The following is a 57,671-nucleotide window of genomic DNA, read 5'->3' as shown; positions in this document are numbered from 1 at the left end:
TCCACGTCGTAAAAATCAGCACGCAGAAATGGTATATCCTGCGAAAGATTTTCTGCCAGCTTTGCCATTTGGTCTATCTCTTTGGGGATGGAAAGTTCCTTCCCTGGAACCGGCAGGAACGCAGATTCACCAAAATCCAGAATATGACTTTCCATATCGTAATAATTTGCATGGTGTTCAATAAAGCGGTCAAAATCCACCTTATAACATCTTGCCTGTCCACCGAAGCAAAAAAACTTGTAATCGCGAAGTTCTTGTGATCCTGTGTCCTCCATGTACTTTTCCGCAATAATCCTGGGTTTCACATCCTTGTATGGCCATTCTCTGCCTGAATAATAAAAATTCCGCTTAAGGCTTCGGTTTATCTTTTCTTTTGCCGCCGCTATATCCAGATTAGACTTATCCTTGCAAATGACCAATCCCCCACTGTCATGTGTACATTTCAAAACAAATTGATTAGGAAGTGCATTGAAATCAATGTCCTCAAACCTATCCCATACACCTAAAGTCGGAATGATGTACTGCTCACCGATTATATCCGCAACATATTTTTTTGCAGCATACTTGTCCACCATCGTTGTGTAAATTGACTTGCGGTCGTGGATCTTCATCCACTGGAGCTTCTCGTTGAAGGTCTGAGGGTTTTCCAGATCCAATTCCCGTCCCATCTTTGCTTTAAACATACGTTTTAAATACTCTTCATCTGGCATTGAGTCGCAAAGCCCTTTCCCAGAATTAACTAAAAACCGATAATCTTCATCTGTAAGGTATTTAACCCCTCTTCCAATCAGGTGGCTCAGTTTCTTCATAGCATACATCTCCCTTAGCGTTAATTTCTAAAAAGCATTCTCAAATCTCTGTCATCATGGAATACCTTTATTCGTCTGTAGAACCCATTAAGTAATCATAGGAAGAACGGATAATAGTACCTCACCCACTGGAATGACATAATGACAAAAAGCAAACCCAACGCAACTCGGAAAATCGATCCAATATGTTTTCCACTGAGTAAATGCCCCTTTTCATAAAACATGGATATGAGTATCGGCGATAATGCACCTAACAGATACCCATTTCTGCAAATCATTTCATAAGAACCTACATTCCCCACTATCAGTCCACTGAAACATACAATGAATAGGTATATCTTTTCTTTATCCGTCACAATCCCGTCATTGTCTATTTCACGGCTTTTCCTGTATATCAGAAGGTAATAAGCTATAATAATCGCACAGTTTATCAAACCTCCATAAGAAAAGGTCCTATATGCAGTAAACTGAGTCTCCGAAGTGTATGTAATGTATTTTCTGCCAATTAATGTTAAAAAGGGAATCCCGGAATTGAGGAAAATCTCTGCTATGCGGGATAAGAACATACAGCCTATCAAGACAGCAAATAATACCCCTTTCCGGCTTGATACACGAATCACAATCGCTATAGGGACAGCGAAAATGCTAAAAGGGTGGAACAGCACAGAAAGCAAAGCCAGGGCTAAAAATTCCACGATGTTCTTCTTTTGGTACAAAAACCTGTATACTGCCAAGGCCATAATACAGGCTGATGTTGCCGTCCTTAATCCTGAATTAACATGAATAAAAGGAAGGAGGGAAAAGCATGCCAGCAACACTAATATTACTTCATTTGTTTTATATTTTGAATTTCGCTTCCAGTCGAACGCAATATATGCGATAAGGCTATAGTCAAACAATACGGAAATCCACACTAATATGTAATTATTCTCAAATAATTTAGCAACCAGATACATTAGTGTGTTGAAAGCATATGAATACTGCATAATCGCATTGGCGCGTAATGTCGCCGCATTACAATTTACCATGTAATCCAACCAGGAAATGCCTGATGACCTTAATGAATCCATTATTGTCTGATACCTGTTAAAATCCATGTTATCAGACCTGTCTACATGGAACATAAAGCTGCCAATCAATGCCAGCAGTACGATACCTACATATTTCAATTTTCTTTTATCAATTCTAAGTTTCATCAGATAACTCCATGTCTATAAAATAGCGCTATAGCTCTCCTTGCCCAATATGCTTTTGCACCCTATTGAACCTCGGATTTCGGTTAATATTATTTCCGAGTATCGCAATCCTTTCTGCGTCAAATCCTGTTTTCCATACAACATACGGGAGGCTGAACTGATCTCTGGTCGGATATTTATTGTATTCCTCCCACCAGGCAGTCATCAATTCCTTTACAGACTGGTCATCGTGTTTCCGAACGAGTATGGAATTTTCGAAAAGACCATAATGGACTGGAAAACCGTTCTTCTTATATTCGTCCATCTGTGCCATGACCTCCGCCTTATCAGCCCTTTTATAATGCAACACGGCTACTGCCTCATCATAAATACAATCTCGGCTCGCATGATAATGTACCCCAAATCCGGCTGACCCCATACTGCAGATGATTGGGCTAACCCCTGCAATTATTTCTATATTGCCATCTACATATATGCTATAATCCGCATCTAAAATATACTGATTTGGAAGCATTTTAATTTTTCTGTTCAATTGAATCGGCGCCATCGTATTATATTCCGGGAGTCCAGCAACATCCACTTTTTCCCATGCTGATCCAGATGGGACTTCCTGATCAGTGAACATCAGGTATCGAACCCCATCCTCTTTGTATACCGGTTCAATAATCTTGTCATATCTCCCAATAATGGAAGAATAGACCGTAATTCTCGCTCCTGAATTTTCCCCATTATACTGCTGTGGATGTGGAACATTACCATTGACTGAGCAATATTTTCTGGAATACTTACGGTATTTTAAGTCCTCCACAAGCTGGTTTAAGTTTCCTGTCTTTATATATCCAAAGTAACGGTTTTTCTTCTTCTTTATTTCTGCCTGTTCTGAATACAGGGCTTCCTGGTAACGGTGATTCAAATCTATTAATTTGGAATCCAGCCTATCATCTATCATGTTTTGTAACAGTCCTTCACTTTCATTATCTTCATTCTGATTTTCGAGCCGATTTCTCGCTTCCTAAACCTACACTGCATATTTATGCAAAATTCACCAGTATCTTCAGCCGGAAGACGAGTGGATTCTCTCCGGTTGCTTTTATGATTTCCTTATCCCTTAGGAGCGCCAGTCTGTATTTCATGCTCTTTCGGTAATATGCGTACTTCTCCAAAACTGCCCGGTATTCCTCATCTATGTCGGGATAGTATTCCAACAGCACACTTGCCGTATTGCTTCTTAAGTTTGCCCTATGCTCTCCGTTGTTTCCTCTGAGCAAAAGCCGGTTGAGTCTTTCCTTGATGCTTGTCTTCCTGATTCCTACTGTGTTGTTTTCATGGATGCGGTACAGAATATAGGAATTCGGGTCATAAATAAACGTTCCAGTCAGAATTGCAACCAACGCCACCCACGCATCGTGGATACGGAAATCGATAATATTGGCCGGCGGGCAAGGCCGCGACACGATTGCCGTTACCAGTTTCCTGTTCATCACCATCGTACAGCCGGACACCTCATTCCTGTTGATATGGTGTTTTAACGAAGTGTCCAGTGGGCAACTGAATCGCAGCTCACCCTCTTTTCCGTCCTGATAAAGCGTCTGGTTGGAGCCATATAAGGAAGCAGTTTCCCCACTGTCTTTCAACTTATCCACAGCTGCATATAGTTTTCTGGGAAGCCAGATGTCATCCTGATCGGCAAACGCCATGTAGTCAAAGTCTGTGCGCTTTGACACAGCAAAGATAAGTGTCATAAAACTCCTGCCGGGTCCGACATTCTTTTTCGCGGGGAGAATCTTGAGATTTCCGGCATCCTCGTATTCTTTAAGGATTTCGAATGTCTGATCGGAGGAACCGTCATCACGGACATAAAGACTAACTGCCACACCTTCCTGTGCCAGAATACTTTCTATCTGCTCTCTGATAAATATTTCCCCATTGTATGTGCTCATCAACACAGCCACCCTGGGGAGCTCTGTGCTGTTTGCACTGTAATTTTCGTTATGTATGCTCATCTTTTTCCCTCGCTGTCTGTTGCCAGCTCTCATTGACTATCAAAAATTTTCCTTTATATAATCGATCAGATGGAGGGGAGAAAACTCATTCCTGTACCCATAATCAATCTTTTCTTCCTCCTTGACCCAAGCGGGGTCAATATCTTCTGGTTTCTCAAAATACTTCATATATCTGCCGTCATAGAACGGAAGCTCTGACAGATGCCTGTTCGTTGTTAGCAGCTTCTTATTATAAACGACTGCCTCAAAATACCGGATAGACTGTGCTTCCTGTCCCTCTTGCAAAACTTCCAAAATGCAGTTTGCGCCTTGTACACACTCCAAAACCTGCCAATAGCTTATTTTGCGATTCCTGTATTTGATCCTGCTTTCCTCCATGTCATGCTTCGTTCGGTGACCCACAACATCAAACCGACATTTCACGCCTCTGTCTTTTAGATATCCATATACGGACTCTACCTTCTCTCTCCGATTTCCTTTGTCGTACCCAACATAGTACAGATCGCTTTTCTGAGAGCCACGGCCTACCCCATGGAAGGAATAATAGCAGTATCCAAACCAATGGAAACCGTATTCTTTTGCATCGCACTTGTCATAGGTAAGGACGGCGTCCCATACATCTGAAAGCAGTTTCTGCCGGACATAAACCATATGCGGAGAATCCGCATGCATGGAGTCTGTGACCAGAGCGAACAGGCGAACATTCGGATGCCTCTTTTTCAACTTTCTTAAATATCCAACGCTTAACTTCCCGATTGAAGATGTCGGGATGATCAGGCTATAGGTAACATCTTTGCGGAATGGATATCTGTGTATGTTGTAGAACATCCACCCCCCCCATTTTGCGATACGATGGTTCATTAACAATTTCTTAAACGGCTTATTGAACCGTGTATCTTCTCTATGGGATGGCCAAAACTCCACTACATCTGCATGCTCAGCCATATCCTTGAACAGGCCATCCTCGTCCTTGTCTAAAAATGTAAATATGTATTTTCCGCCATCATTCATACTGATCACTCCGTCTGCTCGTTTCTCTGGTCATTTGCGTTATCTGTTTTCTATTTCCCCCATCTTCTTATAGATGGCTTCCAACTTTCCGGCTTCCATAGATATGTCATAATGCCCCTTCCTTACGACTTCGGGCGCATGGCTATCTCTGATTTTTCCTTTGTATCCCGCAATCTTTTTTGCCCATAATTCCGTTGAATCGGCATCTACCGGCAGAAACTCCACATTTCCCGTAAGGTTAACAGAGTTTGGAACATTTTCTGACACAAGGCACGTAAGCCCATTCGTCTGTGCCTCAATAGTAGAGATTGGGAGCCCTTCATATTTTGACGGGAGCACGAAAATATCCAATGCCGAAAGGATTTCGTCGATATCGCTTCTGAAGCCTGTTATAAGCACTCTGTTTTCAAGGCTTTTTTCCTGAATCATTTTGGAAACTTCCTTTTTGTTCCTCTTGTTCTTCTTGTCTCCACTCAGTTTATCCATATCAAACCCCATTTTTCATCTTTTCAACCGAAAGCATATACTCTACCGAATGCATCCCGTATTTACACTTATAAAAAAGATTCCAGCGTCCACTCAAACACATGCCTCACATCCACCTGTGGCCTCCAGCCAAGTTCCCTGATTTTGCTGGTATCCATAATTGCCAATTTATACGGAAGATAAGGTAAATTGCCCGCTTCTCCATCAAATCTGACTTTCGTTTTTCCTGTGGGAGACAGGCTGGCAATTAATTCAGCCAGTTCCCGTATACTTAGCAAATTCTCATTTGCTGCTACATTGTACATAGCATCTTCTCCCTTGTCCATGATAAGAAACATTGCATTCACCGCATCTGCAACATACGTATATGGCCTTACAGCGCTTCCGTCAGAATGGAGAACAATATCTTCCCCGTCCAGCACATCTTTCAGAAATTCAGCAAATCCTCTGCCATCTGTGAGGGAAATACCCGGACCCAATGTATGGCTCATGCGAACCCCGCAGAAGCTTAATCCGTAATCCTGTTTGTATGTGGTGAGCATCGTTTCACAAAGGCGCTTAGCTTCCGGATAGCAGGCGCGGTAATTCAAATGCTGCAGCGGCCCCATATCCTTCTCTGTGATCTCACTATCCCCTCTGCAATCCCCATAAACCTCCACAGTAGATACATAAAAGAACCGTTTCGTATTGTGCAGTCTGGCACATTCCAGCATATTGTGCGTGCCATTCACATGTGCCCAGAGTGTATTGACAGAGCTGGTCTTGTAATCAATCGGGGCAGCCGGACCCGCCGTGTGAAAAATATAGTCGATTTTCCCGACATACTCTACCGGCTCATTGATGTCATCATAAATAAAGGCTACATTCGGAAAATCCAAAGTGTTACCAAAAATTTTTTTTGCTTTTTCAGGATTCCGGCATATCCCTACAATCCTCATGTTAAGATTATATTTGATATCCACATCAACGAGCGTCTCCAGAATATACATCCCAATTCTCCCAGTCGCCCCAGTGACAAAGACAGTCTTATCCTGATACATCCTCCAGTTAACCGCGTTGTCACATATAATATTTAAGTCGCGTCTTTCCACATTAATCGCCTCCTTTACACAGATTATGCTAATCCAAAGACAAATTTATTCTCTTCCAGTTCCAACATGGCTTTCAAAATATAATAATCCTCTGGCGTGGTGACTTTTAGATTATTATTGTTCTCCTTTATGATATGTATATCATTTCCAAGAAATGTATAAGCAAGTGCTGTATCCAACAGCGGAATCGGCTGGTTTACATTCTCTATATCATCATATGTCTGCCGCAAAATACTTAGCTTAAATGTCTGAGGAGATGTCAAACTGTATGTTGCATCACGTTTCTTGAAATTGTCAAACCTTGCAGTCTCTTCTTCCGTAATCACTACCGATTCAATCACCGGCCGCACAGTCATTGCATTCCCATATTTATTTGCTACACGAACATTTTCGCTGATAATGGCTGTCTCAATTAATGGTCGCACGCCATCGTGAATCACCACAATGTCGTCATCCCCAGCCCCAAGCTCCGTGATCGCGGAAATTCCATTCTTAACGCTTTCCTGCCGGTCTTTTCCACCGGGAATAACTCTTTTTGCTTTCTTAATTCCATACCGACCAAGAAGCTCTTTCATATGATCCATCCAATAGACATTGCAGGCAATTACAACCTCATCAATATCATCGCACCGTTCAAACTTCTGTAGCGTATAAATAATAATTGGCTTCCCATGTACTTCCAAAAACTGCTTCGGCATTCCTGAATTTCTCATTCTCTGCCCTACGCCGCCTGCTAAAATAATTGCGTAATTCACAGATTTCTCTCCTTTAATTTCTTAATTTTTGCTTGGCTAATAATATATTCCCTTGAAATCTTTATAGGATTCCGAAACGCTTGCATAAATAAATTCGTGGTGCGGTTGTCTCTTTTCTACTGGAGGGAGTTTCATAAATGTATTCCCATATTGAAGCCTGCAATATTCTTCAGGATTTCCAGGGCAAGGCACTTCCATGTCTTCAAAGCAGAGTATTTTAGGATGTACAAACCATTCTTTCGGATATTTAATGCATTTCCCTAATCCAATATCTCTTCCAAAATAAGTCGCAACATACTTTTCCCAACTATTGCCCTTATATTCACGAAGGATAGATTCAATTTTTCGTTCTCTTTTCTTTCCTTTATAAAATTTAAGCACCATGTCCCCCAGAAATGCCACCAATTTGCCGTGATTCTTGGGATGTGTATTAGCAACCAGTACGCGGAGGATAAATGAATCAACGGTAATCTTTTTCTTCATAAATCTACTATCCGGATACAGATAATAAATATAGATATCAATAAATATTCCATGATTTATATCCAACCCTTCCGTATCCTTCATAAAACAGGATGTAGTTGAATCACATAGTCTGTAATGCGTAGAAGGAAATTTGGGATCCGTCTTATATGACTGCACAAAATATTTGTCTCGAAACTGATTTTGACATTCTGCTAATTTTTCAGCGTCCTTCCATGACATATATACATCAATATCATCATCCCATGGAATAAAACCCTGATGGCGAACCGCTCCCAGGCAAGTGCCACTTGAGAGAGTATAATGCAAGTGATTCTTTCTACAAATCCGATCTAACTCATGCAACAATTCCAACTGCACTTTCTGCATATCGGCCAGACTTATCTCCGGATGAATCCCCCCCCCCGCTCTGATTCTGGAAGGAATCCTTTATTATGTCCATGCTGAGATCTCCTTTCTTTTTCAGGCGGCGGTGTCAAATAATCTTCTCCATAGTTTCTTATCAAAAACTCATGATACCTTTTAGCCACCATATAAGTGTGTTCTTCTAACCTTATCATTGAATAGGATTTCATATAATCTGCATCAAATATATAACTGCACCCAACAAATGCATCATTTGAACGGTGAATATATTTCTTTTTCCCGATCAAAAAGTCTTTTGCAATTTTTTTATACCACAAAATTTTTGTCTGCTCGCTAAATGGCAATCCAACGCAATGTGCCGCCCAAATAAGTATTCTTTGTATGCCTTTGTATTCAGAATAAACAATATTTTTCTTCATCATTCCCTGCAAAAAACGTAAAAGATTAATCTTCAATGCCTGTCCCACAGTTGAGTCCGTTATATAGTCCCAAATAAAAACATCAACATCCACTTTTTGAGTTTTATTTTTTAAAAAACTGATATTTGTAAGCCACGGTGCAATCTCACTCTTTTTAATTACTAATAATGAAGTTTCGTCGCCCTCTATAATCTTTTTCAACTTCTTAAACTGCGAACGCAACATAGAGATGTCAGCATCATCATCCCATGGAATTAAATGTCCATTGCGCTCTGCACCTAATAACGTACCACCATGCAGTGAATACTTGATTCCATTTTCCCTGCAAAGGCGATCAATTTCATCCAATAGGCAGAGTACTGCTTCATGCTTTTCTGCAAAACCATAATCATTGTTCATTTAGTTCATTCTCTTTTCTTTTTTCGTAGAATTCTCCCCAAAACCAATCTATGACTTCATCCGATATTTTTTGTGCTTCTATGCGGATGACTGGCGGCTCATTTTCCGCTTCCATTATTCTCTTTCCCAGCAAATCATCGAAGGAGCCAATTACTCTGGCCGGTACCCCCCCCGCCACGCATCCGGGAGGTACATCCTTTGTTACGATGGCTCCTGCTGCAACAACTGCATTCGGGCCAATCCTGACACCATTACAGATAATACTGTTCGCTCCGATAAAACAATTATCACGGATATCTATACATCCGACTTTTTCATTAACTCTTCTGCTTTCGCCTTGTCCTTCAAGCAAGCCATTGAAAACATGATGAATCGCATCATGCGTCAGGAACGAGACATTTGAGGCAACCATGATGTTGTTTCCAAATGAAATAAGCTTCGGATAAAGAGGGATTTTTCGCATTTGCAAGCTCACATGTTCGCCCATGTTTTTAAAAATGTGATGTTTTTTCAAATAATTTGCCCTTCTCCCCGAGCTGATCCGCAAATTCAGGTTGACGGTCTGCCATATACGCTCTATAGGTATTTTTTTCTTCAATCGTTCAAGCATAATTATTATCCTCTTCGATATAATACAATCCATCTCTATTTCGGAACCAGATACATCTCATCCCAAGCTCTTCCGGAGCAACGAAATCTTTCTTGATATTGTCTCCGACATAGCACATCGTGCTATATCCGCCATTGCCTATCATGTCCCGCATAAGGTGGAATGCCTTACCACAAGGTTTCCGGTGCTCTGGGCCTCCCAGTTCATCTGTGATGATGATCTCATCCACCAATGCATCCAAGCCAAGGACATATATCTTCCTCTGCTGTCCCTCCGGGCGTCCATCTGTGATAATCCCAATGTTCATGCCGCGTTTTCGTATTCCCTTCAGCATATCTGCTACTCCGAAATATAAATGAATATCTGGCTTGTGATTTCGGTATACCTCCAGGCACCTTTCCTTCAGCTCCTCCGAGTAGATCCCCTCATCTTTTAGAACTGTGTCTATCGCCGGTTTCTTCCTTTCAAAGGCTTCCCATAGCTTTTCTTCCGCATCATCAACCTGTGAGATTATCTCAGCCACCGCCTTATATCCGCTGCGGACGTATTCTTTTTCACTGTAGAGTGTATCATCCAAATCAAACACTACAGCGGAAAGACCTTCTATATAGTTCATAACTTCTGTAATTTCGGTTATCTCAATCATGGTCACATTTTCTCTACTCATACAGATACTCACCCATACAAGTGTTCACTCACCCACACAGATGCTCTGGTCAAACCTGCTATACACCGCGCCGTCTTTTGCGGCTTTCTCAACATACTTCAACTTCTCACCATTCAGCATTCGAATCACAGCCTTTGCGCTGTCAGCTCCCGCTTTTATGCTCAGTGGAGCACCGCCGCCGAAACGTGGATTGATTTCTATGTAGTAATCATCTCCCGTTGTTTCCTCACGGATCAACTGAACCGTGATCTGGCCGCAAGGTTTAAAATCACTAATCAACACCTGCATCTCAGCAATCATGGTATCGTCCTGTGTGATCTTTGTTTTCAGAACTTCCCCGGCTCTGACAGCCAATCTTTCCCTCGGTGTGATATAGACCGGATTACCCTCGTAATCGCAGAAAATATCAATCGTATATTCCCTACCGGCTATAAATGGCTGAATGATGTAATCACCGATCTTTTCAGCATAAAGTTTCAAATCCTCCAGATTATCAACTTTATAAGCATCAATACTGGAACTTCCGTCCTTTGGTTTGATAAACGCGGGGAATCCAACACAACCCTTTTCTAACTCACTCTCGTATTTTTCAACCGAATTGACCGGCCGAGGGGATTTCAATCCAAGAGAGCGGAAATAATCTGCTGTGAAGTTTTTGTCCCTGCACAGCCTTACTTTATTAGCAGCAGAAATCAGGACTTTTGTACCGATAGATTCAAAATGCCGTTTATTCTCTGCCAGCAGCAACAAATCCGTGTCTATGGTGGGAATCAGACAGTCAACAGCTTCTTCTTGACATATTTCTAAAAGAACAGGGATGTAGCTCTTATCCTTAATTCTCGGGACAATCCTCGTCTCATCACAGAAATATAGGGCCGGAGCCGTATCTGTAATATCTGCACCAATGATTGTCAAATCATCCTTTAGCTCACCAGATGACTTTAATTCATCGGCTGCTTTTCGGAATGCCTGCATCAATTCCACGCGTCTGCCAACGCTTGTGAATAATATCTTCATATTGAATCTCCATAATTTCCTATACTTTTGTCCCAGTGAAATACTCCATCGTTGCTGCCGTCTCCGAATTGATCCCTTCCCGCTTCAAAACTGTCTTCACAGTCTGAAATATAATCTTCCAGTCGCCCAAGAAGCTGACATGATCCACATAATAAACATCCTTGTCAAACTTTTCTTCCCATGTGATCGCATTCCTTCCACGCACCTGTGCGTATCCTGTAAACCCAGAACGTACCTCATGCCGTCTTGCTTGATGCTTGTTATAAAGTGGCAAGTACTGAACAAGTAATGGTCTTGGCCCGACTACGGCCATATCCCCCCGCAGAATATTAAATAGCTCCGGAAGTTCATCCAAAGATGTAGAACGAAGAGCTTTTCCAAATCTTGTTAGTCTATCATCGTCGGGCAACAGCTCACCGTTTTCATTTTTCTCATCTGTCATGGTACGGAACTTATACAGCTTGAATATCTTACCGTTCAATCCTGGACGCTCCTGTGTAAATAACACGGGTGAGCCAAGCTTGACTCGAACAAGTAACGCTGTGACCAGCATCACCGGTGACAACACAATGATTGCAAGAAGCGCACAGCAGAAATCCTGTGGCCGTTTTATGTATTTCTCGTAGAACCCTTGTCTGTGTGGGATGACCGGTTCACTGTCTGTTTTTTCTGTCTTCTTTTTTCTCCTGTGCTTACCTGCCGCATACCCCGCCACACCGGTCGCAGCTCCCACAGCTGTAGTTATCGCCAATTTCTTCTTATCCATCTACTCAAATTTCACCACCAATATGTCACTGAAAATAACATCCTCACACTTTCTACTCGTCCAAAACTACGGCTATTCAACGTCGTCCTATTTGCCCCCCCCCAAATTGATATGCAACCCATGAGCCTTAAAATCGGCATTTTCAGCTCTAATCTCATCACCCAAAACTACGCTATTTCACGTCGTCCTATTTGACCTCCGATTGATATGCAACCATGAGCCTTAAAATCGGCATTTTAACCCTTCATTTCAACGCCCAAAACTCCCATTTTTTAACGTAGTCCTATTTGAACATCTCATGCCCATTCCTTCGTCATTTTTACTCAAAACAGCCCTTAACAACCTCAATAATCAGGTCAATTTGCTCGTCTGTCATCTTATTATCCGACGGCAGGCACAATCCTCTGTTGAAAATATCCGCCCCGACATCGACGCAACCGCCTGGAATATACGCATTTGTCCGACATCTGCCGCTGCCATCCACCGTGATAAACGCATGATTGCGATACATGGGCTGCATATGCATGGGCTTCCAGATCGGTCTTCCTTCTGCATTCAAGCTGTTGAGAACTTCTAAGATTTCAGTCGGGCATGTCTTTCCCGCTTCAGAAATATACAGAGCTTCACATTCGCCTCTGACCTGTCTGCACATATATTCTGGATCGATCGTGAAAGCAGAAAGCCAGTAGTTGGGAACACAGCCCTCCACGATTGGATTCATTTGAATCGGAAGATCCTTAAATCCTTCCTTATATCTTTCATAAACTGCCTTTTTCTGGGCAATATGCTCCTCAAGATACTTATACTGCCCTCTTATCACTCCGGCGATCACATTAGACATCCGGTAGTTATAGCCGACTTCCTCATGCTGATACCAGGCCGCGTTTTCTCTTGCCTGGGTACTCCATTTCCTTGCCTTGTTCGCGTCTTCTAAAGAGTTGGTAAGAAGGCAGCCTCCGGACGAGCCAGTGATGATCTTGTTTCCGTTGTAACTGATCGCCGCATAATCGCCAAAGGCTCCACACTGTTTTCCTTCCCAGGAGGCGCCCATCGCTTCCGCAGCATCCTCGATCAGCAGAGCTCCGTGCTGTTCACAGATTTCTTTGATCTTTCGGATATTTCCAGAAAAACCGTATAATTCAGCACACACGACAAGCTTTACTTCCGGATACATTGCGAACGCCTTTTCCAGTGATTCCGGATCCATGTTCCAGGAAGCAGGATCGGTATCGATAAATACCGGAATACCGCCTTCATATACAACCGGATTGAGTGTCGCGTCAAAAGTCATGTCACTACAGAAAACACGTTTTCCTTCTACAGCACCATGTCCAATCTGCGATTTTCCATAAAGCTTTTCTCCAGCCAGTTTTACGCAAAGGTGCAGTGCAGCCGTACAGGAGGAGAGAGCGATAGCATAGGACACTCCGGATGTCTCCGCTGCGATCTTTTCTACTTCGTTGATGTTTTCGCCTACGGTACTCATCCAGTTGGTCTCATAAGCCTCGGTCATATATTTCAGTTCTTCTCCGTGCATGGTCGGAGAGGCAAGCCATACTTTTTTCTCGAATGGTGTAAAATCAGTTGCCTTAAACATTGCAGCATCTCCTTTACTGATCAGCCGGATGGTACGTGGAAACCACTTCCTTCAGTACCTCTCGGATATTGTCTTTGTTTTTGTAAGCTGTTTCCATCAGGTTCTCGAGCTGTCCTAAGAACACCTCAATATCAAATGGGATCGGGCATCCGATGTGGATCAGGTCATTCTGTGTTTTTCTTAGACCTTCCTCCGCCATCAGCTTTTCTTCGTATAATTTTTCTCCCGGACGAAGACCGCTGTATACGATCTTGATGTCCACATCCGGTTTATGACCGGAAAGACGGATTAGGTTGCGGGCCAGGGTATCGATCTTCACCGGTTTTCCCATATCGAGAACGAAGATTTCCCCGCCATGGGCATAGGTTCCGGCCTGGAGGACAAGACTGACAGACTCGGGAATCGTCATAAAGTACCGGATGATATCCGGGTGAGTTACGGTTACCGGTCCACCTGCAGCGATCTGTTTTTTAAAGAGCGGGATAACAGATCCGTTGCTTCCGAGAACATTTCCGAAGCGCACGGCAACAAACTCCGTCTTTGCGTGTTTTAATGCCTCAATAACTTCCGGTTTGGTCGTCATGTCGGTCATACTGTGGGTAAAGAGCTGCGGAAGTTCATAGGCACGTCCGGTCTTTACCATATGGTCAAAGGACTGGATAACCATCTCACAGAGTCTCTTGGACGCCCCCATGACGTTCGTCGGGTTAACCGCTTTGTCTGTACTGATAAGGACAAAACGTTTACAGCCATAAACCAGAGCTGCGTAAGCTGTTTTATATGTACCAATGGCATTGTTCTTGATTGCCTCGCACGGGCTGTCCTCCATCAGCGGTACATGCTTGTGGGCTGCCGCATGATATACGATTTCCGGACGATATGTCTCAAAAATCTTAAACATCAACCGGCTGTCACGGACAGAACCGATCCGGACAACGAGATCGAGTTCCGGATATTTTTTCTTTAACTCCAGTTGAATATCGTATGCGTTGTTTTCATAGATATCGAAAATGATCAGCTGTTTTGGTCCGTGGGCTGCGATCTGGCGGCAGAGCTCTGATCCGATGGATCCCCCCCCGCCGGTGACCATGATGACTTTTCCCTTCAGATGCTGGAAGATCTCGTCCATATTGACCTTGATCGGATCACGACCGAGAAGATCTTCCACGGCAACCTCCTTCATATTGCTGACAGTCACGTCGCCTGTATATAACTGATACATGCCAGGAAGATTTAAGAGCTCACATCCCGTCTGGTTACAGATATTTAAAATATCTTTCTTTGCTTCCGAAGATGCACTCGGAATTACTACATAAATCTTCTGGATATGGTACTTGGCACATGCCCGCATGATCTCGTCGCGTCCACCCTCGACCGGGATTCCGTCGATGTAACGTCCCCATTTATTCGGATTATCATCAATAAAACAGCATACCTTTTCCTTCACTGTTTCCGCATGCTTGATATCCCGCAGGATCATCTGACCGGCAGCCCCGGCTCCGACAAGGAGAACATGTTTTAATGGGGCTTCGGGTTCCCTGACTTTTCCGACCAGCAGAAGGACAAAACGGTACGCAAATCGGATTCCCAATGTCATAACAAACTGAATGATCACTCCAAAGAAGTAATAGGAAATCGGCATTCTTCCCACCAACGCAGTAACTGCCAGGATCTGGGAAAATGACGTGATCACAGTGGCTAACGTCATACGGATCAGCTCATTGTAGCTTGCGAACCTCCAGATACTCTTATAAAGCCGTAATCCCCAAAATACGAAAACGCAGTACAGGGTGTACGGAATGATCGTTTTAAAATAGATATCCAGGTATTCTTTCGGAATCGCCTGAAAACGGCAGTCAAACCGGAGCCAGAGAGCAAAAAAATAAGCAGCCGCAATGACGATAAGATCATAGATCATCAAATATGCTGCCATGACTTGCCAATGTTCCGGGTGGATTTTTTTCTTAAGCATGTTTCAAAGTTCCTTTTACGATATAGTTCAGGGGAGTGGAGAATCCTGGGAATCTTCGGATAATGATCCTTATCGGAAGTTCACTCCCATAAGAATGCCATGCGCAATCTTCGACTGCGCATGACAAATTCAGCTTAACCCATTATAACATCTCTCTTTCGTTTTTACAATCCTTTACTCTGATTATCCTGATCTTGCCAAATTTCTGCCAGATTTCCAGACGTTAATTTTTTAACAGGCTATATTCGCTTTATTTTCTCTGCTATTCTCGCCTAATTCTCACTGAATACCCATAATATCGACTAACGATAAACTCTAATGCCGGAAAGGAATAGGTCTCATAACTGAAGCTTTCCTCTTTATATTGTTCTCTGACAAACTGGATCTGTTTTTTGAGACTTTCAAAATCATCCTCGACTTCAAAGCAAGTTCCATCTCCCGCCAAATTCATCGCATAAGCATCGTAGAGTTTTAGTTCTTCCTCCGCCCTTAAAAACCATACGCACTTTGTCACATCCTTAAAGTCTTCCTGAAGATTCCATTTGCACTTCTCGTATAGCTCCCCCTGATCCATGAGGACCATCCATTGCAGCATTCCACCCCAAAGGCCTGAGCAATTATAATCATTCTCCTGATTCTGATAAATGCTCAACGCTTCTTCAAACGTATCTGAAGGTGCCGGATAGCGTTTGTGCATTCTGTATTCCATAACCAGTCTTGTACACTGTTGATCCATAAGATATCGGATATCATTCTGGTTTCCGACATGGTCCATAAGCCGGTACAGCATGCTAATAATCCCGATATGCTCATCGTATGGCGGATACAAGAACTGCGGATGATTCCGGATCAGATTCATAACGCTGTTATATACATTTGCCCCCTTTGCCCATGAATCTCTGTCTTTTTCATTCTTACAACACTGATAATATGCATACGTTGTCAGATATCCTATCATTTCATACAAGATCATTCTTTGCTCCACAGAATGATATAGCGGGAGCTGATTCTCATCTTCACAGCAGGGTCGAACTGCATCATAATACTGTTCATTCCACTTTTCATATGCCTTTAGAAATTTTATCAGCCACTCTGTATATGCTTTCTTTTCAAAGAGTTGATGTTCCAGCAGATATTTCCAGTAACGAATGATCAGATATTCCGTAACCATGATGGCAATTTTATTAATATGTGCATCTGAAGCATACTGTGCAATCATCTGTGTCGCCATATAAAGACCTGCAAGCTTTTTATCCCGAATTTTAGGCTTGTCTGCCGTACTTATCCCGGAAAGATATCCATCGATAATCCGCTCGAAGTAGTAATTCCGGTAATCACTTTCTTCAATAAAATATAGTGCTTTTCTCAATAACGACTGCCATTCTGCCCCAAACAGATTTTCCTCGAAAAGATATTTCTGAACATCGTCAACCAGCTTATCGATATTCCAGAATTCCATCGTGATATTTTTTCTGCCCCATTTCGCATTTTCATCCACGTAACTATCCCATGCAATCCGTACAGCCTCATCCATCATATCATTTGTGATCACAACAATTCGGATCTGTTTTTTCTGATCATCCTCTGTCATCTGCCTGATGTAAGTATCCCGAATCTCGTTGACACTTTGTCGTACGGCATTCGGACCTGAATCCCAGTTTGCCCGGTTTAATCTTCCCTGCTTGATAACCCCGAGTAGGATCTCCCTCCCTTTACGTGCCCGGATATCAACACCATATTGCCGATTTCCTGTCTCTGGCCGGTTATCTGTAATATAGCCCATCTGAAGCAGAAGATCACATATCAGGAAATCAAGCTCATCCTTTTCTTTTAACTGTGACAGATAATCTTTAATTACCAGACGCATCTGATTCCACCTCCCTCTCAAACCGTTGTCTCATTAGTTCATATCCGACCGGATCTTCAATATATAAATTTGGCAATTCCACACTATGTTCAAATTTCATAAATGGATTTGCCTGATACATCAATTCCTGCTTACGCCCAGTTATAACTGTTCCGCTCCGCGCCCCATATTTTAATGTCCTTGATTGAAAAAGTAATCCGGTCAGGGAAGCTTTATCTGCGTTTTTATTGACCTTACGATTAAATTCACACTCTGCATACCTGATCATCATCTGGTCTTTCTCAGATGGCCTTAAGTCTTTTATTTCATAAATTCTTTCTCGAATTGCACGCGCTTTTTCGGAATGTTCTAAAACTCTTTCAGCAAGCTTTACCTGCTGTTTGTATTCAGATTTTCTATAATTCTCTGCAGTTTTGCGCATCGTATCTGGATAATTGCCATATATCTCATACATACAGACCTCTATATATTCATCCCCTGCCATTTCTGCCTTTAAAAGGTGAAACGCTGTACTGCAGGCAAGTTCTCCCTGATATGTATAATAGAGGATTGCTCTTACAACACGGATCCAGTCTTTTTCTGAATATATTTCTTTCCCTCTTTCCGCCTCGCAGTTCTCTGTAATTTTCGCAAAGCTGCCAGCCTCCGAAAGAAGACCAATGCCAAAAAAGAGTTCCTTCATCCCGCCGCCGACTATATATGAAATTGCCGCAGCCGTCACCTTCTCTTCATCTTTTCGAAGAATACTGTGTACCATTGGCATTTGTCTAAAAAATGTCATGTAATCATTTCCCCTATATCCATTAGCAATAAAAATATGACGTAGATTTTCTAAAACTGTTACTATGTCATTTCCATTTTTCTGCACTCTTGCATAGTACATATCTAACGTCGTAAGCATGGAACTATCTTTATGGAAATCCGAAAAAATCATCGTTTTAAATACTTGTTCGATATTGTCCGGAACCTCTACCAGATCTGCTATTATCCCCGCAAACCGCAGCTTTTCGCTCATTACTCCACTCGGAATCTCATTAAGTCGCTTCAGAATTTCCTCATCAATAGTTTTTTCCTTCTCGCCATATCGCGTTTCATACTGTACCAGCAATGGGATTTCATACTCTTCTATTTCGCTGGATGCATGCGCCAGCTCACACAATCTTTGAAAATTTTTCCGGAATATCGTTTCTCCATAGTTTAAACCTGTTTCCAGAAAATCAATCGCAGTCATTGCGTTCCACTTTCCTCCCAAAGCCAGTAATTTCTCACTTACCGCTTCCGCCTCATCTCTGTTTTTCTGATACCATGATCCTCGAAAAAGTCCTAACAATCTATACTCTGTCTGACATCTTACTTCTCCAATTTCATCGAAAACCACCGCATATGTTTCCATTTTCATGACAAAACATCTATATGCCCAAAGTATTCCATCGCCCCATTCTTCACCTTTGTGCCGCTCCAATAGACCAATAAGCTTTGTTACCTGTTCTCTGCGAAATGTTTTTGCATAATAAATATTCGGGCGCACAAATGAAATGATCCGATCGATCACTCCTTTTTCTCCAGCCAGAAACAGCAATTCGATCAAATCGACTCCATATTCCTGCTGTAGCAGATAACCGGCATATTCACATGTAAGCGTTTTCCTGCCGCAGAACTCTACTTCCTTTGCAAGCCCATCTACAAGATCTGTCAGATTTGTAACATTCATATTTTCGGCAAGCATCCGCGCTGTGACTCCCCACCTGTTATGAATCATTTCACGCGTGCCATCATCCAGAATATTTAACACTTCCTGATATGTTTTCTCGTACATTTCCGGGTGTTCATTCAGAATTTCTTTTCCGCGTTTTAATACATGCTCGATTTCATTTTTTCTCTCGTCTTCGTACATAAAACCACCTCTTTAAAAGTATGAATGTTATATGGTTTCCTGTTTCAGCTTATATTTAGAAAAATCCCAACAGTCTTTTACTAACCGTTGGGATATTTTCTATGTTCGTATCATTTATAAGTTTCTATAATTCTATATTTTATCTCTTCTCATACGTCTCCGGCGTATAATGGATCACTCTCGTACCGCTGTTCTCAAACTCAAACGGAACATATAAGAGTTCTTCCATCGCCTTATGAACCGCTTCCTGCTTATCCGGCTCTACGTAGAAGAGAAGGAATCCGCCGCCGCCCGCGCCGAGAAGCTTTCCGCCGAGAGCGCCTGCTGCCATTCCCTTTGCGTAAAGTCCATCAATGGAATCTGTGGAGATTCTATTAGAAATTCCGCGTTTCAGCTTCCATGTATAATCGAGAAGTCTTCCAAATTCATTGAGATCTGTCTTGGATGTGAGAACCTTCTCCGCGTCATCCACCAGAGACAGCATCTCAAGAAGCTGCTTCTGTTTATCTACCAGTGCTTTTTCCGTTGTCTGCTGGATATCGGAAGAAAATCTGGAAAATCCGGTGAAGAACAGCATCAGATTCTGGTTTAACTGTGCCTTTCTCTCCGGAGAGATAATGACCGGATTTACCTCGTATCCGTCAGCACTAAAGTTGATCCTGTTTAATCCGCCAAACGCCGCCGCAATCTGATCCTGAACGCCGCCACTCTCGTTGCAGAGAACTCGCTCCAGATAGATCGCATCATCCGCAAGCTTTCTCTTATCCGCGTATTTTCCTTTTAACGCATAGAAAGCATTTAACATTCCAACCGCAAAAGAGCTGCTCGTTCCAAGTCCGGATCTTGCTGGAAGGTCTGCCTCATAAGTAAGACGGATTTCCTGCATATCGAGATATTTCATCGCCTCCCGGATTGCCGGATGATTGATATCGTTGACATCCGTCACGCGCTCGATCTTAGAATAGGAAAGCTCTGTGGAATAATCGAAAAAGCGCGGTAAATGGCGCACATTTACATAGCAGTATTTATCAAAGGTTGTTGAGATTACGGCTCCGCCGTGTTCCTTATAAAAGTCCGGGAAGTCTGTTCCGCCTCCGAAGAAGGACATTCTAAAGGGGGTCTGTGTAATGATCATAATTGTTCTCCTAATATGTTAATCTACCTGTAAAATCTTCTCTACCGCGTCCAAAAGGTCCCTGCAGACAAGATCCGGCTTCACGTCATATTTCTTATCGTTTCCAGCCTCACCGGTCTGTACCAACGCCGTGCGCATTCCTGCGTTGATCCCGGTCTGGATATCCATCGTCGTATCACCGATCATCCAGGATCCCGCAAGATCGATATTGTACCGCTCTGCTGCCTTTTGGATCATACCTGTTTTCGGTTTTCTGCACTCACACGGGGTCTTGTAAGCCGGATTCTCCTCCGGGTATCCCTTATCCGGGTGATGTGGACAGTAAAATACATCATCCAGGAACACTCCCTCTTTTCCAAGAAGCGTTTCCATCTTTTTATGAATATTTTCTACATCTTCGATCTCGCAGAGTCCACGCGCAACCACCGGCTGGTTTGTGATAACGATTCCAAGTCTTCCCGACTGATTGATCTTCCGGATCGCGTCGACTGCACAATCCTCCAGCGTAAAGTCCTCTCCCTTGTATACAAGGCCTTTATACTGGTTGATCGTGCCGTCCCGATCCATAAAGATACAACGCTGCTTATTTTTAAGACATTTTCCCGCGATCACACCGCGCTCAATATCCGCCAGCGTCTGGTTTACTCGTTCCACAGTTCCGACATCCTTTACGTACTCCGGAGAACAATACCCGTAGATCGGTTCTCCAGCCTCTAACATGCCCTTGATCACATCGTTCTCAAGGTTCCGCTTCACCGGCTCCGGCACATAGTCACAGATCTTCTTTTCAAATACAAAAATTCCTGCGTTTACACAGTTCTCATACCAGTAATTCCGCACATTATGCTTGGAATCAAACGCCGTGATCTTATCATCATGGTCCAACACGAGAAGGTCTGAATCAAACGGATGTCCATTCGGATGTACAAACAGTGTCGCGACTGCGCCCTTTTCTTCATGAAAATGGATCATCCGCTGAAAATCAATATCAAAGAACAGATCTCCGGACATCATGACAAACCGATCCCCGTGGATCATATCCTTTAAATAATAGAAAGATCCCGCTGTTCCAAGCGGCTCTGTCTCCTCAAAATACCGGATCGCAACACCGAATTTTTCTCCATCACCAAAGTATTCCCTGATCTTATTACCAAGATGTCCGATTACCATGATAATATCTGTAATTCCGTTCTCCTTCAGCCGCTCCACCTGCCATAAAAGCAGTGGCTTTCCGGCAACCGGGACCATCGGCTTCGGAATCTCATCCTTTGTAAGTGCTACCAGTCTTGTTCCCTTTCCACCGGCCATGATGACTGCCTGCATCATAATATTCCCTCCCTGACGCAAGCGTCTCTGCGCTCACGCGATCAAATTTATTTTTCAGTTTTTGTCTCTTCTGCCGGAATCTTCTTTCTTCCTACACCCATCGCTAAGAGCTGTATAATAATCGGCATGGCAATCGGGAGATTGATATTAACAACCGCCTGAATCATATATGCAAGAACAGCAATCATAATCGCCACAACTTCCGGCTGCTCTTTCATTTTTCTTGTCATCGATGCGACTGAGGCCAGCATAAACGCAATATAAGAACCTGTTCCAAAGAGTCCGATCGTAATTAGATAGTGAAGGTACTCATTGTGAGCACTATCATAAATTATGATGGTTCCGCCGCTCTGTGCCGGTGGAAAATAATACTGCATGATCAAGGCAAAGGTATCTGCACCGTATCCAAAGAGCTTCTGGACAGGAGTCAGCTTATCTGTAAAGATCTCCATCGCGCGTTTCCAGATATATCCTCGATGCGTACCCCATGCATCGTTGAATACTACATAATTACTGATCGCGCTGTATTTATCCGCATGTCCTGCTACATTTGCATCATATAATACAAATGCTGCTGCTGCACATACAACAGCAATTACCGCTATCCAGATATAGATCAGGATTTTATTTGTTTCTTCTGTATAAGTTCTGCTTACCTTGCTCTTTTTATCAAGGAATACCAGGACTCCGCTGATGATCCAAAGTGCCGCAATAAGTACCGGAAGGAATTTATGGCCCGCGATCAGATCAAACGCACTGCTGATTCCAAGTACGCTTGAAGCATAAGCGTTGTTGATCCACTCAATACACCAGATAACAGTAAAGAAGGAAGCCAGCGAAATCATGTATTTACGAATGCCTGTTTTCGTTTTAAAGAGCCACAATGGGGACAGGCCAAAGATCGCTGCCAAAGACAGATATGCGTTATCACTGTTTCCCATGATCAGCGCAAATGTTGACAGGATCATATTCCCGTAATACCACATCATTCGTTTCTGGTTCTTCTCCTGCGTAAACAGGATCATGGAAATCGCCATCAGGGCCGCAACATAAATCGTATACGTATTGATATTGCCAAAGGTTGAGGTATATGATGACTTCTGGGTATCCATCATATTTACCTTAAATCCAAGAACATCCATCTGGAAATAATCCGTAATTCCGAAAACGCATACGAAGATTCCAACCGCAAGGAACGCGTCCAGATACCATCTCTTCAGTTTAAAAAAACGCGTCACAAGAAAATATACCGCCATATAGATCGTCATAAGGAAAACACCATTATAACGGCCCGACGTTCCCCAGAACGCTTCCCATTTCCAGTCTTTGCTCAGCGCCCAGGAAATCACATTCGCAAGCCAGAATGCGATCATTGCCCAATCGCCAAAGCTCATCCCTTTTCGCCATGTCTTAAAATCGAATTTTGAAAACCATTCGATCATTTTTCCGCTTGCAAGCCCATAGCCGCCCATAACAACGAGCGCCGCAATCGAGACGATACAGTAAAACTGGTATTTTGTCTCCAGAATATTAAAATAATAGTCCCGGAACACCAGCGGCAGCACACATAAAACCGCTAAGGTGAACACTCCCATGATCAGTGCCACATTATCCTGATAGCTGCTCTTCGTCTCCTCTTTTTTCTTTATCCTATTTGCCATGAATGTATTCTTCCTTTCACATGTCATAAAAAATCGAGTTTATTATACCATTGTTCCCATTTTCCTGCAACTTACCCCGCCCTGTTTTTCCTTCCTTTTTCATGAATTTATTCTTAATTCTGCGTTTTCTGATCCCCGTTTCTTAAATTTCCCCATCCCATCTTTCCAATTTAAGCCCCTCTCCCACCCCGTTTCCCAACTTGCGATAATTTTACTTATCGGAAGTATAATGGCTTCGTAATGCAATTAGGAATTTCAAAAAGGGTTTCAAAAAAACAAAAGGAGAGTGCATTAATTATGAGAAAGCAGACTAAAATTGCTGCAGTAGTATCCACAGCAGCTCTGTTAGCATTAGGCGCTTCCATGACATCTTTCGCAGCTGCTAAAGGCACCTGGATGATGGTTGATGGCGAGTGGTATTGCTACGACAAGAACGGTGACGCATACACAAACACATTCTGCTCCAGCAATGGTAAGGAATATTATGTTGGCGACGACGGAGAACTCGTTCGTTCCGCATGGGTTGAGGACGGCTCCGATAAGTACTTCGTAAACAGCAGCGGTGCTAAGATCACAAACGACTGGAGATTAACAACTCCGATCGATGATGAGACAGCTGATGAAGAGTGGTACTACTTCCAGTCCAACGGTAAGATGGCTACAAGCAAGAAGATCACTTACAAAGGAAAAACATATTACTTCGACAGCGAAGGTAAGATGCTCACAGGTTGGGTAACAACTGACGGCACAGACAACGTTGACGAAGCTGATACTTACAAGAAAGACAACACATTCTACTGCGACGAGACTGGCGCTCGTGTAGAAGGTGCATGGGTTAAAGATACTGAGCCGGGTACATCTGATGATGAGGCTGATGCAGATGAGTACTGGTATTACTTAAAGAAATCTACAGGTAAACCGGCTACTGGTAAGCAGGCTAACTTAAATGGTCAGATTTATCTGTTTGATAATCAGGGTCGTATGCTTTATGGTTGGGTTGTGCAGACAACAGATGCAAGCGGAAACAATGCTTACAAGCAGATTAACTTAGATGATGATAATCATACTAAACAGGCTGTATCTGAGTTCGCTGGCGATGCTTACTACTGCGGCGATGAGGATGACGGACACGCTAAGAAGAACAAATGGGCTAAGACATGGATTCCGAAGGATGAGGACGAGGAAGAAGGCGATCAGAAGTGGTTCTGGTTCGATAAAAACGGTAAGCTTTACAGAACAAACATGGACGTTTTAGCTACTGCTTCTAACGCTTACGAGTATGAGTTCAAAGATGGCGTAGTTCAGTCCAAGAACAAAGGTCTTGTAAATGTTACTAAGAAGAAAGTAAACTCCAAAGATTACTGGTTTGATCAGGAAGGACGTATGCTTTCCAATTTCTACCTTGTAGATGACGAGATGTACTATTTCGGTGGTTCTATGACGGTTCCATGAAGACTGGTTCTCAGGCTATCAAGGACGATGCTGGTGATACTTACAAGTTCTACTTTGCGACAAAGGGAACAAACAAAGGTGCAGGTATTACAGGTAACCAGAATACCAAACTTTACTACTATGGTATGTTAATCCAGGCTGACGATTACAAATATCAGCTTGCAACTATCGACAACCATACATTTATCGTTAATACAAACGGTTCTATTCAGCACTCCAAGAACACTCAGTACAAAGAGGATGGAGATGCTCTGATCACAACTACAAATGATACAACATTTGCTCCGGATGGTCAGTTTAAGTATGAGATCGGCGGTACCTACACAGTTAATCCGAACCTTACAGGAATTAATATCAACGAGTTCGTTAACGTTACAGACTAATATTAACGTTTCTTGTAAAAATTAGAAATTCTAATTGCAGACAGAATGGGCGGGAAGTGATTCCCGCCCATTTACTGTATAACGCAAACGGGCGAGGATTAAATCCTCGCCCGCGTTTTGCAATTAGAATTTCTTTTTTACTGAGATAAATTAGTGCATAACCTCAGTCTCATCGATCATATCAACTTTGTTGATTGCGGATGCTGTTGCTGCATCAATGCTGTACTTGTAAAGGCCTTCAGTCGTGCTGAATGCTGTCTTAGCAAGATCGCTAGCATCGATCAGAACATCGCTGTCTTCTTTGTACTCTACGCAGCTGTGCTGGATAGAACCGTTCTTGTTAACGATGAAGTAGTGAACATCGTCTACAGTAGCGATCTGATACTTGTAGTCATCAGCTGTAAGTAAGAGACCCTTGTAGTAAAGCTTGTTGCTCTTGTTACCTGTGATACCAACACCCTTATTCTCAGATGTGCTGTTCTTTGTTCCAAAGTAGAACTTGTATGTGTCGCCATTGTCGTCTCTTACGGACTGGGAACCAGTCTTCATGGAGCCGTCATCGTCACCACCGAAGTAGTACATACCAGTTACAAGACCATCAGCTGTGTTCGGAGTAACAACCTCGATGAACTGAGAAAGCATCTCACCATCGTTGTTGAAGAAGTAGTCTTTGGAGTTTACTTTCTTCTTTGTAATCTCGAAGGATTCGTAGCTTCCGCTAACTTTCTTCTGAGCAAGAGCTGCATCCTCTAATTTGTACTTATAACCTGTTGCGTTAGAACCAGAAGCTGCCTCGGTCGGGATATATACTTTACCGTTCTTATCGATCCAGTACCAGAACTCATCATTGTCCTCGTCCTCGTCATCGAAATCTTCCGGTCTCCAAGTCTTATACCATTTGTTCTTCTTAGCGTGTCCGTCATCTTCGTCGCCGCAGAAGTAAACATCTGTGTAGTCACTTAATTTAGCTGTGGAATCTTCTCCACCGATCTCAAGATATTCCTTAGCATTGCTAGATGTGCTTGCTGTTAAAGCAACCCAACCAGTCTGCATACGACCTTCGTTATCGAAGAGGTATGTCTGACCTTTGATGTTTGTTCCCTTGCCGATCTGAGCTTTACCAGAAGACTTGAAGTAGTACCAGTACTCGTCTGCGTCTGCATCATCATCTTCTACGCCCGGCTCTACGGAGTAAACCCAGTTTTTCTCTAAACGAGCACCAGTCTCGTCACAGTAGAAAGTCTTGCCATCAACGAAATCATTAGCCTCATCAACAGCGTTGCTGTCGTAAGTTACCCAACCTGTGAGCATCTTTCCGTCGCTGTCGAAGTAGTAAGATTTGCTCTTATATGTGATCTTCTCGTTCTCTGCTCTCTTACCGTTGGATTTGAAGTAGTACCACTCCTCATCGGCGGAATCATCATCGTACGGAGCTGTTAATCTCCAATCGTTTGTGATCTTAGCACCGCTGCTGTTTACGAAGTAGTAGTTTCCATCGTACTCAACCCATGCAGAACGAACAAGCTGTCCATCCTCACCAACGTAGTATTCTTTACCATTGCTGGAGCAGAATGTGTTCTCGTATGCGTCACCGTTCTTGTCGTAGCAATACCACTCGCCATCAACCATCATCCAGGTTCCCTTGGAAGCTGCGAAAGATGTCATGGAAGCGCCTAATGCTAACAGAGCTGCTGCGGATACTACTGCAGCAATTTTAGTCTGCTTTCTCATAATTAATGCACTCTCCTTTTGTTTTTTTGAAACGCTTTTTGAAATTCCTAATTGCATTACGAAGCCATTATACTTCCGATAAGTAAAATTATCAATAGTTTTTTACAAAAAATGAAGATTTTTTAATAAAGGGAACTATCTTACTTCGCTTCCAGAAATACTCTGTACCTCGAATACACTGGTATTATAGTATATTTTCTTAAGAATTTCCATATCTTTTTTGTTTTTATTTTCTTACGAAATCCTTACGCGAATGCTATTTTGGGTTGATATTGTATATATATAAGTACAATATGCCCATTTTTACACTTTGTGGCAGCTTTGTGGCAAGGATGTGTCATTACAGAACGTTCATTTTTATGTTATTTTCAAGATATTTTGAACGTGATAATTCCATGTTCAAAATATCATCTTGTATTATCAGAAGTACGTGTTATAATGTTCATATATATCTATTTATTTTTTCGTTTTGAACACGTTCATTTTTATTAGTTTCTTCCTTATTATTAAACAGTAATAATAAGCGATGCAAACAGCTTTGATTCGGAGGACGACTATGGATCGTTTGGGATTACTCTGCAGGAATATTTATGAGAACAACAAGATGACACAGCGGGAGCTGGCGGCGGCGATGGATATTTCTCTTGGGACCTGCAACCATCTCGTGAAGGAAGGTCTGGACCAGGAGCTTTTTTCTTTTGATCCGGTGGACGGATCTTATTCCTTATTAAAAGGCGGTGTGGATCTTTTAAGAAATTACCGGATGGACAGCGCCGTGATCCTCGCGGCGGGATTCGGGTCCAGATTTGTACCGCTGACCTTCGAGACGCCGAAGGGACTTCTTGAGGTCTACGGCGAGCGTATGATCGAGCGGCAGATCAAGCAGCTGCATGAAGCGGGCGTCACGGATATCACCATCGTTGTGGGATATCTGAAGGAGAAGTTCGAGTATCTGATCGACAAGTTCGGTGTGAAGCTTCTCTACAACCCGGAATATCACAATAAGAATACGCTGACAACGCTCTACCATGCCCGGGAGTGTTTTATCGGAAGGAACACTTATCTTCTCTCTTCCGACAACTGGATGCGCAACAATATGTACCACACCTACGAGTGCGGCGCATGGTACTCTTCTGTATATATGAAGGGAGAGACTTCCGAGTGGTGTCTTGAGACAAGCAAAAAGGGGCTGCTCACCGGCGTAAAGGTCGGCGGCGAGGACTCCTGGGTCATGTACGGACCGGTATTCTTCTCGAAGGAGTTTTCGGAAAAGTTCTTCCCGGTCCTCGAGGAGTATTATCATACTCCCGGAACGGAGCAGATGTACTGGGAGCAGGTTCTGGCGGACCTCTTAAACGGCGAGGTCGACAGTCATCTTCCCGGAAAGCACCATTTCCCGGTTCCGGAGATGTATATCAACAGGCAGCCGGACAACCAGGTATACGAGTTCGAGAATCTTGAGGAGCTCCGCCTCTTCGATGAGCGCTACCAGAACCATTCCGACAATATCGCCATGGAGCTGATCTCCGAGGTGCTGCAGGTTCCGGAGTCTGAGATCACGGGCATTAAATGCCTGAAGACCGGCATGACGAACAAGTCTTTCCTGTTTAAGGTTCACGGCAAGTCCTATATCTGCCGGATTCCTGGTCCGGGAACCGAGCTTCTGATCAACCGGAAGCAGGAAAAGGCGGTCTATGACGCAGTAAAGGATTACGGCATCACCGAACATGTTGTATACATGAACGGGGAGACCGGCTACAAGATTTCCGAGTATTATGAGGGGGCGCGCAACAGCGATCCGCGCGACTGGGATGATGTGGCACGGTGCATGGCACTTGTGGAGAAGCTCCATGATTCGAAGCTCCATGTGGACTATTCTTTTGATATCCGGGAGCGGATCACCTTCTATGAGGCACTGTGCCGTGGATACGAGAAGAAGCTTTTTGAGGATTATCCGGAAGTAAAGTCCCATATGATGACACTGCTTGACCGCCTCGACCACCTGAACCGGCCGAAGGTCCTGTCCCATATCGACAGCGTGTGCGACAACTTCCTGTTCCTGCCGGACGGGGATCTCCGCCTGATCGACTGGGAGTACTCCGGCATGTGTGATCCGCTGATCGATGTGAGCATGTGCGCGATCTATTCCTATTATAATGATTTTGAGGTCGAGAAACTGATCAAGCTCTACCTGCACCGGGAGCCGACCTCCGAGGAGCGGTTCGTTTACTACGCTTATATTGCCCTCGGCGGATTCTTGTGGTGTTTGTGGGCGGTGTATAAGAGCAGTGTCGGCGAGGAGTTTGGCGATTATACGATCGTGATGTACCGGTATGCGAAGCGGTTTTATAAGAAGATTATTACCTCGCCGGAATTTCTTGGAATCGGAGACGGCGGGACACTGAGATAACCGTACTGGCGGTCTGCGGCTTTCCTGGTGCGGCATTCGGAAGAACGCAGGTCAGGGAACTGGTCCGGAAAAGCCGAATAATCGCCACATTTTCAATTGAATTTTTGCAAGACGTATGTGTATTTTTATGCTATACTGAAAATACGCAGATAACGTCCATAGAGTCCCGGGATGAAGCTGTGACAGAAATACAGTTATCCCGGGATCTTTTTTATAGCTGGTCGACGGTTTCGGAAGTACAGCGCTGCCTGGTACCGGCAGCTACATCCGGCATCAGGTCTGTCAGCCTGCAAGATAAGAATTTTTATGTACAACATTTAAAGGGGGATTTCCATGAGACAAAAGAAACGGGCGGCGGCGCTTCTTTTAAGTGCCGTCATGGCTTTTTCCGCGGTGAGTCCGGCGGTTCCGGTATGGGCGGCTTCCTGGCAGAAGAACGCGTCCGGCTCCTATATTGGAAGTGATGGTTCCGTGCTTACCGGTATCCTGTCCCGGGGCATCGATGTTTCCCAGTGGCAGCAGAATATCAACTGGTCCGCGGTCGCCGATGATGATATCCAGTTCGCGATGATCGGAACGCGGTACAACAATGCGGTGGATCCGTATTTTGATACGAATGTGCGTGGGGCAGCGGCGGCGGGACTCCGCGTCGGTGTTTACCTTTATTCCTACGCGACGACTACAGCGATGGCGGAATCCGACGCTGATTTTGTCCTAAACCTTATCAAGGACTATCCAATCTCCTACCCGGTAGTTCTCGATGTGGAGGCGCAGGAAATGAACAGCCTGACTCCTGCACAGGTCTCTGATATTATCAACGCATTCTGTAAGAAGGTGGAGACGGCTGGATATTATCCGATGGTCTACACGAATGATTACTGGATCAGCAATAAGATCGACATGACGAAGGTCCACTATGACGTGTGGGTTGCCCGTTATGACTCGAAGCCGACTTACCAGGGTGCGGCAATGTGGCAGGCGTCGAACCAGGGAACGGTAAATGGTATCAACGGAAATGTGGATATCAACTTTACCTTTAAGGATCTGAGCAGCAAGCTTCCGGCGAACCGGTGGCGGCTGATCGGGGATAAATGGTATTATTATAAGAATTATGTAAAGCAGACGGGCTGGATCAATGACGGGCAGAGCTGGTATTATCTGAACGCGGACGGAACCCAGTTTAAGGGCTGGCTGCTTCTCGACAACCAGTATTACTACCTTCTCCCTACTACCGGACAGATGAAGACCGGATGGCTGAAGGCGGAGGACGCGTGGTATTACTTAAACTCCGACGGTACGATGGCGAAGGACTGGATTCAGGTTGATGGAACGTATTATTACCTGTTAAACGGTGCGATGGTGACCGGATGGCTGCGGATCGGAAACGATTATTACTATATGCGCGGCAACGGCTCTATGGTGACCGGATGGCGGAAGATGGACGGGAAGTATTACTACTTTAACAGCGACGGTAAGCTTGTCCGCGGATGGGCGGATATTGATGGAAAGCGGTATTTCCTCCAGCAGGATGGAACGATGCTGACGGGTTGGCAGACGATCGACGGCCTGCTGTACTACTTTGACGCAAGCGGCGCGATGGCGGCTGGCTGGACGAAGCTTGACGGTTACTGGTATTACTTCAATAATGAAGGAAAGCTGATGACCGGATGGATGCAGCTTGACGGAAAGTTCTACTATCTCCACACCGACGGGCGGATGGTCATCGGATGGCAGAGTGACGGAACGAACAAGTATTATATGGACACCGTGTCCGGTGTGATGGCGGTGGGCTGGAAGCATATCGATAAGAGCTGGTATTATTTCAATCAGGCCGGACATATGATCACGGGATGGCTGAATGACGGCGGAAGGTATTATTATCTGAATCCGGCGGATGGCAAGATGATCGCGAACGGGTCATTTGTTGTGAATAATGTGAATTATACATTTAACCAGAACGGTGTGTGTCTGAGTGAGACGTCCGCGATCGACGGCGGCTCGGCGGGAAGTGTTTATACGCCGGGAACGGCCGGGACTGTGGCGAACGGAAATTATATAGGTACTCCGGCGGCGAGGAATGCGCAGAATGGGATTACTACGGGTAATAGCGGAAGCGGAAATGCTGCGGCTGGATCCGCGCCGGGTGGTTCGACGACCACTGCGACCGGAGCCACGACTGCCGGATCTTCCCAGACGAATACGGGTATGTCGGCTGGTAATTACCAGACAGGCGGTCCGGGAACTTCAAACAGTACATCTACTTCCACTTCCAACAGTGGAACAAGCACCTCCGGCAGTTATCAGACCAGCGGACCTGGATACTCCAACAGCAGCTCAGGTTCCGGAAGCTCCAGTTCTGGCTCTGCATCAACTACAGTGCCGGGCGGCAATGCAGCAGGCAGCAATAACCCTTATTATACAAACACCGGCAGCATGACCGGGCCGGGAAGCTCCAATACAAACTATAACTATAGTTCCGGTTCTTCCGGTACGGCTGCGCCTGGAAGTCCAGGTTCTTCTTTCTCATCGTCGAATCTGACTGAATATCAGACGGGTGGACCGAAGTAATTCAAATCACAGCTTATTAGTTTAGGACTTAAAGGATCATATACTGGCATTCGAGTCAATATATGATCCTTTTTGTTTCTATGTACCCGGCAGCTGCTTTGGGCAGGTTCCATAGATATCTTTTCCCATCTCCGATTTATTGCATATATGGTACTATCAAATTTCCAGTTAATCTTTCATTGACTTTTAAAATTATGAACATTATAATGTAGGTATCAATTGATACCTGTGTGGATTGGAGGACAACTGACTTGGCTGAAACTACTGCAGCAAGAATAGAAAGTGAATTAGATGTAAAATCGTAACTGTTCAGTAGGTCTGCGCACTTGCTGCGCTGACCGTAAGAAAACACAGGCTGGAGGGCAAAAATCCCATCAGCGAAGCTGATCTGGAATGGATTTTTGCGTGTAACTATGAAGGTACTGAATAGTTACGTAAAATCTTACATTCAGAACTTAAGATTTGCCCTCACCCATGGGGCAAAAATCAATTTTCAGGAAAAATGTCTTGTAGATGAGAATCGTCCTGAAAAATATACCAACCAATATACGGTCCGTACCCTATTTCCGGATGAGAATCCTGTTGACGCATTAAAAAGAGAACTTTTATCACTATCTTCCGAGAATTATATGCGGACAGTAAAAGATCTGCGTTTTCCAAAAAGAAGTGAAATGCGTGAATTTGGCAAAGTATATAATAGCCATGATGATGTATATATTAAAATACGAGTTGAACTTCTGGGAATATACGGTGAAACCACAACCTTTATAATGTCATTCCATTTTGCCGAACGGGCATTTACACCTGATATGTTCCCCTACAATAAAAAACAGGAGGTGTTTTCATGATCATGAAGATCATTAATTCCGAAGAACATTTATGTACATGCTGTATGGAAAAGCATGAAGTGAAAACCGTTCTTGTTCGTGAACAGGCAACTTTCAAAAATATAAAAATCACTTATGATGCTGTTTATTTTTATTGTGATACGGCCGAAGAATTCTATATGGATGAAAAGCTGCTTCAGGAGAATGATATCCGCCTGAAAGATGCATATCGCGAAGCAGAAAACCTTTTAACCTCTTCTGAAATCATCGCTATTCGGTCAAAATATGGGATCAGCCAGATTGATTTATGCACGCTTCTTGGATGGGGTGCTAAGACAATTACCCGTTATGAAAGCCACCAGGTACAGGATCGGGCGCATGATACAATTTTAAAAAAACTGGATCAAGACCCCGAATGGTTTTTATCCCTTTTAGCAAATGCAAAACAACATTTAGCGGCAGATGCATATCAAAGATATTTTTCAGCCGCAACCGCTTTATATGAAAAAGATCAGGATCTCTATTTACGAAAGGCAATTGAGGCAAACTACGCTATGTTCCAGAAGAACCAGCTTTTGCAGGGAAATACCGTGCTTTCTTTAGATAAAGTTGTAGATGTTATTCGCTATTTTGCTGCTTCTGATAAAATCACAAATCTTTATAAGGTAAAACTCATGAAATTGATGTGGTATGCCGACGCATTGTCATATAAGCTTCGGAATACCGCAATCACCGGACTAGTCTATCGGGCGTTGCCCATGGGTGCTGTCCCTGTAGCTCATAATTCTATTATAGATTTAAAAGATGTTCCTTGCGAGGAAGTTGATATGGGAGAAACCACTGCATATCACTTTTCTTTAGATGGAAATCACACTTTTCCCTCGCTTACAAATGAAGATAAACAAATTCTGGATATGGTAATCCAAAAGCTTGGGTATATGAGTAAAAATGAAATTATTGACTTTATGCACAAAGAGCAGTCCTATACCCAAACTGCACCACGGGACGTAATTTCCTTCAAATATGCCCAAAGTTTACAGATTTAAAACACGCCGCCCCGCAGGATCTTCTCCCGCAGGGCGGCGCTTTTATTGTCATACTATGTATTCTTATTTAGAGGTCTCTTACACCTCAAAGATCATATCCCCATAGCTCGGAATCGGCCAGTATTCCTTGTCTACGATCATTTCAAGCTGGTCTGCCGGGTCACGCAGAGCCTGCATCGCCGGGATGATCTCGTCGTAGCAGAAGTGGGCGCGCCTTTCCATGCTGTCGATGTGCTGATACTCTTCTACCAGGTCTTCGAGCTTCGCGCGGGCAACCTTCATGTCGGAGAGAAGATCTGAAACTTCGATGAGAAGCTCTGTCTGGACACTGTTGTCAGCTTCCGGGCATGCAGCCTTCACAGCGCTTAAGGACTGAGCGAGAACGGTTGTGTAGCGGACAACAGCCGGGATCAGCTGCTTTCCTGCGATATTGATCATCGCCTTCGCCTCGATATTTACGGATTTCGCGTAGGACTCATACTCGATCTCCGCTCTTGCCACCAGCTCTTCCTTCGTGTATACACCAAAGTCACCGAACAGCTTGAACGCTTTCTCGGTAACGAGGGACGGGATCGCGTCTACCATGCACTTTAAGTTCGGAAGTCCACGGCGCTCTGCCTCTTCTACCCACGCCTCGCTGTAGCCGTTGCCGTTGAAGATGATACGGCGGTGATCAGCAAGAAGTTTCTTGATCATATCATGGACAGCGAGATCAAAATCGTCTGCCTTTTCAAGCTCATCAGCCGCCTCTTTGAACGCCTCAGCAACGATGGTATTTAATACAACGTTTGCAGATGAAACAGAATCGGAGGAACCGACCATACGGAACTCGAACTTATTTCCGGTGAACGCGAACGGTGAGGTACGGTTTCTGTCGGTTGCGTCCTTATCGAAGTCCGGAAGTGTGGTAACACCTGTCTTTAATGTACCACCGGTCTTGGAGTGGGTCGCGGAGCCTGTAGAGATCAGCTGGTCGATCACATCCTCAAGCTGCTCACCTACGAAGATGGAGATGATCGCAGGCGGTGCCTCCTGAGCGCCAAGGCGGAAGTCATTTCCCGGAACAGCCGCGGACTGGCGGAGCAGATCCGCATGGCGGTCAACCGCTTTCATAATGCAGGCAAGGACCAGAAGGAACTGGATATTCTCATGCGGTGTAACACCCGGATCAAGCATATTGATACCGGTGTCGGAAGCCAGGGACCAGTTGTTATGTTTACCGGAACCATTGACGCCCTGGAACGGTTTTTCATGGAGCAGGCACGCCATTCCGTGACGGCTTGCAACCTTTTTCATTGTCTCCATAACGATCTGGTTGTGGTCAACGGCAAGGTTTGCCTTTGTGTAGATCGTTGCCAGCTCGTGCTGTGCCGGAGCGACCTCGTTGTGCTGGGTCTTTGCGGTAACGCCCAGCTTCCAGAGTTCTTCATTTAATTCTTTCATATAGGAACCGATCCGCTCGCGGATAACACCGTAATAGTGGTCATCCATCTCCTGTCCCTTCGGCGGCATCGCGCCGAATAAGGTACGTCCGGTGTAGATCAGGTCTTTTCTCTTTAAATATTTGTCGCGATCGATCAGGAAGTACTCCTGCTCCGGTCCTACGGACGGGGTAACACGCTTTACTTCTGTGTGTCCGAAAAGGTGGAAGATTCTTGTCGCCTCTTTGTCGATGGCCTGCATGGAGCGGAGAAGCGGGGTCTTTTTATCGAGGGCTTCGCCTCTGTAGGAACAGAAGGCGGTTGGGATACAGAGTGTTACGCCGGTTGCATCTTTCTTTAAGAATGCCGCGGAAGTGCAGTCCCAAGCGGTATATCCGCGGGCCTCGAAGGTCGCGCGCAGGCCGCCGGACGGGAAAGAAGAACCGTCGGTCTCACCCTTGATCAGCTCTTTTCCGGAGAGATCCATTAAAACTTTTCCCTGAGAATCAAAATTTCCGATAAAGGAATCATGTTTCTCAGCGGTCACACCGGTAAGGGGCTGGAACCAGTGGGTATAGTGGGTCGCGCCGTTGTCGACTGCCCAGTCTTTCATCGCATGGGCAACCACGTCCGCGATCGTCGGATCCAGCTCGCTGCCATCCTCGATGGTCTGCTTTAATTTCTTGTAGACGCTTTTCGGAAGGCGTTCCTTCATCACGGAGTCATTAAAGACATTCTCTCCGAAGATTGCCTCCACATTGATAGTTTCGCTCATAGTTTTCCTCCTCAATTCTGTATAAGCTGCCCGTTATGGCATGGGGTGAAATCGTACTTTAAAAAGTATGAGAATTACCTGTAAATATTCAGCCTGTTCCAATCATGGTCTGCCAGGGTATTTCGGCTGAATTTCAATTTTAGCTTGAAAAAATGTTCTCCCTGATACTAGGGAGAACATTTTTAACTGCATGATAATGCAAGCTAAACGGCTTAGTCAGCTTTGCCGACAGAACCGAATAACTCCATTTTTGTCTTTACGGTCGCCTTGATCGCTTCTGCACCCGGCGCAAGGAGTTTTCTCGGGTCGAATCCCTTTCCTTCAAGGTCTTTTCCTGCTTCGATGTACTTTCTTGTAGCGTCTGCGAACGCGAGCTGGCACTCGGTGTTAACATTGATCTTTGCTACGCCGAGGGAGATCGCTTTCTTGATCATGTCTTCCGGAATACCGGTACCGCCGTGGAGAACGAGCGGCATATCGCCTACAGCCTCTTTGACAGCTGCAAGTGTCTCAAAGCTTAAGCCCTTCCAGTTTGCCGGATATTTTCCATGGATATTTCCAATACCTGCTGCTAACATATCAACTCCGAGGTCAGCGATCATCTTGCACTCGTTCGGGTCTGCACACTCGCCCATACCGATAACGCCATCTTCCTCGCCGCCGATCGCTCCAACCTCTGCCTCGAGGGACATTCCCTTTTCACGGCAGATACGGATCAGTTCTTTTGTCTTCTCAACGTTCTCTTCGATCGGGTAGTGAGAACCGTCGAACATGATGGAGGAGAATCCAGCATCGATGCACTTTAGGCATCCCTCGTAGGTACCATGGTCTAAGTGAAGAGCTACCGGAACAGTGATCTTCATCTCTTCCAGCATACCGTTTACCATACCTACTACGGTCTTAAAGCCTGTCATGTATTTTCCTGCGCCCTCTGAAACACCCAGGATAACCGGGGATCTCAGTTCCTCTGCTGTCTGCAGGATCGCTTTTGTCCACTCAAGGTTGTTGATGTTGAAATGTCCTACTGCGTACTTGCCGTCTCTTGCTTTCTCAAGCATTTCTTTCGCTGTTACTAACATATAGGCCTCCATTTGAATCGTTATTTTGACAGAACAGCCTGTCCCGCCGGATCTGCCGTCTGTTTCCATTTATATGCGGAGCAGACGCCATCTATTCCCAACAGGTACTGTTGTCATGATAATTTTATTATAACCGATTTACCCTACTTTGAAAAGGTTTGTTTCACAGTTTCTTCCATTTCCTCCGGCTTGCACTGACGGTTGTGGAGGATCTTCGCGTCGCGGATCTCCTCGATGGCCTGCGGGATCTTCACGCCGGAAATGCGCTCCATCTCATCGATCAGGGCGAACTCATCGGCATCCTCTTTCTTTCCGAGGACTGCCTCCATAACGCTTCTGGAGAACTTGTACGGGCTTGCTGTGGACGCGATCACAGTCTTTGTGGTATCGCCGGTCTTCGCCTTATACTGCTCGTAGACGGCTGCTGCAACGCCTGTATGGGTGTCGATCAGGTATCCGGTATCATCGAACACTTTCCGGATCTCCTTCGCATTCTCTTCCATATCTGCGTAGCCTGCGGCAAAGTCCTTCATGAATTCCTTCATGTCCTCAGTGATCTCGTATTTTCCGTTTGTGGAGAGCTGCTCCATCATCGCCTTTGTCTTTGCGGCATCTCTTCCGCAGCTTAAGTAGAGCAGGCGCTCTAAGTTGCTGGAGACGAGGATGTCCATGGACGGGGATGTGGTCAGGATGAACTCACGGTTCTTATCGTATGTGCCTGTCCGGAAGAAGTCATACAGGACCTTATTGTCATTGGACGCGCAGATCAGCTTACCGAACGGAACACCCATCTGTTTTGCGAAGTACGCTGCCAGGATGTTTCCGAAGTTTCCGGTCGGAACTACGACGTTGACCTTCTCATTTTTTTCGATCTCACCGTTTGCGAGAAGCTTCGCGTAGGCGTATACATAGTAAACGACCTGTGGAACAAGGCGGCCGATGTTTATGGAATTTGCAGAGGAAAGCTGGAATCCCATAGCATCCAGTTCTTTCGCGAATTCTTTATCGCCAAAGATCTTCTTTACACCTGTCTGGGCATCATCAAAGTTTCCTTCGATTCCGACTACAGATGTGTTTGCGCCCTTCTGGGTCAGCATCTGAAGCTCCTGAACACGGCTTACTCCGTTCTTCGGATAGAAGACGATGATTCTTGTTCCCGGAACGTCAGCGAATCCGGCCATAGCTGCCTTTCCGGTATCTCCGGATGTAGCGGTCAGGATCACGATTTCGTTCTTCGCATGGTTCTTCTTTGCAGCCGTTGTCATAAGGTACGGCAGAATGGAGAGTGCCATATCCTTGAAAGCGATCGTCTTTCCGTGGAACAGCTCCAGGAAATACATGCCGTCCGCCTTTGCGAGCGGTGCAATCTCCTCTGTGTCGAATTTCTCATCGTATGCATGGGAAATACAGTATTTCAGTTCTTCTTCCGTGTAATCGGTCAGGAACTGTTTCATAACTGCGTATGCCGTCTCCTGATATGTCATTCCGGCAAGCTCGTCCATCGTCACGTCCAACGTCGGGATGCGCTCCGGAACGTAGAGACCGCCGTCATCTGCAAGTCCTTTTAACACTGCCTGGGATGCTGTCACGCCAGTCTCCCCGCCGCGGGTACTTCCATATAATAATTCCATCGTTTTTCCTTCCTCTCTTTACGCAGATACAGTGGTAAACTTTACGGAAAGTGTAGCATACTTTAATGTCGCTTGCAAGATAAAATCAATGAAAACAGGGATCTCCTCATACACAAATATTCCTCACAAAAGTCTATTTTTTATCTCTGTTTTATACTGGAGTAACTATCAATTTTCTCCTGCCTATGATATACTCGTCTCGTTACCCACTCCAATCTGGTGACAGAAAGGAGGTGTAAATTTGGATTATGTTTTTTCTTTTATAGTTGCTGTCATGGCTGGTGTGGTGTGTCACTACATCATCAAATGGTTAGACAGTAAACTGGATCGGTAACTAACCTGTAGATGCTCAACTACATAAAACGAGAAGAAACCCCTCAGAGATGCCGCTCTGAGGGGTTTCATTTTGTGTAAATTTGAACTATGTTCTATTTCTTTCTTAGCCATTATATCATATGCAAATTTCCTTTGCAATATACTCCGATATAACTTTCATCCATTTCTTCTATGCCACAGCCGCTTTCTTCTTTTTCATGATCTGCAGCACCGCTGAAATTCCGACGAGAACGATGCCGACAAGGTCAGTCACGGTTCCAGGAATGATCAGGCAGAGACCGCCGATGATCGAGAGAAGCCGCTCGATCACGTTCAGGTTTGCAAACATGTAGCCTTCAAGACCGGCTGCAACACCGAACAGACCGATCAGGGATGTTACGATGATCGTTACAACACCGAGAACGCCTGTATCGATAAATAACATTGCCGGGTTAAACGCGAAGATATACGGTACGATGAACGCTGCGATCGCAAGACGGGATGCGTTTAACGCGGTCTTCATCGGGTTGGATTTCGCGATCGCGGATCCTGCGTAAGCTGCAAGAGCAACCGGCGGTGTGATATCTGCTACGATACCGAAGTAGAATACGAACATGTTGGCAGCGATCTTGTTGATTCCCATACCGTTTACGAGGATCGGTGCACATGTGGTAGCCATAATGATGTAGTTTGCAGTTGTCGGAACACCCATACCAAGAACGATACAGGTTAACATAGTAAGGAATAATGCTACGATCACGCGGTCACCGGCAACGCCGACGATTGCGGAGATCAGGAGCTGTCCAAGACCGGTCATTGTTACGACACCGGCGATGATTCCGGCAACGCCGCAGGCAACAGCTACGGAAAGTGTATTCTTACCGCCTGCCTCCAACGCGTTGATGAATCTTGTCGGGTTCATTCTTGTTTCTTTATTCGGCATGCTGACAAGGATTGCAAGGGCGGTAGCGATGATCGCTGCACGGGACATCGTGTAGCCCATCATAACCATTGCAACAAGGGCAACTAACGGAATAAGAAGATAACCCTGACGGACAAATAACGGTCCGAATTTCGGAAGCTCATCCTTCGGGATACCCTTTAAGCCAAGTCTCTTTGCCTCAAGGTGTACAGTAATGAAGATACCTGTGAAGTAGAGGAGTGCCGGGAAGATCGCTCTCATCGCGATCTCGCCGTACTGAACGCCTACCATCTCAGCCATTAAGAATGCGGCGGCGCCCATGATCGGCGGCATGATCTGTCCACCGGTGGAGGAAGCTGCCTCAACGGCACCTGCGAATTCGCCCTGATAACCGGTCTTCTTCATTAACGGGATCGTTACGGAACCGGTCGTTACTGTATTACCAACGGAGCTTCCGGATACCATACCGCAGAGAGCAGAGGAGATAACCGCTACCTTTGCCGGTCCGCCTGTGGAAGCGCCTGCCAAGGAGTTTGCTAACTGAATGAAGAATTCAGAAATACCGGTCGCCTCAAGGAAAGCGCCGAACAGGATAAACAGTGCGATATACGTGGAGCAGACACCAATCGGAGTACCGATAACACCACTCGTCGTATAGAACAGGTTGTAAACGATGGACTTTAAGACTACCGCGAAGGCTCTGCCCTGTCCAAGTCCGTTATAAAACGCGTAACCTACAAAGAATGTCGCCACACAGAGGATCGGAATACCTACAACGCGGCGGCATGTTTCTGCTAAAATCAGGATACCGATCACGCCAACGATAACCTCTGTCTGGCTGATTCGTGTCGCGTGGCCGATAATTGTTTTAAAGTTAAATACGAAATAGAAGTAAGCACCGGCTCCGAGTACCATAAGGATAATATCGTAGATCGGAACGGAATTCTTTTTTGAGCTTCCCTTTTTCATCGGATATACCAGGAATGAAAGGATAATTACAAAACCGACAAACAGGGAACGTCTTACACGCTCATCCCAGTTTGCAAACAGGTTCATATAGAGCATTAAAACTGAAAACGCTGCCAGAAGGAAACGAATGACCTGCTTCGGGGTGCCTTCCCAGATTCGGGTATTCGATTCACGGTCGTACTTTTTCATGATGGCTTCGACGTCTTCGGCGGTACCGGTCTCCACATCAGCCACCGGAGATGTGTTGACTTTCATGTTGTCTTTCTCTGCCATACCAATCCCTCCTTTATATTTCGTTTCCGGCGCTGCCCCTGTATACCCCCTATACAAACAGGCGCCGGATATGTCCGAAACTCTTTTAACGCTTAGAATCCTTTATGTTCACAGGAGAACTCTACTTTGCTGTTTCGTCCGCAGAGATCCCTCAAACTGATTTCTTTTCCGTGAAGTGTGAGTGTGTGGTCCGAGACCGTACCCACAATATATGAGAGATACGGCATTTCCTTGTCAAACCCGGAAACAACCATCTCCCCGTTTTCATCATACGTAAGCGTCTGCCCATCCTCGATCTCTGTCTGCACGCCCGCGCCGAAATTATTGTAGATCGTGCGGATCACGTAGATCTTGTGGTCGCGGATCTCGTAAACGTCCGTCAACGGATACTTATTTACCGAGTGGATGAACGTTACAGAAAACTCATCCCCCTCTTTTACCCGGAAGCGGGCATATTCTGCGTTTGTGTCTCCGTTCCTCAGGACCAGATAGTCTCCGCTTCGTAAGGTATAGGCAAGAGTGGCAGCAATAATTGCCGTGATTATTGCTGCCACTGTAAAGAATCTTACTTTCCTGTTTTTCAAGGTAATTACTTGATTGCTCCTACTTCCTTGAAGTACTTCTCAGCACCCGGATGGAACGGAACAGAAATACCGGAAACCGCATATTCGAGATCAAGCTCTTCGCCCTTTGCATGTGTGGAAGCGATCTCATCTTTGTTATCGAAAATAGCCTTTGTGAGGTTATAAACTGTTTCTTCGGAGAGCTTCGGGGATGCGATCAGAGTAGCTTTGATAGCAACTGTCTGAACATCATCGTCAACGCCCTTATAGGAGCCGCCCGGGATTGCGTATGTTGTGTAGAACGGATGTGCATCCGCAAGCTTCTTCGCATGCTCGTCATCGATCTCAAGAAGGTTGATCGCATTTGTTGTAGCGAGCTCTACGATCGCTGTTGTCGGTGCGCCTGCTGTACAGAAGAAAGCATCGATCTTGCCGTCTTTTAATGCATCTGCGGAATCACCGAATCCGAGGTTGTTGACCTGGATATCATCGAAGGAGATGTCATAAGCCTCGAGGATCTGACGTGCGTTGAACTCAACACCGGAGCCTGCGTCACCAACGGATACTCTCTTGCCCTTTAAGTCAGCGACAGATTTGATATCGCCGGAGGATACGATCTGGCAAACCTCAGCGTAGAGGGCTGCAACTGTTGTGAAATCTTTTGCTGCGCCTTCTTCTGCGAAGAGGTCAGTTCCGTTGTAAGCATAGTCCATAACGTCGTTCTGTACGATCGCGAGGTCTGCTTCACCGTCGTTTACAAGGTAGATATTTGCTTTGGAAGCACCGGTAGACTGAACGTTAATGTTCACTCCGATGTCTTTGCTGTTTAATACATTCGCGATTACACCACCGAATGCGTAATATGTACCGGTGGTTCCGCCAGTACCCATTGTTAACTTCTGGGCATCACCACTCGGGGCTGCTGCGGCTGCTGTTGTTTCAGCTGCTGCTGCAGTAGTGTCAGCTGCGGCTGCTGTTGTCTCTGCCGGTTTGCTGCCGCCGGAACAAGCGGTCAGTACCATTGCACAGGATAATGCGAGTGCCATTGCTGCGGAAAATCTCTTTCTCATATCTTTCTACCTCCTTTTTCTGTTCCTTTGCACAATGTTTCAGCAAAGGAAGCTTACGAACATATTATACATCTCTATTGTTACTTTTGCAACAAATATTAGTAATTTTTGTAAACGTCTGAAATCTTTCAGCTATTCGTTGCTTTTCTCATAATTGCAGTTGTTCACTTCCGTGATGTAAAGTTTTGACGCACAATTGCTTGAAATTCAAAAATTGTATCAGCTATTTTGTGTCTCTTTTATCAGTATATGCGTCATTTTTTCGCTAAATTCCTTGATCCTGTCTTCGATACCCGGAAGCTTCATGGCAGCACCGGCGTTGTTGGCTGTCTCCATCATGCAGAAATTGCCCGGGAGGTAGAAGGTCTTGTTCATATTGAGGGCTGTTACGAGCTGCCCAGCGAGAAGGTCACTGCCGGAATAGCCGGATACGATAATTCCGAACAGGGCTTTGTCGTAGAACCGTGTGGTCCGGAACAGGGCTGTCAGGCGGTTGATAAACGCCGTCATATTCGCGGACAGGGCATCGTTGTAGTTTGGACAGAGGAGCAGGATCGCGTCAGCCCACTTGACCGCCGGGTAGATATTTTCCACCATGGCTCCGCCGTAGAAGCATTTTCCCTGCTCACCAAAGTGCAGGCACATCTGGTATGGACATCCCGAACAGTCCACGAGAGTGCCGTTTCGCAGGTTGATCTCCTGAATCCTGATCCGTTCATCCAGGCACTCCTTTACTTTCTGCCAAATCGCCAGGGTATTGGAGGTCCTGTGGTTTGAGGCGTGAAGGACCAGAAGGTGCGATTCTTCTTTCGGCTGCCATGTTTCTTCCAGAATTTGATGTGCCAGGATCGCAGCGCTCTTTTTATAAGCGCCGAACCGATCGGTGTTCATATTGGCAGCCTGGATCAGGTAGTTATCGAGGGAGGCGGTTCCTTCCACCAGCGGGCGGCCGACAAAGGCACATCCGGCGCGGTTTGCCGCCACCGCAAGCTCTCTTGCCGTCGCTTTCGTGTAGAATTCGCTCTCCGCGTCGATGATCATCCCAGCAGTCGCCCCCGCGAGGACCTGGTCACCGCCCCGCAGCCAGGCGAGAACTTCGTAGTAACCGCGGTTGATGCCATTTCTCCCAAGTGGAACTGCAAACAGGAGTCTGCGTCCACGATATTTGAAGGGATCCTGCTCCAAAATTTCCATATCTTCCACGATCTCGGTATCGATCCCGTCAAGCGCCGCCCTCAAAACCTCGTCCATACGCGACCGTTCTTTCTCCGGGCCTCGTTTTTGCGGATATAGAACTAACAATCTGTCACTCTCCATGAAGTATCACTCTCCCTGATAAATCTGCTTCACTCAATATACATGATCACTGATATTTTTATAACAACGGCTTTCCATCCTCAACACGGCACGTATAAAAATCCCGGCAGTTCTCCCCGACATACGGGAAACCTGCCGGGACAAATCAGATCAGCATTTTTCTATATTCTAGCCTTCGCCGCAGAAACAACCTCTACACGATCTTCGCAAGATTTTCAGCCGCGAACACGATCCTCTCATACAAAGCGTCCGGCAGCGCCAGTGCCTCCGTCTCGAGGCCATGTTCTGTATAGCGGTTCTTCACGCCCATGTAAACGCCGCCGAGAAACACGGAACCGCAGTGCCACTGCTTTCTGAGCGTCATCAGGATCGAGATCGCGCCGGATGAGAACGCCGGGGCAACGAACGGTTTGTAGCCGATGGCGCGCATGTGGAGGTTTGCGGTGACGGTGAGGTTTGTCAGTTCTTTTGAGAGCTCATCGTTGTAGTTTTCGATGGAATCCGCGATAACGAGATCCTGTCCGTGCGGTCCGAAGGAACGGCCTTCCGTCAAAAACTGCTTAAACCTCGGATCACGTTTTGCATAATATGCAGCTCTCGCATTCATAACACCGAGGCCGAATCCCTGTATCTGCTCCGGGAGAAGTCCCATCCAGTCGTACTCTCCTGCCTCATTCTTGTTGCTCTCAAGGAACGCGGTCTTCGCAAGCGGGTCCACCGGATCGGAGACGGCGCAGAATAAGCCCTTAAAGTTCTTTTCTCTCGCCATCTTCGCGTAATGTCCGATGATCTTTGAGTTGTTCTCGAACTGGTACATGCGGACATCCTTGACACCGGAACCGACCGGCGGGATTCCCTTTGAGGCCACGAATACGAACACATCACAGTCAAAGAGGTGATCCTGGTCCACAACGTCCACCTCCGGCATCGCGTCATAGTCCCACGGATAGGCGATCTGGTTCTCCTCAAACTCCCAGCGGGCAGTCACCTTGTCGGAGATATCACAGATTCCGATGGAGGAGATCACATCTCCGCCGAGAAGATGGAGACCTGTTAAGAGCATGCTGCCCACATCGCCGATCGCCAGAACATGGACACGCTTTTTGCCCTCTTTCGGCTTATATGCCAGGATCTCCTCAAATTTCGGGTGGGACGCGTTTACCGCGCGGAGTGTTCCGGCATCGAGCTGCGCGAGGAGATCCGCCGGGAGTTCCCTGGTCTGTCCGTCGTATGCGGACGCATTTAATCTGTTTGTGTTTAACCAGCTGACATCCTCTTTCTCCATGAAGAGTTCTGCCGGATGGTTTACAAGAAATGAGGCGCGGCGGCTGCCAGGTCCGCCGGTAAAGAGCCAGGTGAGCTTTGTTCCTGCTGCCGGTTTCTCTGTTTTCTCATATGGCAGATCACCGTGCGCGGACGCGCAAAACATGTCTCCGATTTTATAATAGGTTACCATAATTTCATTCCCCCTGATTTCCATATTTTACTGCCATGCACCAAAGCCATTCAGGTCTGCCGACCTTACGGCTTTGATACACAGCCCACGATTATCGCAGATCTTCCTTTTAAGCCCTCAGCCTCTCGAAATTCCAGACGGCGTTCAGCATTTTATCCCTTGATCAGAAACTCTTTCATCCTCCACAGCGTCTCCAGATCATTCTCCAGATATACTGACGCCGCCAGGTTCTCATCATACTCCATACAGCTTCCCTTATCCGGGCAGAGCGGCAGGATGACGGCCTCGGAGAGGCGTGAAAGGGTAAGGTTTTTCGCGTACATTTTCCGGTATTCCGCTTCAAGGACCTGGAAAAGATCCCTGGAATTCTCGATACAGCAGGCCGAGAACTCCACAAGCGCCTCCCGGCTGCAGCCGGAAAGTCTCGGCGTCGCGTAGGGCAGAATCATGTTGATGGACGGCTGAAGTCCCGCAACCTTCATCTCCTCACGGCGCACGGTATCGCCACCGATAAACGGATACAGTGTAGACTCCACGAACCACTGGCGCAGGTTCGGCATCGAGTAGATGCTCTCCACCGGCACCTTCAGGCACTGCATCAGGTCGCGGCCGTAGCCGGACAGGACGCCCACGACGACCTTCTTGATCGGGATCCCGTCTTCCCTGAGCTGCGGAACGAGCACCTGGAGCCGGTTCGCCGTGTGGACGAGGTCATCCACCAGGATCACCGGCCGATCGAAGGACTTGATGGTCTCGATCTGGCTTTTTAACGGTGAGTAGTACGGGAACGGCTCGATCGTAAAGCTGTTCAGATCCGGCTCATAGACCTTATCGGTATGCAGCGTCTTCGTCACCGTATTCGGCACAACCTTTCCACGCAGGATCTTACCGAACGGAACGCACATGTTCTTTCCGAGTCTTCTCGGCACCAGCGGCTCTCTCGGAACATCGTTGAGCGCCGTGATCCGGTCCACAAGACGATGATACATGATGCCGGATGACAAGGACAGTACAAGATTTCCCGGATACAGCTTCGTCATAGCGATCTGAAGCTTTTTGTGGTTTTTCTCCACAGCATCCAGAACCGCCGGATTGCTGGCAAACGGCTCCTTGATCGTAGTATCCAGGTTATGCAGGAACATTAACGGCTCATGCATGTCGACCATGTAGATCGTCCGCTTGTCGTTCTCGTCCGCCATATGCGGACGGATAAAGCCCTGTCTCTCCAGCACGTACACGACCTCTTTCGTCGCTGTGCCGCGCTCCGCGACAAACAATGCGAAACTGTAGTTTTTCTCCAACTCTTTCGCCAGCACTTCAACGAGAAGCTGCTGCGGGGCATCGCGGATCACCCCGCTGTCCCCGGTGCCGTCCTCTCTCGCATAGATGCCTGTGATCAGAAGGATCTCCCGGCTGCTCTTTCCGCGGACCAGGTTTGCCAGCTCCATGTCCTTTAAGACGCCGAACAGATCCTCGTTTCCGATCTCCCGGTAGCTCACAAAGCCCGCCGGGCGCTCACCTTCCACGGTATTTCTTAAGATCAGCAGGCGGTCATTCTCCACCTGGATCTTTGTCAGGATCGCCTGGGCGTCCGGATGTCCGTAGAGAACGGTGTTTCCAAGCTCGTCCAGTACCTCACGGTCCCTGCCCGCCGCGTTCTCGAAGGCGATAGCTTTCGCCCGTAAGATCGGCTTGAATTCCGGCTCGCGCAGGTACATGCCCTTGTGGTAAATGTATTCCTGGACTACCGGGTCGATGAGGCTGGAAATATCGCGGTGGTTATCAATATTTTCACGGATCTTCGTGGAGCTGATATCCTCCAGCTCCTGCGGGAGCTCCAGCTGCACGACTTTTCCGGTGATCTGCTCGTAAACCTCCGTCGGATGTGCCTCACCAGGGCGCCGGAAGACGATGTGGTTGAAGGAATGGATGGAATTCTCCTCCGGATCCTTCTTGTAGGAGCTCGCGTTGTGGATCACGTCGGATCCCACAACGATATAGAGTTCTTCTGTCGGGAACATCTCCCTCAGGCGGCGCAGATCCGCCGGGTTCGCGATGTTGACCGGCGTGTTGTCCGGGAACAGATGAACATAAAACTCATCCGCGATGGACATGTTTACGATCTGGCGGCGCACCAGATGCGGCTGGGTCTTCTTCGACCAGGAAAACTCATCAATGGCAAGAAATACGGTAAATCCGAGCTCCTGGATCTTCTTTGCGATCTCCTTGTGGGATAAGGTAAACGGGTCGAAGGTTCCCGGGAAAAATGCGATCTTCTCCCGCGTACTGGTCTCCACCAGACCGCCGAACAACTGGTAGTGGGCGATAAAACGGTCGATATGGGACAGGGTCGCAGCACGGTAGTAGAGACTCAGCTCGCCGCCCTTATTCTCATTTAACAGGAACAGGAGTTTCTTTGCGCAAAGGGAGAACATCCTGCTCTTGTCTCTCTCCGCAAGGATCTGTGAGCCGAAAATATGCTGTCCGATGACAAGCAGTGCCTCCTGGCGGACCTGCTCCCTGTAGTTTGCAAGACAGCTTAAAATCAGGCCGAGAAGCTTCATGCGGCGTTCTTCCGATACTTCCTCGGACTCATGGAAACGGACGGTATACCGCGAATAGCACTCCAAAAGGACTCCTAACGTATCGAGGGCAACGGACACGATCCGTTCATTTCCGTTCGCCAGCAGGATATGCAGACGTTCAATGATGTCATCAAGCTGTTCCGGCGGCAGCCATAAGGCAAACTCACCGAGGTATTCCGGGATGTATTTGGAGAACTCGTACTCTCCCACTTCCAGTCCCTTTAAGAGTTCCACCGCGATCTCATTTCTCTGGTCTGTTGTCAGTAAATGGGCAAGACGCAGGAGCGCGCGGCCCGCGTCATGGCGGACACCGACCTGCTCGCTGACCTTAATAAGGTTCGAAAAGTGCGCGCAGATGTGGAGCAGGTGATCCCTCTTTCCGTGATCGACCTGATCCGCAAGAAGCTTGATATTTACGGACTTCAAGATCCACGGGGTCGCGGATTTTAAGTTTTCAAGGAAGATATCGCTGACCACATCGTGTCCATAGAGAACTTCCCGCTGGGCAGTGGTGTCCAGGCGCAGGTTCGTATAGATCCGGTACTGTAAAAACAGCAGCGTGATCGTTCTCGGATTGATCCGGTGCGCCGCGTCGCAGGCGATCTCGTAGCAGGCGCTTTCCGGCGGCACCGCCTGGGTCAGAACCTTTAAGACGCGGACGGCCGCGATCTGCACCTTCTCATCCGGGTCGTCCATATGGCTGATGGCAAAGCGGATCAGCTGCTCCAGACGGTCTCCTTTGCTGCAGAGGTCCAGCGGCAGGGAAAAAATGCAGTCCAGCAGGTAAAATACCGGGTCTCCCACCAGCCGGTGATGGCCGTCAAACCACTTCACGAACACGGTAAACAGCTCTTCCCGGACCTTCTCGGAGCTTCGCTCCATAGCGGATACCATGATAAATTTTAAGGAGTTCTGGATCCTGTGCTTCTGCTGGATCGTCAGGCGGTAGTCCGGACACACCAGCTGTCCAAGGTACTCCTCCCAGAGTGTCAGAGCCGTCTTGTCATCCGGGTCCGGCATGTTTTTCGGCAGCTCCTTCCGGTAACCGGCATTGAAATCTGCGAACATTTTTCCGATCAGTGCCGCCGCCTGTCTGCGGATATCGCCCTCACGGTTTAAGAGGAGCTCGTACAGGAAGCTGATGGTCTGCTCTTTCTGGCGGTGGTTCAGGTGGATCGAATATTCGTTGAACATGTTTAAGTAGGCGCGGACATTCTTCCAGTCTTTTTCGCTCCGGGCCGCCTCCAGGATGTTTCCGAACTGGCGCTCGGTGCCGAGGCGGTGCATGACATCGATGTTGTGCTCGATTCCCCAGAACACGTAGGAACGGACGATCTGTTTTCCGGACTGCAGAACGATATCCACCGTTTTTTCTGCCGGGTCCGGATTCCCTGTGAGGTCCACATCCACGCCTTTGTAGCGCATGTAACGCTCAAATTCGTAAAGGCGGGAGTAAACGACGCGGTAGCGGTTCCGTTTTGCCTCATCCACATTGTCGAGTTTTGAGAGGATGACATCAAAGGAATCTTTTAAGGTGTAGATCTTCGTGATCTCCCGGCCGTCCTCGCCGCGCATCTGTTTTACACGGAAGTCGGCGTAGATCAGCACCAGGGACTCCACGGAGATATTGTCCAGCTCCAGGTCCCAGGTGGAGTGGTTCGCAGCGATGTGGCCGATTCCTTCCATGTGGTAGGCGGTGAACCACTGGTTCGTGTAGTAATAGTGAAGGTACGGGACCCGCTCGTTTGGCTTGCAGCCGAATTTTCCGAGGTCATGTCCCGCCGCCGCGCCGGATGCCAGCGCCAGATCGATGGGCACGCCTGCCTTATAAAGGCCCTGGGCCACCGCCATCGCAACGTAGTGGACGCCTGCGATGTGTCCCAGTGTCTCGAACGGGGTCGCCTCACGGTTTAAGCGCATCATTTCATATACATACTGGTCGCGGAATTCGCGGATAAAGTGGGCATACTCTCCTGCCCGCTCGAAATTCGCGTACTCTTCTTCGGTTAGAAGCTGAAAATCATCGTAGGGATCGAACGGCATGACTTTCCGTTCTTCGTCAAAGAAATACTGGAGTACGTTTAAGAAATAGAGCGCAGACGGCGCATAGGGAGCCGCGGACGCAGAGAAATCCCCATCAGGGTACAGAATGTGGGTCGAATATTTATAGGTGAAGGAGAGCCAGCCTTCTTCCGGTTCATTTGCGAGCTTTTCCATATCTTCGCGGCAGAATTCCAGGATTTCTGCGCAGGAAAAGCGTCTTGTCACCGGGAATGCTTTCCCGAATATTACTTCCCAGTGGTCTTTATTGAAGAGCTGCTGCATGCTGCGGCGGCTGAGACCGATCTTTTTTAAGAATTCTTTATCCGACAGACGGTTTCCAAGCTCTGTCACAAGGTGGCGGATATGTCTGTTATACATGGAAATACCTCCGTTTCGTGGGGTTTTGAGGACGGATCGCACAGAAATTCCGGTCCTGCTGCCGTAGGGACTCCCGTGCCAAGCCGGGAATATGAGCAGCTTTGAAGAACAGTTTTCCGGCTGCCTTCAATTATAAGAACAGTATAAACACTTCTTAAGGTGTTTTCAAGGAATTTTCCTACAGATTGTACGCAGTTAAATACATGTGTTTTGGCGCTGAGATCAGCTGTTTTCAAGGAATTTGATTTCATGTATGGTCTGAGCAGTTTTAAAAAATTTTATCACTTCATACTTGACAGTGAATATCTCCAATGGTATTATGTTGATAACAATTATCATTATTATTGTTGTTTGGTCTTTACAAATCCAGAAAGGAGGTTCACCATGAAAGCATTAAAATTCAGCCGCCAGCGCGAATCTATCCGGGAGTGCCTGAAAAACCGCAAGGATCATCCGACCGCAGACGCCGTCTATGTAACGATCAGCAAAGAATACCCGAAGATCAGCCTGGGAACTGTATACCGCAATTTAAAGCTTCTGGCGGATATGGGCGAGATCCAGCGTTTTTCCAGCGGAGACGGATCGGAGCATTTTGATTACAACACAGATCCGCATTATCACTTTGTGTGCAAGACTTGCGGAGCGATCATTGATATGCCTCTGGAACTGGTTCGTGACACTTCGGATCTTCTCACCGCTCCGTTTCCGGGACGGGTCGATTCCCACACTGTTTTCTTTTACGGCGAATGTGAGGACTGCCGGAAAAAGGAATACTAAAAAAATAAAAATTCTATTGACATTCAGAGTCAATTAGAATATAATATTAGTAACGGTTACTATTATTGATTTTAAAACACAATATTTTATAAATGAAAAGGAGAAAACGCTATGAAGAAATTTGTCTGTTCCGTATGTGGTTATGTATATGAGGGTGAGGCTGCTCCGGAGAAATGTCCGGTATGTAACGCACCGGCTTCCAAGTTCATTGAGCAGAGCGATGAAATGAGCTGGGCTTCTGAGCACGTAGTTGGTGTTGCTCAGGGCGTAAGCGAAGATATCCTTGAGGACTTAAGAGCAAACTTCAACGGTGAGTGCTCTGAGGTTGGTATGTACCTCGCTATGGCAAGAGTTGCCCACAGAGAAGGTTATCCGGAGATCGGTCTTTACTGGGAGAAGGCAGCTTACGAAGAGGCTGAGCACGCTGCTAAATTTGCAGAGCTCCTCGGCGAAGTTGTTACAGACAGCACAAAGAAGAACCTCGAGATGAGAGTTGAGGCTGAGAACGGTGCTACTGCCGGTAAGACAGACCTCGCTAAGAGAGCAAAGGCCGCTGGTCTTGACGCGATCCATGATACAGTTCACGAGATGGCAAGAGACGAGGCTAGACATGGCAAGGCATTTGCTGGTCTCTTAAAGAGATATTTTGGCTAATTTCTGAATAAAATAGTTAAAATTAAACTGGAGCGGCTTGAAAAAACAAGCCGCTCCAGTTATAATGAAGACAGAAAGGTACTCGGATATACGTCCGATGCCCTCAGTATGTTATAGTGTGAAAAGAACTAGCATTTTACTTTGGTCGGTTGGATGCTAGTTCTTTTTGTCGTTATGGTGGTCAATATAGGTCAACGCCGAAAATATTACCAATAAAAGAGTCAATACTTCCATTGTATTCATATGACATCCCTCCTTATAAAACCAGAGGGCACCGGACATCAGAAACGCATCCACGCTTTCCGCTCCATCACAGGATAATTTTACCATATAAGTCGACGGATGTCGATTGAACTATTTGGTCACTTTTACGCCTGTTTTTTCTTTAAATTTAACGCATATTTTAAACTAGAGTAACTTGATAAAATGTGTTTTATTCGTTATGATATGTACAAGAGAGTAGCTTTTTACCGTGGGAAGTAGGATGCTAGTTCTTTTTGTCTCTATGGTTATCAATGCAATGTAAAAAGCAAGGCAGAGCTAAAATAAGTTCTTCCTTGCTTTTTACGTTCACTCTCTATTTCTCTACTAATTCCTTAACTTCCTCTAACGACATTCCATTCTCTCTCGCGATCTTTGCAATATCTTCGTACTCTAATTTTCCGCGGCACACACCGTATCCTTCGGAAACCTTCTCCCGGACCACACCATACGGAGTTTCATGTTCCTTTATCGTTCTTGTCAGGGTGTAGCGTTTGCTGATACTCTCACGGATGCCAAGCGTTGTTGTGTGTTTGAAGAGCAGGGAAACCATCTTCTTTTTGTCATTGCAGCGGCACATGCAGGTTAAAAGGATTCCCGGGCGGCTCTTCTTCATACCGATCGGGATCGTGTAGACCTCAAGGGCACCTGCGGCAAAGAGGATCTCCTGAACGAAGCCGAGGGCTTCCGGGGTCATATCGTCGAGATTACAGGAGAGCTCTGTCACTTCACTTCCATTCTCCTCTGTCTCGCCTAAGAGGACGCGCACGCAGTTTGCACGTTCAAAGTCTTTCTTTCCCATACCGTAGCCAATGGCAGCGGTCCGCATAACCGGCATTTCCTTAAATTCTGTCACAAAGTGCTTTAACAATGCCGCTCCGGTCGGGGTGCAGAGTTCACCTCTGATATCTCCGCTGTAGATTGGGAGTCCCTGTAAAATAAATGCTGTCGCAGGTGCCGGTACCGGCAGGATCCCGTGGGCGCAGTGGACATTTCCGCTTCCAACATGGATCGGGGATGCGATCACCTTCTGTGGGGCGATCCTATGCATTAAAAGGCAGACTCCAGCGATATCCGCGATCGCGTCGGCGGTGCCCACCTCGTGGAAGTGGATCTCCTCGACGGTCTTTCCGTGGACGTGGGACTCGGCCTCGGCGATCAGGCGGTAGACTGCCACGATGTCGTTCTTTACCTCTTCCGGGAGGTTTAAGTGCTCGATGATATGGGAAATACCTGCCATGCTGGCGTGATGGTGGTGGGGGTGACCATGATCGTGGGTATGATCATGTCCGCAATTATGATCGTGGTCATGGGTGTGGGGGTGATTGAGATCGTTTTGATTCTCGTGGTTTTGATCAGCCTGTTTATCATATATACATTCGTGAACTGTCTGTTCTGCTGCTGACTCTGCCATTTCGTGGGCATGATGATGGGATTCGTGACTATGGTCATGGTGGGTATCTTCATGATCATGGTGGTGATCGTGAGCATGGCTATGCTGACTATCTTCATGGTTATGCTCCTGATGATGCTCGTGCTCATGCCCCTGCAGATCGACATCCACGCTCTCCTCTTCCTCCCCGTGGATCGTCACCTTCATATGTGTTCCTGTGATTCCGCACTTTACTGACGGTTCCGCCTCAATGGAGAGTCCCGGCAGACCCATTTCGTTCATGTTCTTTAAAAATTTCTCTTTATCCGGGCAGATCTCGTAGAGAGATGCCATCAGCATATCTCCGGCAGCGCCCATTCCACAGTCAAAATATAATGTTTTCATATTGATTCCACCTCATTAAAAAAGTACAAATTATTTTCTTTCATTCCATTCGAATCGACAGCTTTATTCGACGATTCCGCCATATCATTTACGGATCGGACAGATCCGACAACGTTAACAGAAGTCTTATCCACGCATATGATTCATCATGCTCGCCAGATATCCGGCGCCGAATCCATTATCGATATTCACAACGCTGACACCGCTGGCGCAGGAATTCAGCATGGAGAGCAGGGCGGACACGCCGCCGAAGGACGCGCCGTATCCGATGCTGGTGGGCACCGCGATCACCGGGCAGTCGGCGAGACCGCCGATGACGCTGGCGAGAGCGCCTTCCATCCCCGCGATGGCGATAATTACACGGGCATCCATAATAGAATCCATGTGGGACAGCAGGCGGTGCAGGCCCGCAACCCCCACATCATAGAGGCGTTCCACCTGGTTTCCAAGTGCCTCTGCCGTAAGTGCCGCTTCCTCCGCAACCGGAATGTCACTGGTTCCGCCCGTCGCAACAACGATGGTTCCGACGCCGTCTTTTTCCGGGAATTTTCCGCAGATTGCTACTTTTGCGTCCTTAAAATATGTGTAGCCGCTTCCTTCCGGGTACTTTCCAGCGAGAAGTTTCTCTGTCTCCCGGCTCTTCTCCTCATCCACGCGGGTGATCAGGATCGTCTCCTGTCCGCTTTTTTTCATCGCTTCTACGATTCCGGCGATCTGCTGCGGCGTTTTCCCCGCTCCGTAGATCACCTCCGCCGCTCCCTGACGCAGCTTCCGGTGGGTATCCAGCTTCGCGAATCCCAGGTCATCGTATCCTGCTGCCGTAAACGGCTCTTTCTTCAGTTCCAGGACAGCGTTATCCACAGACAGCTCGCCTGCCGCCACCTTTTTCAACATTTCGCGTATGTCTTCCATGTATAATAGAATTTCTCCTTTTTCCAAAAAGTTCTGCTGCTCATGTCCGCACCGGCGCAGCCGTCTTCCGCCATCTGAATTTTCGCGCAGATACAGCCGCTGAAAGCTTCCCTAGCTTCCAGGTGCACGGCACACGGCAACAAAAAGCCATGAAAAGAGCAGCCCGTCATCCTGACCGGCTTCCTGCTCCCTTCATGGCAGCTATGCTGATCTTATCTTATTTTTACGGCATGGCTCTTCCATGTCTATATCCTGTATCGCATACCGTCTGATTATTTATTCACCGACCGTATTTCTAAGCGTACCGATTCCTTCAATAATACACTCCACAACATCCCCGGTCTCAAGGAATTTCGGCGGAACGAATCCCATGCCGACTCCTGCCGGCGTTCCTGTTGCGATGATCGTTCCTGCTTTTAATGTCATGCCCTGTGTGAGTTCACAGATCACTTCCTCGATTCCATGGATAAAGAGCCCTGTATTAGAATTCTGGCGGAGTTCTCCGTTTACCTTAGACTGGATCTTTAATACCGGCGGAAACGCAGTGGAATCCGCAGTCATGATACACGGACCGAGCGGTGTAAACCCGTCCAGACTCTTTCCGAAATACCACTGCTTATGCTCTGTCTGAACCTCTCTGGCGCTGACATCATTCATGATCGTATAGCCGAAAATATAGTCCTTCACTTCGCCCGGCTTTACGTCCTTTGCGTCTTTCTTGATAATAACGGCAAGCTCTGCCTCATAATCCAGCTGACTTGTCAGATTCTTATGGGCCGGAATGATTCCATCGGGATCATTCGTGCGGTTCACGCGTTTTGAGAAATAGATTGCTTTCTCCGGTCTCTCAAATTCACGTTTTTCAAATCTCGCAGATTCCTCCGCATGATCCATGTAGTTGATTCCCAGGCAGATAATATCCTGATCCGGCTCCGCGATCGGAGATACGACACGGATCTCGTCCACCGGGGCCGCTCCCATAACATCACCCGGGGCTTTCTTTGAAATATAATCCAGCATTTCCATCTCAGACTGTCCCGCCTCGCGGATCAGCTCCTTCATGGACCGATATTCCATTCCTGCAGCAGAAACCGGATAAACCCAGGTTTCATCCTCGTTTAATACACCTAAAAAAGATCTTTTGTCTACTTCATATGCCAGTAATTTCATAGCCTCTCCTTATGGGATATGTTTCAATTCAAAAATCCCGTTACCCATTATTATAGTACAAATCAGAAAGTGAGACAAGAATAAATTGACAATTAGAGTGTGCAGATCTGCTGAACAGGCACTGACAATTTACAAATTCCATCTTGTAACCACACGGTATCCCCTTTATAATAAAAGTCGATACAGTCAGATGGCATCTGCCTCTGTATTGTACAGAATTTTCAATTCGGAAAATTCCAACCTGTGTACAACAACAAACAGCAAAACTCACGAAAGGGTGTATCTGATTATGGAAAAGATCACAAGCTTCACTGTCAATCATCTGAAACTGATTCCCGGTGTTTACGTTTCCCGAAGGGATGTTGCCGGAGACAGCCATGTTACGACCTTCGATATCCGTATGACCCGTCCGAACTTTGAGCCGGTTATGAACACTGCCGAGGTCCATACGATCGAACATCTCGGCGCAACCTTCTTAAGAAATCATCGTCTTTACAAAGATAAAGTTCTCTACTTCGGACCGATGGGATGCCGCACCGGATTCTACTTGCTTCTCGCTGGCGATTATGAGTCTGCGGACATTATCCCGCTGCTTCAGGAGATGTTCCTCTTTATCCGCGATTACGAGGGCGAAGTTCCGGGTGCTGCTGCCCGTGACTGCGGAAACTACCTCGACATGAACCTCCCGATGGCAAAATATCTTGCCGGAAAGTTCTATGACGAGGTACTTGAGGATATCCGCGAGGAACAGCTTGTTTATCCGGAATAATCCTTCACCTCAAATATTCTGAAAATACGTCCCATGTCTTCTCGCTGCGGCATCTGTCATTGTTCTCTTTGTTAAAATGAATCTGGCAGATTCCTCAGGTTATTGAAAACATGGGACTATTTTCATCATCATTCATCAAAATCGCAAATATTTTTCACATAGTCTTTAATTTGTCACCTTGTTTTTTTGTGCATTTTGACTGATAATGATGTCATCACACAAGAGAAGTGAGGGATTTCGTGAACAAAAAATATTCCCGTTATATCACCGGTGCCTTGATCTTGATCATGGTATTTGTAGCCGCCATCCGTATGCAGAATGCAGCATCCGTCGGGATCGATTTCAATGACACCCGGATTGTCATCACCGGTCCGTCAGGAACCGAACCTTTTTCCATTGACTACAGGGAAATCCAATCAATCACGCTTATCGACAACTACAACAGCGGCACAAAAGTTTCCGGCGTACAAAACCGCCGTCTGTATTACGGAACTTTTCATAATGACGTATATGGTACATATGCTCTCTGTGCTGTCCCGTCGATTCCATCTGCAATCGAGATCCGGACTAAAAATGGTATTATCCTTTTTAACTACGAATCGGAAAA

The 57,671-nt window shown here is 46.2% G+C and carries 44 protein-coding genes (2 of these 44 cut by a window edge); 10 read left to right on the top strand and 34 right to left on the bottom strand.

Annotated features, from left to right (window positions below):
• From DWY93_RS10255 to DWY93_RS10155, 21 genes are all read right to left on the bottom strand, one after another.
• Window positions 1-809 carry the 5' portion of an ATP-grasp fold amidoligase family protein gene (locus tag DWY93_RS10255; RefSeq protein ID WP_242990586.1) on the bottom strand. It extends 580 nt beyond the left edge of the window, so only the first 809 of its 1,389 coding nucleotides appear in the window; its start codon is at window positions 807-809; its stop codon lies beyond the left edge, outside the window.
• A gap of 95 nt (window positions 810-904) precedes the next feature.
• A complete protein-coding gene (locus DWY93_RS10250) occupies window positions 905-2,005 on the bottom strand; it encodes an EpsG family protein (protein WP_117470570.1) in 1,101 nt (366 codons plus the stop codon).
• Between the two features lie 28 nt (window positions 2,006-2,033).
• A complete protein-coding gene (locus tag DWY93_RS10245) occupies window positions 2,034-2,954 on the bottom strand; it encodes a glycosyltransferase domain-containing protein (RefSeq protein ID WP_117470569.1) in 921 nt (306 codons plus the stop codon).
• A gap of 82 nt (window positions 2,955-3,036) precedes the next feature.
• Complete coding sequence (locus DWY93_RS10240) at window positions 3,037-4,008, bottom strand: glycosyltransferase (protein ID WP_278286478.1); 972 nt, start codon at window positions 4,006-4,008, stop codon at window positions 3,037-3,039.
• Window positions 4,009-4,047: 39 nt separating this feature from the next.
• Entirely contained in the window at window positions 4,048-5,019 is a 972-nt protein-coding gene (locus DWY93_RS10235) for a hypothetical protein (protein WP_117472268.1), read from the bottom strand.
• A 39-nt stretch (window positions 5,020-5,058) separates the two neighbouring features.
• A complete protein-coding gene (locus tag DWY93_RS10230; protein WP_181968026.1) occupies window positions 5,059-5,505 on the bottom strand; it encodes a glycosyltransferase in 447 nt (148 codons plus the stop codon).
• 68 nt (window positions 5,506-5,573) lie between these two features.
• A complete protein-coding gene (locus DWY93_RS10225; RefSeq protein WP_117470565.1) occupies window positions 5,574-6,596 on the bottom strand; it encodes an NAD(P)-dependent oxidoreductase in 1,023 nt (340 codons plus the stop codon).
• 23 nt (window positions 6,597-6,619) lie between these two features.
• On the bottom strand, window positions 6,620-7,351 hold the full coding sequence (locus DWY93_RS10220) for an IspD/TarI family cytidylyltransferase (protein ID WP_117470564.1): 732 nt from the start codon (window positions 7,349-7,351) through the stop codon (window positions 6,620-6,622).
• A 36-nt stretch (window positions 7,352-7,387) separates the two neighbouring features.
• Window positions 7,388-8,203, bottom strand: a complete 816-nt coding sequence (locus DWY93_RS10215; protein WP_117472266.1) for a LicD family protein — start codon at window positions 8,201-8,203, stop codon at window positions 7,388-7,390.
• Between the two features lie 11 nt (window positions 8,204-8,214).
• Window positions 8,215-9,018 (bottom strand): LicD family protein, encoded by an 804-nt coding sequence (locus tag DWY93_RS10210; RefSeq protein WP_117470562.1) that lies wholly within the window; start codon window positions 9,016-9,018, stop codon window positions 8,215-8,217.
• Window positions 9,008-9,628, bottom strand: a complete 621-nt coding sequence (locus tag DWY93_RS10205; RefSeq protein WP_117472264.1) for a DapH/DapD/GlmU-related protein — start codon at window positions 9,626-9,628, stop codon at window positions 9,008-9,010. The genes DWY93_RS10210 and DWY93_RS10205 overlap by 11 nt, the downstream gene beginning before the upstream one ends.
• Entirely contained in the window at window positions 9,621-10,295 is a 675-nt protein-coding gene (locus DWY93_RS10200) for an HAD family hydrolase (protein WP_242990585.1), read from the bottom strand. The genes DWY93_RS10205 and DWY93_RS10200 overlap by 8 nt, the downstream gene beginning before the upstream one ends.
• Before the next feature lie 24 nt (window positions 10,296-10,319).
• Window positions 10,320-11,312, bottom strand: a complete 993-nt coding sequence (locus DWY93_RS10195; protein ID WP_117470559.1) for an ATP-grasp domain-containing protein — start codon at window positions 11,310-11,312, stop codon at window positions 10,320-10,322.
• A gap of 19 nt (window positions 11,313-11,331) precedes the next feature.
• Window positions 11,332-12,078 carry a sugar transferase gene (locus tag DWY93_RS10190; protein WP_117470558.1) on the bottom strand — a complete coding sequence of 249 codons (747 nt, stop codon included), beginning with the start codon at window positions 12,076-12,078 and terminating at the stop codon, window positions 11,332-11,334.
• A 319-nt stretch (window positions 12,079-12,397) separates the two neighbouring features.
• Window positions 12,398-13,675, bottom strand: a complete 1,278-nt coding sequence (locus DWY93_RS10185; RefSeq protein WP_117470557.1) for a DegT/DnrJ/EryC1/StrS family aminotransferase — start codon at window positions 13,673-13,675, stop codon at window positions 12,398-12,400.
• Window positions 13,676-13,688: 13 nt separating this feature from the next.
• Entirely contained in the window at window positions 13,689-15,647 is a 1,959-nt protein-coding gene (locus tag DWY93_RS10180) for a nucleoside-diphosphate sugar epimerase/dehydratase (protein WP_242990584.1), read from the bottom strand.
• A gap of 262 nt (window positions 15,648-15,909) precedes the next feature.
• Window positions 15,910-17,514: a hypothetical protein gene (locus DWY93_RS10175; protein ID WP_117470556.1), complete on the bottom strand. Its 1,605-nt coding sequence runs from the start codon at window positions 17,512-17,514 to the stop codon at window positions 15,910-15,912.
• Window positions 17,498-19,408, bottom strand: coding sequence for a hypothetical protein (locus DWY93_RS10170; protein WP_117470555.1), 1,911 nt, complete (start codon window positions 19,406-19,408; stop codon window positions 17,498-17,500). The genes DWY93_RS10175 and DWY93_RS10170 overlap by 17 nt, the downstream gene beginning before the upstream one ends.
• Window positions 19,409-19,547: 139 nt before the next feature.
• The gene (locus tag DWY93_RS10165) at window positions 19,548-20,543 is read right to left on the bottom strand and encodes a kinase (protein WP_117470554.1); all 996 of its coding nucleotides are present in this window, start codon (window positions 20,541-20,543) and stop codon (window positions 19,548-19,550) included.
• A gap of 18 nt (window positions 20,544-20,561) precedes the next feature.
• Entirely contained in the window at window positions 20,562-21,869 is a 1,308-nt protein-coding gene (locus DWY93_RS10160) for an HAD-IIIA family hydrolase (RefSeq protein WP_117470553.1), read from the bottom strand.
• Window positions 21,870-21,916: 47 nt separating this feature from the next.
• Complete coding sequence (locus tag DWY93_RS10155; RefSeq protein WP_181968025.1) at window positions 21,917-23,530, bottom strand: O-antigen ligase family protein; 1,614 nt, start codon at window positions 23,528-23,530, stop codon at window positions 21,917-21,919.
• A 297-nt stretch (window positions 23,531-23,827) separates the two neighbouring features.
• On the opposite strand from DWY93_RS10155, the gene DWY93_RS10150 reads away from it, so the two are divergent.
• On the top strand, window positions 23,828-24,982 hold the full coding sequence (locus DWY93_RS10150) for a hypothetical protein (RefSeq protein ID WP_181968530.1): 1,155 nt from the start codon (window positions 23,828-23,830) through the stop codon (window positions 24,980-24,982).
• The gene (locus DWY93_RS10145; RefSeq protein WP_117470550.1) at window positions 24,979-25,365 is read left to right on the top strand and encodes a hypothetical protein; all 387 of its coding nucleotides are present in this window, start codon (window positions 24,979-24,981) and stop codon (window positions 25,363-25,365) included. The genes DWY93_RS10150 and DWY93_RS10145 overlap by 4 nt, the downstream gene beginning before the upstream one ends.
• A gap of 150 nt (window positions 25,366-25,515) precedes the next feature.
• On the opposite strand, the gene DWY93_RS10140 is transcribed toward DWY93_RS10145, so the two are convergent.
• Window positions 25,516-27,096, bottom strand: a complete 1,581-nt coding sequence (locus DWY93_RS10140; RefSeq protein ID WP_181968529.1) for a hypothetical protein — start codon at window positions 27,094-27,096, stop codon at window positions 25,516-25,518.
• 556 nt (window positions 27,097-27,652) lie between these two features.
• On the opposite strand from DWY93_RS10140, the gene DWY93_RS10135 reads away from it, so the two are divergent.
• The 4 genes from DWY93_RS10135 (at window position 27,653) to DWY93_RS10120 (ending at window position 33,947) form a co-directional block, all read left to right on the top strand.
• Complete coding sequence (locus DWY93_RS10135; RefSeq protein ID WP_117472260.1) at window positions 27,653-29,506, top strand: sugar phosphate nucleotidyltransferase; 1,854 nt, start codon at window positions 27,653-27,655, stop codon at window positions 29,504-29,506.
• A gap of 333 nt (window positions 29,507-29,839) precedes the next feature.
• Entirely contained in the window at window positions 29,840-32,074 is a 2,235-nt protein-coding gene (locus tag DWY93_RS10130) for a GH25 family lysozyme (RefSeq protein ID WP_117470547.1), read from the top strand.
• A 413-nt stretch (window positions 32,075-32,487) separates the two neighbouring features.
• A complete protein-coding gene (locus tag DWY93_RS10125) occupies window positions 32,488-32,922 on the top strand; it encodes a hypothetical protein (protein WP_117470546.1) in 435 nt (144 codons plus the stop codon).
• Window positions 32,919-33,947: a type II TA system antitoxin MqsA family protein gene (locus tag DWY93_RS10120; RefSeq protein WP_117470545.1), complete on the top strand. Its 1,029-nt coding sequence runs from the start codon at window positions 32,919-32,921 to the stop codon at window positions 33,945-33,947. The genes DWY93_RS10125 and DWY93_RS10120 overlap by 4 nt, the downstream gene beginning before the upstream one ends.
• A 78-nt stretch (window positions 33,948-34,025) precedes the next feature.
• On the opposite strand, the gene DWY93_RS10115 is transcribed toward DWY93_RS10120, so the two are convergent.
• The 9 genes from DWY93_RS10115 to DWY93_RS10075 form a co-directional block, all read right to left on the bottom strand.
• The gene (locus tag DWY93_RS10115; RefSeq protein ID WP_117470544.1) at window positions 34,026-36,143 is read right to left on the bottom strand and encodes a glutamine synthetase III; all 2,118 of its coding nucleotides are present in this window, start codon (window positions 36,141-36,143) and stop codon (window positions 34,026-34,028) included.
• A gap of 212 nt (window positions 36,144-36,355) precedes the next feature.
• Window positions 36,356-37,222, bottom strand: a complete 867-nt coding sequence (gene fba, locus DWY93_RS10110) for a class II fructose-1,6-bisphosphate aldolase (RefSeq protein WP_015552276.1) — start codon at window positions 37,220-37,222, stop codon at window positions 36,356-36,358.
• A 143-nt stretch (window positions 37,223-37,365) separates the two neighbouring features.
• Window positions 37,366-38,853, bottom strand: coding sequence for a threonine synthase (gene thrC / locus DWY93_RS10105; protein ID WP_015552275.1), 1,488 nt, complete (start codon window positions 38,851-38,853; stop codon window positions 37,366-37,368).
• Window positions 38,854-39,358: 505 nt separating this feature from the next.
• On the bottom strand, window positions 39,359-41,332 hold the full coding sequence (locus DWY93_RS10100; RefSeq protein WP_117470543.1) for a TRAP transporter permease: 1,974 nt from the start codon (window positions 41,330-41,332) through the stop codon (window positions 39,359-39,361).
• Between the two features lie 92 nt (window positions 41,333-41,424).
• Complete coding sequence (locus DWY93_RS17175; protein WP_158553043.1) at window positions 41,425-41,886, bottom strand: DUF1850 domain-containing protein; 462 nt, start codon at window positions 41,884-41,886, stop codon at window positions 41,425-41,427.
• 35 nt (window positions 41,887-41,921) lie between these two features.
• Complete coding sequence (locus DWY93_RS10090) at window positions 41,922-42,965, bottom strand: TAXI family TRAP transporter solute-binding subunit (protein WP_117470541.1); 1,044 nt, start codon at window positions 42,963-42,965, stop codon at window positions 41,922-41,924.
• Between the two features lie 219 nt (window positions 42,966-43,184).
• Window positions 43,185-44,282 carry an NAD(P)H-dependent oxidoreductase gene (locus DWY93_RS10085; protein WP_117470540.1) on the bottom strand — a complete coding sequence of 366 codons (1,098 nt, stop codon included), beginning with the start codon at window positions 44,280-44,282 and terminating at the stop codon, window positions 43,185-43,187.
• Window positions 44,283-44,475: 193 nt separating this feature from the next.
• A complete protein-coding gene (locus DWY93_RS10080) occupies window positions 44,476-45,738 on the bottom strand; it encodes a lactate dehydrogenase (RefSeq protein WP_117470539.1) in 1,263 nt (420 codons plus the stop codon).
• A 152-nt stretch (window positions 45,739-45,890) separates the two neighbouring features.
• Window positions 45,891-50,744, bottom strand: coding sequence for a cytidyltransferase-related domain protein (locus DWY93_RS10075; protein ID WP_117470538.1), 4,854 nt, complete (start codon window positions 50,742-50,744; stop codon window positions 45,891-45,893).
• 384 nt (window positions 50,745-51,128) lie between these two features.
• Between DWY93_RS10075 and DWY93_RS10070 the strand changes: the two genes are divergently transcribed.
• Window positions 51,129-51,521 carry a transcriptional repressor gene (locus DWY93_RS10070; RefSeq protein WP_117470537.1) on the top strand — a complete coding sequence of 131 codons (393 nt, stop codon included), beginning with the start codon at window positions 51,129-51,131 and terminating at the stop codon, window positions 51,519-51,521.
• Window positions 51,522-51,632: 111 nt separating this feature from the next.
• On the top strand, window positions 51,633-52,175 hold the full coding sequence (locus tag DWY93_RS10065; RefSeq protein ID WP_117470536.1) for an NADH peroxidase: 543 nt from the start codon (window positions 51,633-51,635) through the stop codon (window positions 52,173-52,175).
• 577 nt (window positions 52,176-52,752) lie between these two features.
• Here DWY93_RS10065 and larC read toward each other — a convergent pair.
• The 3 genes from larC to DWY93_RS10045 all read right to left on the bottom strand — a co-directional run bounded on the left by larC (window position 52,753) and on the right by DWY93_RS10045 (window position 56,295).
• The gene (larC, locus tag DWY93_RS10060; RefSeq protein WP_117470535.1) at window positions 52,753-54,213 is read right to left on the bottom strand and encodes a nickel pincer cofactor biosynthesis protein LarC; all 1,461 of its coding nucleotides are present in this window, start codon (window positions 54,211-54,213) and stop codon (window positions 52,753-52,755) included.
• 126 nt (window positions 54,214-54,339) lie between these two features.
• A complete protein-coding gene (gene larB / locus DWY93_RS10055; RefSeq protein WP_117470534.1) occupies window positions 54,340-55,125 on the bottom strand; it encodes a nickel pincer cofactor biosynthesis protein LarB in 786 nt (261 codons plus the stop codon).
• 276 nt (window positions 55,126-55,401) lie between these two features.
• Complete coding sequence (locus tag DWY93_RS10045) at window positions 55,402-56,295, bottom strand: fumarylacetoacetate hydrolase family protein (RefSeq protein WP_117470532.1); 894 nt, start codon at window positions 56,293-56,295, stop codon at window positions 55,402-55,404.
• Between the two features lie 289 nt (window positions 56,296-56,584).
• On the opposite strand from DWY93_RS10045, the gene DWY93_RS10040 reads away from it, so the two are divergent.
• Together DWY93_RS10040 and DWY93_RS10035 are read left to right on the top strand one after the other, a co-directional pair.
• Window positions 56,585-57,064 carry an S-ribosylhomocysteine lyase gene (locus DWY93_RS10040; protein WP_117470531.1) on the top strand — a complete coding sequence of 160 codons (480 nt, stop codon included), beginning with the start codon at window positions 56,585-56,587 and terminating at the stop codon, window positions 57,062-57,064.
• A gap of 239 nt (window positions 57,065-57,303) precedes the next feature.
• Window positions 57,304-57,671 carry the 5' portion of a PH domain-containing protein gene (locus DWY93_RS10035; protein WP_117470530.1) on the top strand. It continues 58 nt past the right edge of the window, so only the first 368 of its 426 coding nucleotides appear in the window; the start codon lies at window positions 57,304-57,306; its stop codon lies beyond the right edge, outside the window.

Source organism: Clostridium sp. AF28-12, assembly GCF_003435225.1.
In the GTDB taxonomy this organism is placed as follows: domain Bacteria; phylum Bacillota; class Clostridia; order Lachnospirales; family Lachnospiraceae; genus Pilosibacter; species Pilosibacter fragilis.
Note: the sequence above shows the minus strand (reverse complement) of the source record. Positions and strands in the feature narration are given on the sequence as shown.

Excerpts from the sequence above, each read along its gene's own strand:
- DWY93_RS10165 (WP_117470554.1), bottom strand. The coding sequence starts at position 20,543 with ATGATCATTACACAGACCCCCTTTAGAATGTCCTTCTTCGGAGGCGGA.
- larC (WP_117470535.1), bottom strand. The coding sequence starts at position 54,213 with ATGAAAACATTATATTTTGACTGTGGAATGGGCGCTGCCGGAGATATG.
- DWY93_RS10245 (WP_117470569.1), bottom strand. The coding sequence starts at position 2,954 with ATGATAGATGATAGGCTGGATTCCAAATTAATAGATTTGAATCACCGT.
- DWY93_RS10150 (WP_181968530.1), top strand. The coding sequence starts at position 23,828 with ATGAGAAAGCAGACTAAAATTGCTGCAGTAGTATCCACAGCAGCTCTG.
- DWY93_RS10065 (WP_117470536.1), top strand. The coding sequence starts at position 51,633 with ATGAAGAAATTTGTCTGTTCCGTATGTGGTTATGTATATGAGGGTGAG.
- DWY93_RS10250 (WP_117470570.1), bottom strand. The coding sequence starts at position 2,005 with ATGAAACTTAGAATTGATAAAAGAAAATTGAAATATGTAGGTATCGTA.
- DWY93_RS10210 (WP_117470562.1), bottom strand. The coding sequence starts at position 9,018 with ATGAACAATGATTATGGTTTTGCAGAAAAGCATGAAGCAGTACTCTGC.
- thrC (WP_015552275.1), bottom strand. The coding sequence starts at position 38,853 with ATGGAATTATTATATGGAAGTACCCGCGGCGGGGAGACTGGCGTGACA.
- DWY93_RS10230 (WP_181968026.1), bottom strand. The coding sequence starts at position 5,505 with ATGGATAAACTGAGTGGAGACAAGAAGAACAAGAGGAACAAAAAGGAA.
- DWY93_RS10195 (WP_117470559.1), bottom strand. The coding sequence starts at position 11,312 with ATGAAGATATTATTCACAAGCGTTGGCAGACGCGTGGAATTGATGCAG.
- DWY93_RS10235 (WP_117472268.1), bottom strand. The coding sequence starts at position 5,019 with ATGAATGATGGCGGAAAATACATATTTACATTTTTAGACAAGGACGAG.
- DWY93_RS10175 (WP_117470556.1), bottom strand. The coding sequence starts at position 17,514 with ATGCGTCTGGTAATTAAAGATTATCTGTCACAGTTAAAAGAAAAGGAT.
- DWY93_RS10090 (WP_117470541.1), bottom strand. The coding sequence starts at position 42,965 with ATGAGAAAGAGATTTTCCGCAGCAATGGCACTCGCATTATCCTGTGCA.
- DWY93_RS10205 (WP_117472264.1), bottom strand. The coding sequence starts at position 9,628 with ATGCTTGAACGATTGAAGAAAAAAATACCTATAGAGCGTATATGGCAG.
- DWY93_RS10040 (WP_117470531.1), top strand. The coding sequence starts at position 56,585 with ATGGAAAAGATCACAAGCTTCACTGTCAATCATCTGAAACTGATTCCC.
- DWY93_RS10075 (WP_117470538.1), bottom strand. The coding sequence starts at position 50,744 with ATGTATAACAGACATATCCGCCACCTTGTGACAGAGCTTGGAAACCGT.
- DWY93_RS10070 (WP_117470537.1), top strand. The coding sequence starts at position 51,129 with ATGAAAGCATTAAAATTCAGCCGCCAGCGCGAATCTATCCGGGAGTGC.
- DWY93_RS10180 (WP_242990584.1), bottom strand. The coding sequence starts at position 15,647 with ATGCTTAAGAAAAAAATCCACCCGGAACATTGGCAAGTCATGGCAGCA.
- DWY93_RS10200 (WP_242990585.1), bottom strand. The coding sequence starts at position 10,295 with ATGAGTAGAGAAAATGTGACCATGATTGAGATAACCGAAATTACAGAA.
- DWY93_RS10130 (WP_117470547.1), top strand. The coding sequence starts at position 29,840 with ATGAGACAAAAGAAACGGGCGGCGGCGCTTCTTTTAAGTGCCGTCATG.
- DWY93_RS10185 (WP_117470557.1), bottom strand. The coding sequence starts at position 13,675 with ATGTTTAAGGCAACTGATTTTACACCATTCGAGAAAAAAGTATGGCTT.
- DWY93_RS10170 (WP_117470555.1), bottom strand. The coding sequence starts at position 19,408 with ATGTACGAAGACGAGAGAAAAAATGAAATCGAGCATGTATTAAAACGC.
- DWY93_RS10155 (WP_181968025.1), bottom strand. The coding sequence starts at position 23,530 with ATGGCAAATAGGATAAAGAAAAAAGAGGAGACGAAGAGCAGCTATCAG.
- DWY93_RS10145 (WP_117470550.1), top strand. The coding sequence starts at position 24,979 with ATGAAGACTGGTTCTCAGGCTATCAAGGACGATGCTGGTGATACTTAC.
- fba (WP_015552276.1), bottom strand. The coding sequence starts at position 37,222 with ATGTTAGTAACAGCGAAAGAAATGCTTGAGAAAGCAAGAGACGGCAAG.
- DWY93_RS10120 (WP_117470545.1), top strand. The coding sequence starts at position 32,919 with ATGATCATGAAGATCATTAATTCCGAAGAACATTTATGTACATGCTGT.
- DWY93_RS10085 (WP_117470540.1), bottom strand. The coding sequence starts at position 44,282 with ATGGAGAGTGACAGATTGTTAGTTCTATATCCGCAAAAACGAGGCCCG.
- DWY93_RS10160 (WP_117470553.1), bottom strand. The coding sequence starts at position 21,869 with ATGATGCAGGCAGTCATCATGGCCGGTGGAAAGGGAACAAGACTGGTA.
- DWY93_RS10190 (WP_117470558.1), bottom strand. The coding sequence starts at position 12,078 with ATGGATAAGAAGAAATTGGCGATAACTACAGCTGTGGGAGCTGCGACC.
- DWY93_RS10135 (WP_117472260.1), top strand. The coding sequence starts at position 27,653 with ATGGATCGTTTGGGATTACTCTGCAGGAATATTTATGAGAACAACAAG.
- DWY93_RS10100 (WP_117470543.1), bottom strand. The coding sequence starts at position 41,332 with ATGGCAGAGAAAGACAACATGAAAGTCAACACATCTCCGGTGGCTGAT.
- DWY93_RS10045 (WP_117470532.1), bottom strand. The coding sequence starts at position 56,295 with ATGAAATTACTGGCATATGAAGTAGACAAAAGATCTTTTTTAGGTGTA.
- DWY93_RS10215 (WP_117472266.1), bottom strand. The coding sequence starts at position 8,203 with ATGCAGAAAGTGCAGTTGGAATTGTTGCATGAGTTAGATCGGATTTGT.
- DWY93_RS10080 (WP_117470539.1), bottom strand. The coding sequence starts at position 45,738 with ATGGTAACCTATTATAAAATCGGAGACATGTTTTGCGCGTCCGCGCAC.
- DWY93_RS10115 (WP_117470544.1), bottom strand. The coding sequence starts at position 36,143 with ATGAGCGAAACTATCAATGTGGAGGCAATCTTCGGAGAGAATGTCTTT.
- larB (WP_117470534.1), bottom strand. The coding sequence starts at position 55,125 with ATGGAAGACATACGCGAAATGTTGAAAAAGGTGGCGGCAGGCGAGCTG.
- DWY93_RS10140 (WP_181968529.1), bottom strand. The coding sequence starts at position 27,096 with ATGAGAAAGCAGACTAAAATTGCTGCAGTAGTATCCGCAGCAGCTCTG.
- DWY93_RS10240 (WP_278286478.1), bottom strand. The coding sequence starts at position 4,008 with ATGAGCATACATAACGAAAATTACAGTGCAAACAGCACAGAGCTCCCC.
- DWY93_RS10125 (WP_117470546.1), top strand. The coding sequence starts at position 32,488 with ATGAAGGTACTGAATAGTTACGTAAAATCTTACATTCAGAACTTAAGA.